The sequence below is a fragment of the Micromonospora sp. NPDC005237 genome, from assembly GCF_040607775.1.
Taxonomy (GTDB): domain Bacteria; phylum Actinomycetota; class Actinomycetes; order Mycobacteriales; family Micromonosporaceae; genus Micromonospora.
The window spans coordinates 1-55,895 of record NZ_JBEXHJ010000008.1 but is presented as its reverse complement, the minus strand read 5'-3'; the positions used below and the strand labels follow the sequence as shown (position 1 = coordinate 55,895).

The window sequence follows — 55,895 nt, the reverse complement described above, 5'->3', positions numbered from 1 at the left end:
GCCCAGGCGCTGCGTGGCATCCGCCGACCCGTGGTGGTGCACCCGCAGTTCACCGAGCCGGAGGCGGCGCTACGGGCCGCCGGCCATCCGGTCGAGCGGGTGCTGCTGGACCCGGCCGACGGGTTCCGGCTCGATCCGTCCCTGGTGCCCGACGACGCCGACCTCGTGATGATCGGCAACCCGACGAATCCCACCTCGGTGCTGCACCCCGCGCGGACCGTGGCCGCGCTCGCCCGTCCCGGCCGGGTGCTGGTGGTCGACGAGGCGTTCGCCGACACCACCGGCGGCGCGCACCCCGGCGAGCCGGAGTCGCTGGCCGAGCGGCGGGATCTGCCCGGGCTGCTCGTCCTGCGCAGCCTCACCAAGACGTGGGGCCTGGCCGGCCTGCGGATCGGCTACCTGCTCGGCGCCCCGGAGCTGCTGTCCCGCCTGGCCGCCGTCCAGCCGCTCTGGGCCGTCTCCACGCCCGCGCTGGCCGCCGCCGCGGCCTGCGCCACCGGAGTCGCGGTCGAGGCCGAACGCGCGATCGCCGCCGACCTCGCCGCCGACCGCGACCACCTGGTCGCGCGCCTGGCCGACCTGCCCGGCGTACGCGTCGCGGGCCGCCCGGCCAGCGCGTTCGTCCTGCTGCACCTGCCCGACGCGAACCGGGTCCGAGAGGGCCTGCGCGACCGGGGCTGGGCGGTACGCCGGGGCGACACCTTCCCCGGGCTCGGCCCGGACTGGCTGCGGGTGGCGGTACGCGACCGGAACACCACCGACGCGTTCATCGAGGTGCTGCGCGAGACCATGGAGGCATGATGCTGGAGACCACGATTTCGGCCATCCGGCCACTCGACGAGGCGGCGATGGCCGCCGCCCGCGAGCTGCACGGCCGGCTGACCAAGCCGCCGGGCTCGCTGGGCCTGCTGGAGGATCTGTCGGTACGCCTCGCCGGGCTGGCCGGGGCCTGCCCACCGCCGGTGCCCGAGCCGGCCGCCGTGGCGATCTTCGCGGGCGACCACGGGGTGCACGCCCAGGGGGTCAGCCCGTGGCCGCAGGAGGTCACCGGGCAGATGATCGGCAACTTCCTGGCCGGCGGTGCGGTCGTCAACGCGTTCGCCCGCCAGGCCGGCGCCTCGGTCACCGTGGTCGACGTCGGGGTGGCCACCCCGCTGCCCGTCCCCGAGGCTTCCGGTCCGGCCGACCCGTCCGCGCCCCGACTGGTCACCGCCTCCGTGCGCCGAGGCACCCGGGACCTCACGGTGACCGCCGCGCTCACCCGGGACGAGGCGCTGGCCGCGGTGCGGACCGGCATCCGGATCGCCGACGAGCTGATCGACGCCGGGGCGGGCATCCTGCTCACCGGGGACATGGGCATCGGCAACACCACCCCGGCCGCCGCGCTGATCGCCGCGTTCACCGGCGTCGACCCGCTCGACTCCACCGGCCGGGGCACCGGGATCGACGACCCGACGTACGCCCGCAAGGTGGCCGTCGTGCGGGCCGCGCTGGCCCGGCACACGCCCGATCCGGCCGACCCGCTGGGCGTGCTCGCCGCCGTCGGTGGCCTGGAGCACGCCGCGCTGGCCGGGCTGATCCTGGGCGCCGCGGCCCGCCGTACGCCGGTCCTGCTGGACGGCGTGATCGCGGTGTCGGCGGCGCTCGCCGCCGCCGCGTTCGCACCGGACGCGGTCGCGGCCATGGTCGCCGGGCACCGCTCGGCCGAGCCGGGCGCGACGGTGGCGCTGCGGCATCTCGGCCTCGACCCGCTGATCGACCTGGGGCTGCGCCTCGGCGAGGGCACCGGCGCGCTGTTGGCCCTGCCGGTGGTCACCGGCGCGGTCCGCGTGCTGCACGACGTGGCCACCTTCGACTCCGCCGGGGTGGCCGAGAAGTGACGGTGCCCAACGAGCGGGCGGTCCGGCTCGGTGGTGCGGCGTGAGCGCCAGCCCGTACCCGCTCGGCCTGCGGCTCGAGGGGCGACGTGTGGTCGTGGTGGGCGGCGGTGCGGTCGCCACCCGGCGGGTGCCGGCGCTGCTGGATGCCGGCGCGGACGTCCTGCTGGTGGCCCCGGAGCTGACCCCGGCGCTGCGGGCCCGGGTGGACGCGGGTCGGCTGCACTGGGTGCCGCGCCGGTTCGTGCCCGAGGACCTGGACGGGGCCTGGCTGGTCCAGGTGGCGATCGACGATCCGATGGCGGCGGCTGCGGTGAGCGCCGTCGCCGCCGAACGGCGGATCTTCTGCGTCCGGGCCGACGACCGGACCGCCGCCACGGCCTGGACGCCGGCGGTGACCCGTCACGGCCCGGTCACCGTGGCGGTGCTCGGCGGCGGAGATCCTCGCCGCGCGATGACCGTCCGCGACGCCATCCGCGACCTGCTCGCCGTGCGCGTCGCTGCTCCGACGCGGGTCCGGCCCGACGCCGAGGCGACGACCGGCGCGACCGCCGGGCGGGTGGCGCTGGTCGGGGCCGGCCCGGGAGACCCGGAGCTGATCACCGTGAAGGGTTGGCGGTTGCTCACCGAGGCCGACGTGGTGGTCGCCGACCGGCTGGTGCCGGGTCTGCTCCTGGACGAACTCCGCGCCGACGTCGAGCTGGTGGACGCCTCGAAGATCCCCTACGGTCCGTCCCGGGCCCAGGAGGAGATCAACCGGATCCTGGTCGACCGGGCCCTGGCCGGCGCCGTCGTGGTCCGGCTCAAGGGCGGCGACCCGTACGTCTTCGGCCGTGGCGGCGAGGAGCTACTGGCCTGCGCGGCGGCCGGCGTGCCGGTGACCGTCGTCCCGGGAGTGACCAGCTCGATCGCCGCTCCGGCGGCGGCCGGGATCCCGGTCACCCACCGGGGGGTGGCGCACGAGTTCACCGTCGTCTCCGGCCACGTGGCACCCGACTCGCCGGCCTCGCTGGTGCGCTGGGACGCCCTCGCGGGCCTGCGCGGCACCCTGGTGATCCTGATGGGGCTCAAGAACCTCGCCGCCATCGCCGAGACCCTGATCGCGCACGGCCGGTCGCCGCAGACGCCGGCCGCGGTCGTTCAGGAGGGCACCACGGGCGCCCAACGGACGCTGCGGTCCACGCTCGGCGCGGTGGCCGCCGACGCGCTCACCGCCGAGGTGCGCCCGCCCGCGGTCGTGGTGCTCGGCGACGTGGTGGGTGCCCTCGACGGGTGACCGGTGGCACGGTCCACCCGGGCGCGGAGCGGCCCCGGGCGGTGCGGGCGGCAGAGCGGACCCCGGGCGGTGCGGGCGGCGGAGACCGGCTGGTCCCCGCGCGCGTCCTTTGCTCTGCTTCAACCGACGCAACACCCAGAAGGCGTTTGTGTTGCGTGGAGTGAAGCAGAGCAAAGGACGCGCAGAGGGCGACGCGAGGGCCGTGACGGCGGCTCTCGGGTGACCGGTACCCGCCGGTGGGGTTCGACCGGCCGGCGTCGGCCGAATGACGAAGGGCCGGAGCAGCGCTGCCCCGGCCCTTCGTCGAACTGACTGTCGGCTACTGCTTGAGCATGTTGTCGAGCAGCAGGGCGCAGCGGATCAGCCCGAGGTGGCTGTACGCCTGCGGGTGGTTGCCCAGGCCGCGCTCGGCGAGCGGGTCGTACTGCTCGGGGAGCAGGCCGGTCGGGCCGGCGGTCAGCACCATCTGCGCGAACAGCTCCTCGGCGTCGGTGCGGCGGCCGGTACGCAGGTACGCCTCGATCAGCCACGCCGTGCAGATGTGGAAACCGCCCTCACGGCCGGGCAGGCCGTCGTCCCAGTGGTAGCGGTAGACGACCGGGCCGCTGCGCAGGTCCGCCTCGATCTTCAGGACGGTGGACAGGAAGCGCGGGTCGTCACCCGGGAGCAGGCCGGAGAGGCCGATCCAGAGCGACGAGGCGTCCATGTCCTCGTCCCCGTACGCGACGCTGTACGCCTCGACGTCGTCGTGCCAGCCGTGCTCCAGCACGTTGGCGCCGATCCGGTCGCGCAGGTCCTTCCACTCCGGCCGGTCCTCGCCGCCGTGCTGGCGCATCACGTGCAGCGCCCGGTCGACGGTCATCCAGCACATCACCTTGGAGAAGACGTGGTGCCGGGGTGGCAGCCGCGCCTCCCAGATCCCGTGGTCGGGCTCGTGCCAACGGCGGCGAACCGCCTCGACCATGTTCTCCAGGACCCGCCACTCGTCGTCGCGGACCGAGCCGCGCGCGTCGGCGACCGCCGCGATCAGGTCGGCGATCGGGCCGAACACGTCGAGCTGGAGCTGGTGGTTGGCGAGGTTGCCGACCCGGACCGGCCGGGAGCCGGCGTACCCGGGCAGCGTGTCGATGACCGCCTCAGCGCCCAGCTCGTAGCCGTCGATGGTGTAGAGCGGGTGCAGTCGCTCCGGGTGGCCACCGGTGCGCTCGATGCAGCCGTCGACCCAGCGCAGGAACGCCTCGGCCTCCTCGATGGACCCGAGGTCGACCAGCGCGCGGGCGGTCAGCGCGGCGTCACGCAGCCAGCAGTAGCGGTAGTCCCAGTTGCGGACGCCGCCCAGCTCCTCGGGGAGGGAGGTGGTCGCCGCGGCCAGGATCGAGCCGGTGATCTCGTGGCAGAGCCCGCGCAGGGTGAGCGCGCTGCGGGCCACCAGGTCGCGGGAGGTGGACGGCAGCCGCAGCGAGGCCACCCAGTCCTTCCACGGCTGCTCGGCCGTGGCCTGCCGCTCGTGGATCGGCACCCGGTGGTGCTCCAGGCTGTGCGTGCCGAAGCGCAGCTCCAGCACGACCTGCCCGCCGGCGGCCGACAGGTCGACGGTCGCCTTGGCGGTCTCGTACCCACCGTCGTTGTTGACCTGCCACTCGACCCCGGGGGAGTAGAGGGCGACCGGTTCGTTCGAGCCGAGCACCAGCAGGCCGTCGCCGAGCGGCTGCAACTGCACGGCGACCTGACCGAACTCGGGGCGCGGGGCGAACTCCACCCGGACCCGACCGCTGCCGGTGAGCACCCGGACCAGGGTCGAGTCGCCGGTGACCACCGCCGGGCCGTCCGGCGTCGTCTCGCGGGCCGGCTTGTCCAGCCAGTCGGTGACGGTGAGCCCGGACCACCGGGTCTCGACGGTCATCGTGCCGGAGCGGTAGCGCTGGCCCAGCGGGATGCCCCCGCGCTCCGGGGCGACGCTGAAGTGACCGGCCGGGCTGCCACCGACCAGGTCGGCGAAGATCGCCGCCGAGTCCGGCTTGGGGTGGCAGAGCCAGCTGACCTTCGCCTCCGGCGTGAGCAACGCGACCGTACGACCGTTGGCCAGCATCGAGTGCCGCTCGATCGGCACCGCCCGCTCGCCGAAGAGCCAGTGGCGGCGGGTCTCCAGCAGCAGCCCGAGCGCGCGGGCTGCCTCGATGGGCTCGGCCACCCGGAAGCCGGCCTTGGTCTCGCCGGGGCCGATCTTGATGCCGAGGTCCGGCCCGTGCAGGTTGCCGAAGGCGTTCTCGTCGGTGACGTCGTCGCCGATGAAGAGCACCGCGCTGGCCGAGAGCTGGGTCCGGAGCTGGTCGACGGCGGTGCCCTTGTGGGTGGCCACCACGGACAGCTCGATGACCTCCTTGCCCTGCGTCACCGTGACGCCGTCGAAGGTGGCCGGGCCGTTGCGGACCGCCTCGATGGCCGCGGCGGCGACCTGCGGGTCGACGCCCCGGGTGTGCACCGCGACGCTGGCCGGCTTGCGTTCCAGCCGGATGCCGGGGTGTTCGGCGGCGATCTCCCGCAGCGCGTTGCGCACCTGGGTGCGCACCGCGACCAGCTCGGGGGAGAGGCGCTCGACGAAGCCGATGTCGAACTCGGAGCCGTGACTGCCGACGAGGTGCACCTCGCTGGGCAACCGGGAGAGCGCGGCAAGGTCCCGCAGAGCCCGGCCGGAGACCACGGCCACGCTCGTCTGCGGCAGCGCGGCGAGCGCGCGGATCGCCGCAACCGACTCGGGCAGCGGTACGGCGGTGCTCGGGTCCTCCACGATCGGCGCGAGTGTGCCGTCGTAGTCGCAGGCGATCAGGAGCTGCGGAACCCGGGCGATCCGGCCGATGGCGGAGCGCAGCTCGGGGTCCAGCACCCCCGTGGTGATCGCCGCTCCGTCGGTGACGGACGTGTTCACGCGGCCTCCGCCTCGGGAACTCCGAGTTCGGAGAGGAAAGACTTGGCCCAGTGCCCCACGTCGTGGGTACGCAGGTGACGTTGCATTGTCCGCATCCGGCGGCGTGCCTCGGTTTTCTCCACGTGCACGGCCCGGAGCAGGGCGTCCTTGACCGCGTCCGGGTCGTGCGGGTTACACAGGAAGGCCTGGCGCAGCTCCGTTGCGGCGCCAGCGAACTCGCTGAGCACGAGCGCACCGCCCTGGTCGGCGCGTGATGCGACGTACTCCTTGGCGACGAGATTCATACCGTCTCGCAGCGGGGTCACCATCATCACGTCCGCAGCAACGTACATCGCGGCCAGTTCACTGCGACTGTACGACTGATGGAGGTAATGCACGGCCGGCACGCCGACTCGGCCGAATTCGCCATTAATGCGACCAACTTCGCGCTCTACCTTGACCCGAAGTGCCTGGTAGTGCTCGACGCGCTCGCGGCTCGGCGTGGCCACCTGCACCATAACGGCGTCCGGAACTGTCAACTTTCCGTCAGCGAGCAACTCGCGGAACGCCTTGAGCCGCAACTCGATGCCCTTGGTGTAATCCAGCCGGTCCACGCCCAGGATGATCGTCTTCGGGTCGCCCAGCTCGGCGCGGATCTGCTTGGCCCGCGCCTGGATCGCCGGGTCGGCGGCCATCCGTTCCATCTCCTGGGTGTCGATCGAGATGGGGAAGGCGCCCGCCTTCACCTGTCGCCCGTCGACCTGGATCATCTGCCCCTCGTAGCGCAGGCCGAGGAGGTGCCGGGCCAGCCGTACGAAGTTCTGCGCGGCCAGCCGCTGCTGGAAGCCCACCAGGTCCGCGCCGAGCAGACCGCGCAGGATCTCGGTGCGGAACGGCATCTGCATGAACAGCTCGATCGGCGGGAACGGGATGTGCAGGAAGAACCCGATCCGCAGGTCCGGACGCAGCTCGCGGAGCATCGCGGGGACCAGTTGGAGCTGGTAGTCCTGCACCCAGACCGTCGCGCCCTCGGCCGCCACGTCCGCCGCGGCCTCCGCGAACCGCGCGTTGACCAGGCGGTACGCCTCGCGCCAGCGCCGCTTGTACGCCGGTGTCTCCACGGCGTCGTGGTAGAGCGGCCAGATCGTCGCATTCGACTGGCCCTCGTAGTAGCGCTCCAACTCCTCGGCGCTCAGCGGCACCGGATGCAGCCGGATCCCCTCCAGGTCGAACGGTTCGGGGGCGGCGCCGGTGCCGCCGGCCCAGCCGACCCAGGTGCCATGCTGTTCGGCGAGCACAGGATGCAGCGCGGTGACCAGCCCGCCTGGGCTGCGTCGCCACTGCCGTCCCTCGGGTGTGCTCACCTCGTCGACCGGCAGACGGTTTGCCACAACGACAAAGGAGCTACGGACGGTCACGATCGGCCACCTCCGGGTGCTGACGGGTCCACCGCGATGAGCGTACTGAGCGTAGCTGCGGCGTCTTGTGCCCCGTGCCGGAGTCTCCTACCCGCCTCGGTCTGGCCGAATCCTACAGGTGATCTTGTCGACAGCCGTGGCGGTCAGAGATCGATGATCGGCCACTCCTTGGGCAGTACCTCACCAAGCAGTTCCCGCCGATCCGTCATGATCGGTACGACCGCTCGGGCTGCCGCTTCGATCGCAACCTGGGCGAGATCGATGCTGCCCAGGAGGCGGGACCAGCCGCCCAGGATGGGGCACATGTTGTGATCGACCGGCGCGACAACTACAGCTTCGAGATCGGAGACAATGTCCAGCAACGGCCAGCCGTCGCTGGACACTCGGCGATATGCGGCTGTCAGGCACATGGCCGGAATGATCACGGACTCCCGGCGGTAGGCAACCTTGGCGATCTGGATGCCCACAGCCGGCTCTCCTTCGGAGTAGGCCAGCAATGCGGTGGTGTCGAGTACGAGTCCCGCGTCAGTCACGAACCTGTAGCCGTCCCCGCGACGCCTCGTTCAGCAGCGCGGCGGCCTTGGCGCGCAACTCGGGAGTTATTGCCTGGCGAGCCTCATCCAACTTGCGCCCGGCCTCCTCGAGGCCCTCGTCGGTGATCTTGAAACCGATCTGCTCCAGAATCCGCCGGGTTCGTTCACCGACCATTCGTTGGCGGATGCTCTCCGTCACGAAGGCGGACACGTTGGGCTCGGTGGCCAGCCGTTCTGCGACGTCGTCCGGGATGCTGATGGCGATCTTTTTGGTCACACTCAAGACGGTAGTGAGTTATACCGACTCCGGCAATGCGGCTCGCCGGCGTACTCCTGGGGCGGGGTGATGTGGGCGAAGCGCGCCGTACCTGTCAGGATTGACGATGGCGTGCGCGCGGCCGGCTCCCGGCCGGCGGCGGCGGGTGCAGGTCCCAGCCCGCGCCGCGCCGCCGACTCAGGCGACAGCAAACCGACGGAGGTAGCCCGCACCGTGGCCCAGTACATCTACGTCCTGGAAAAGGCGCGCAAGGCGCACGGCGACAAGGTCGTGCTCGACAACGTCACGTTGAGCTTCCTGCCGGGGGCCAAGATCGGTGTGCTCGGTCCGAACGGCGCCGGTAAGTCCAGCCTCCTCAAGATCATGGCAGGGCTGGACAGGCCGAGCAACGGCGAGGCCCGACTCATGCCCGGCTACACCGTCGGCATGCTCGCCCAGGAGCCCCCGCTCAACGAGGCCAAGACCGTGCTCGGCAACGTCGAGGAGGCGGTCGCCGAGACCAAGGCCAAGCTGGAGCGGTTCAACAAGATCGCCGAGCAGATGGCGACCGACTACACCGACGAGCTGATGGAGGAGATGGGCAAGCTCCAGGAGGAGCTCGACCACCTCGACGCCTGGGACGTCGACTCCAAGCTCGAACTGGCCATGGACGCTCTGCGCTGCCCGCCGCCGGACGCCGACGTGACCCAGCTCTCCGGTGGTGAGCGCCGCCGGGTCGCGCTCTGCAAGCTGCTGCTGGAAGCTCCCGACCTGCTGCTGCTCGACGAGCCCACCAACCACCTGGATGCGGAGAGCGTCTCCTGGCTGGAGCAGCACCTGGCCAAGTACGCCGGCACCGTCATGGCGATCACCCACGACCGGTACTTCCTCGACAACGTGGCCAACTGGATCCTGGAGCTGGACCGGGGCCGGGCCTACCCGTACGAGGGCAACTACTCCACCTACCTGGAGAAGAAGGCCGCCCGACTGGCCGTCGAGGGTCGCCGCGACGCCAAGATGAAGAAGCGCCTCACCGAGGAGCTGGAGTGGGTCCGCTCCAACGCCAAGGCCCGCCAGACCAAGTCGAAGGCCCGCCTGGACCGGTACGACGAGATGGCCACCGAGGCGGAGAAGACCCGCAAGCTCGACTTCGAGGAGATCCAGATCCCGCCGGGCCCGCGCCTGGGCAGCACGGTGATCGAGGCGAACGGCCTCAGCAAGGGCTTCGGCGACCGGCTGCTGATCGACAACCTGTCGTTCTCGCTGCCCCGCAACGGCATCGTCGGCATCATCGGCCCCAACGGCGTCGGCAAGACGACGCTGTTCAAGACCATCGTCGGGTTCGAGGAGCCGACCGACGGCGAGGTCCGGGTCGGCCCCACCGTCTCGCTGTCGTACGTCGACCAGAACCGTGAGGGCCTCGACGGCGACAAGACCGTCTGGGAGGTCGTCTCCGACGGGCTGGACTACCTGATGGTGGGCAAGGTCGAGATGCCCTCGCGGGCGTACATCGCCGCGTTCGGCTTCAAGGGACCGGACCAGCAGAAGCCGACCAAGGTGCTCTCCGGCGGTGAGCGCAACCGGCTCAACCTGGCGCTGACCCTGAAGATCGGCGGCAACGTCATCCTGCTCGACGAGCCGACCAACGACCTCGACGTGGAGACGCTCTCCAGCCTGGAGAACGCCCTGCTGGAGTTCCCCGGCTGCGCCGTGGTCATCTCCCACGACCGGATGTTCCTGGACCGGGTCGCCACGCACATCCTGGCCTGGGAGGGTGACGACCAGGACCCGGCCAGGTGGTTCTGGTTCGAGGGCAACTTCGAGGCGTACGAGAAGAACAAGATCGACCGCCTCGGCGCGGAGGCCGCCCGGCCGCACCGGGTGACCTACCGCAAGCTGACCCGCGACTGATGTCCGACCGGTTCGTCTACCACTGCACGCTGCGCTGGTCCGACCTGGACGCGTACGGCCACGTCAACAACTCGCGCTTCCTCACGCTCTACGAGGAGGCGCGGGTGGCGTTGATGTTCGCCGGCGGCCGGGCCTGGGGAGTGGGCTCGTTCGCCGACGGCGTGGTGATCCGCCGGCACGAGGTCGACTACCTGCGCCCGGTCGACTACGCGCTGGGTCGGGCCACCGCGGAGGCCGCGCCCACCGTCCGCATCGAGCTGTGGGTGGAGGAGATCAAGGCTTCACGGTTCACCGTCGCGTACGAGCTGTACGACGGCGAGGTGCTGGCCAGCCGTGCCCGCTCGGTGCTGGTGCCGTTCGACCTGACCCGCCAGGTGCCCCGGCGGATCACGCCCGAGGAGCGGGATTTCCTGCTCACGTACGCCCCGCAGGGCGGCGGGGCGTGACGCTGCCCGGCACCGCCGGCCCGGACCGGGTGGCGGCGTCGCCGTCCGGGCACGGCGTGACCGGCGTGGCCGACGCGGGTGCCTTCCTGGCCCGGCTGGTCCGGCTGGACCCGGCGGCGCCGGTCCGGCTGCGGCCGGCCGGCGCTCCCGGCCGGGTCGCCCTGTTCGCCCGGCTGCCCTGGCAGGTGCTGGTGGCCCGGACGGTCGCCGGTGGGGCCGCCGGAGACGTCACGGTGGGCGCCGCCGACCTGCTGGCCGAGCTGGAACGCGGTGGCGCGACGTTGCCGGCCCGCCGCGACGCGCAGTGGCGCTGGCCGCTGCCACCGGCGCGAAGCGAGCCGGTGGAGGTGCTGCCCGCAGTCGAGCTGCGGCGGATCGCCGACGCGGCGGCGGGCACCCTGCGTACCGCGAGCGAGCAGGGGGTGGCGGGCCGCGCGGTGGGTCAGCGCGCGTTGCGCGACGCGCTGCTCGACCACGTGGCCGTGCTGGTCACGCCGGACGATCCGCCGGGCCCTGCCGTCGAGGTGCCGCAGCGGCTGGTGCAGGGGCTGGTCCGGATGGGCTTCCTCGGCGCGATCGACGATCCGGCCGGTCCTGGCGCGCGCTCCGAGGTCCAGGTGCGGGTGGCGGGCCGTTGGGTGGGCCTGGTGGGACCATACGGAGCGGCCTGGTTGCAGAAGGCCACCGATCTTGCCGTGACGCCCCTCGCCACTCGTCCGAACGGATGACCCCTGCTCATTCTTCTGGGCCGGTGCGGCCGTTGGGGGGATGCTTCAACCCGGCTGTCCGGGTACCGTCCATCCTCGGATCCAACGCACCGTAGGCGGCTGGATCCGCTGGGGAGTGAGGTGCGACGAGCGATGCCGTGGTGGTCATGGCGCCCCGGTCCCGCCGACGGCGGCGATCCGGAAACCCGAAGCGGGATCACAGTGGAGAGCGCGGTCCGGGTCGGCCCGCCGAGCCCTCGCCAGCCGGGGGACGACTGCCCGGGCAGCGACCGGCCCGTACTGACCGAGATGCCGGCGACCATCGAGCCGGTGAGCCTGCGCCGCGTCTGTGACGCACTCGACCTGCTCGACGTGCGCTACCTGGCCGACGGCGACGGCAACCTGCTGGCCATGTGGGAGCGGCACGCCGTGCTGGTGACCCTCGAAGGCCCCGAGGACGAGATCCTGGTGATGCGGGCCCGCCCGCACGCCACGGTTCCGCCGGACTGGGCCGACCGGGCCTACCGGGTGGTCAACGAGTGGAACCACACCCGCCGCTTCTGCAAGGCGTACATCGGCGACCCGACCGAGCGCGGGCAGCTGCCGATCTACGCCGAGTTGCAGGTGCCGCTGGGCGCCGGCACCCACGACGCTCTGCTGGTCGAGATGCTCGACTGCGGCGCGGCCGTGGCCGCCAGCTTCGTGGACTGGCTGCACGACGAGGGCGCCCTGCTCTGAGGCGCCCCGCGGCGTCCGTGCCGGAACGCGCCGTCAGGCGCCCTCGGCCGGGTCCTCCATCACGTTGACCATGAAGTACGCGGCCCGCTCCAGATAGTCCCAGAGAGCGACGGCGAGCTGCGGCTCCAGGTCGAGCCGGTCCACCGCCTGGCGCATGTGCCGCAGCCAGGCGTCCCGCTCGGCCCCGCCGATCCGGAACGGCGCGTGCCGCATGCGCAGCCGCGGGTGCCCGCGCTGTGCGGAGTACGTGTTCGGCCCGCCCCAGTACTGCATCAGGAACAGGGTGAACCGGTCGGCCGCCGGGCCCAGGTCCTCCTCCGGGTACATGGGTCGCAGCAGGGGATCGGTGGCGACGCCGGCGTAGAACTCGTCCACCAGCCGGCGGAAGGTGGGTTCGCCGCCGACCGCTTCGAAGAGGGTCATCGACGCATCGTTACGGTCGGATTCACCTGCGGGGTTCACCGTTCCATCCTGCCAGGTGCGTCGGCCGTCGGCCCGACCCGGAGGCCGTGCGCCGGCTCACGCGGTGGATCAGGTGACCGCGTGCCGGCGGTGGCCGTCCGCGGGCCGGAGGTCGGTGCCCGCCGGCGTGCCGTCGGCGATGGTGCCGCCCGGATCGGGGGTCGGCTCGGCGTTGGCCGCGGCGGCCTTGGCGATGGCGTCGTCCACCGTCTGCTTGCCCGGCCAGCGCAGGGCGGCGATCGTCATCAGCAGCACCCCGGCGGCGCTCCAGACCCCCACCACCACCGGAATGGAGAACCGCTCGGCGAGCAGCCCGGTGACCAGCACCGCGAGACCCTGGATGACCTGGACGCCGGTGGCCATCACGCCGAACGCGCGGGCCCGGAATCCGTCCGGCAGCGCCTGGACGAAGAGCCCGTTGGCCATCGGCATCATCCCGGCGACCGCGAACCCGCACAGGGCGGCCAGCAACGCCACCACCAGCGGTGGAGGGTCGAACAGCGCCGGCACCAGCACCAGCGGGGAGAACACCGCGAGGGGCCGCATCAGGGCCAGTCGGCGGGTCGGGCCGAACAGCCGGCTCACCAGCAGCCCACCCAGGACGTAGCCCACCGGGTTGGCGACCATGATCACCGCTTGCGCGGTGCCCGGGGCCATGCCGCCGGAGGAGCCCTTGTTGGCCCAGGCCGCGGCCAGCCCCTCCGGAACGATCGAGAACAGCAGCGCGCTGAACACCAGCACCGCGATGGCCCGCAGCACCGGCGTGCCGAACACGATCTGGAACCCCTGGGCGGTCTCCCGGAGCAGGTGAGAGCGGTGCGCGCTGGTCATGGTCGCTGGCCGGTTCCGCACGCCGAGGCGGACCAGCAGCGCCGAGAGGCCGAACGTGACCGCGTTGAACAGCAGCGCGACCGTCGGGTCGATGGAGGCGACGGCGGCGCCGAGCAGGTAGCCGACGACCTGGGCCGCCTGACCGATGCTGGCGTTCAGCGACAACCCGACCACCAGCCGGTCCCCGGCGAGGATCTGTGGCATCAGCGCGGACTTCGCGGCCTGGCTCGGCGGGTTGGCGAGCGTGGCCGCGAAGATGAGCACCAGCAGCGCCGGAACGGGCAGGTCGGGGAGGGCGATGAGCAGCATCAGCGCCATCCGGATGACGTCACACGCCACCATCACCCTGCGGTACGGGTGCCGCTCGGCCAGGGCGGCGAGCAGCGGGCCACCCAGCAGCCACGGCAGGTAGCTGACCGCGAACGCGGCGGCGGAGAGCGCGACGGACCTGGTCTGCTGGTAGACGAGGAGGGTCACGGCGGCCTTGGCGACGTAGTCACCGACCCAGGAGAGAGCCCCGGCCGCGAAGACGGCCCGGAACTCGCGCTGGGCGAACACTTCGCGAAAAGTGGCCGGGCCTTCCGCGGAAGGTCGCTCGTCGGGCACCGTCGCCTCCATCGGCCCCCGGAACGGCAGCTCGTGGCGGCCGGGCCGGGAACACTCGTCAGATCTACGGATCAGCGAGGATGTGACCACGCTCCGGCGGGAACGCGTGCTCCGGATTCTGCCCGATCGTCTGACAACTAGCTAGGGCGAACGGATCGTTCGTCGCATCCCCGACTGAACGAACGGACGATACTCCAGGGGCCGGGCGGCTGGCGACCCCTGTATTGCCGGCCAGTCTCGCCGGTGTCAGGTGGCGCCGCCCTGGCCGGTCTCACCCTCCGGCGACGGCCGGCTCGACACACCGGGATAGATGCGGGCGGCGGCGATCTGCGCGGTGATCCCCGAGTTCTCCAGCGCCTCCGCCAGCCTGCGGCGCAGCTCCCGGCTCACCGCGAACTGGCCGTCGGCCGTCGTCTTCACCACCGTACGGATCACGGCGCCATCCACCGTCATCTGCTCGACACCCAGCACCTCCGGGGCCTCCACGATCTCCGGCGACAGCTCCGGGTCCAGCGCCACCGAGGCGGCGGCCGTCCGCAGCACGGCGCTGGCATCCTCCGTACCGCTGAAGCCGATCGGCAGGTCCACGACCACCAGCGCCCAGCCCTGGCTCTTGTTGCCCACCCGGATGATCTCGCCGTTGCGGATGTACCAGAGCACGCCGCGTCCGTCGCGGACCGTGGTGACCCGCAGCCCCACCGACTCCACGACACCTGTCGCCTCGCCCAGGTCGACGTTGTCGCCCACGCCGTACTGGTCCTCGATGAGCATGAAGAGCCCGGCGATCAGGTCCTTGACCAGGCTCTGCGCGCCGAAGCCCAGGGCGACGCCGGCGATCCCGGCGCTGGCCAGCAGCGGGGCGAGGTCGAAGCTGAACTCGCGCAGGATCATCAGCAGCGCGATGCCGAAGACGAACGCGGTGGTCAGGCTGCGCAGCACCGAGCCGATCGCCTCGGCCCGTTGCCGGCGGCGCTCCGGCACGAACTCGGCCGGGTCGACCGCGGCCGTGGGCACCCGCTCGCGCAGCGGCCGCAGCATGGTCGGCACGGCGCCGTTGGTGGTCGTCCGGACCAGTCGGTCGATCGTCCGGTGCAGCGCCCAGCGGGCCACCATCGCCAACGCCACTATCAACAGCACCCGCAGCGGCTTGAGCAGGATCCAGTAGCTGCCCTCGGCGAACCATTCCGACCTGGTGATCCCGTAGATCCACTCGCAGGAGGTGCTGCCCTGACAGTTCACCGACACGGCGTCGGACAGGGCAAGGGGCGTTTCGCTGGCGGCACTCACCCTGTCTTCGTACCGCAACGCTCCGGACCGGCCGCCGCCGACCCACCGGCCGGGTGAGATGCGCCCGAGCGCCGGGTCGGACCGGGGCGAACCGGCCATCGTGACAGGTGCGGGAAAGAGCTTCACGTCCGACCCCGGATTAGTACGTGCAATCCGGGGTCCGATCAGGGACTATTGGCGCAACGGACGTCGGTGATCGAGCGGGCGTCGACGGTGCGGGCCCTCGTGCCCAACTCCGGTCGGCGGCGGTTCGCAGCAGCCGCTGAACCGGGAGGGTGAGCGCGATGCCTGACATACGACCCACGGTGGGCTCCGGCGCGCTGGTCCTCAACGCCACCTACGAGCCCCTGTGTGTCGTGTCGGTGCGACGCGCCGCGATCCTCGTCCTCTCCGCCAAGGCCGTCTGCGTCGCCGACGGTGACGGCATCCTGCACAGCGCCCGCGACGCGCTGCCCGTGCCGTCGGTGGTCCGTCTGACCCGCTTCGTCCGGGTGCCCTACCGCACCCACGTCGGGCTGTCCCGCCGAGCGATCTTCGCCCGGGACGGCTGGCGGTGCGCCTACTGCCGAGGGCCGGCCGAGACCATCGACCACGTCTTCCCGCGCAGCCGGGGTGGGCGGCACGCCTGGGAGAACGTGGTCGCCGCGTGCGCCCGGTGCAACCACACCAAGGGCGACAAGACCCCGGCGGAGCTGGGCTGGCGGCTGCACGCCCTGCCGACCGCGCCGAAGGGCACCGCCTGGCGGGTCCTCGGGCACCGCGCTCCGGACCCGCGCTGGGCCGACTGGCTCGACCTGCGCGAGCCCGAAGCGGCCGCCTGACCAGTCTGCGCGAGCCCGAAGCGTCCGCCTGACCTGCCCGGCGGCGCGGAACCGCCGGTCGGGCTCAGTCCTGCTGCGCGGCCGCTCGGCGGGTCGCGCGCTCGTGCCGGTCGACCGCCCGGGTGTGCGCGACGGTCAACAGCCGGTCGATCTCGGGCAGCATCTGCGGCCCCGGCATCACGATGCTGGCGAAGCCGTACAGCGCGTACCCCGGGTGCGGCGTGACCGTGTCCAGCCGGGCGAAGTCGAAGGCGTCCCGGTGCTCCTCGAACGCCTTCGGTGGGAAGCCGAACATCCTCTCGAACTCGGCCCGGCCCAGGTCCAGGTTGAGGCGGAAGACGCCGGGGCGGTCCAGCTGCGCGGCTTCGTCGAAGCCGGGCACGTCGTGCTCGACGATGGTGGCGAACGGCTGGCGGCGGTCCGGGCCGACGTAGAAGAACCGGTCGCCCCAGGCGCCCTCGGGTGATCCGTCCTCCTCGCTCGCCATCACCTGCTCGACGTCGGGCAGCGCGCGGATCCGGTCGGCGAGCACGGTCGCGTCGACGCCGGTCGGGATGTGCAGCACCGCGTCGGCGTGGTCGATGGTGGCCTGGTCCAGCGGGAAGTAGCGGTAGTCGTGCGCTCGCCGCTCGGCCGGCCCGATCTCGGCCGCCCGGACGTACCCGGGGAGGGTGAGCTTCTGCTGGAGCCTGCCCTCGTAGGTCGACGCGGCAGGCACGTCGATGCCGAGCGCGGGGCTCGCGCCGAGGCTGCCGACGATCACCGCGTACCGCTCGCCCAGCAACGCTCCGACGATCGCGCCGGCACCGGCCCACGACACCTCCGTCGCGCCCACCGTCATCGTGCTCGGGTGGCGCTGGAGGTGCGTGTTGTGCGCGAAGACCAGCGTGGGTCCACGGTGTGCCTCGACCGCCCGGATCGCGAGCAGGTTCTCGGCCATCAGCGCGTCCCGGACCGCGGCCAGGTGGGCGAAGCGTTCCTCCTGGACCAGTGGCGCCGCGGCCGCCGCGTGGTAGCGCAGCACCGCGACCGCCGACGTGGCGTGGACGAATGCCGCAGGCCAGCCCTCGGGCCGTCGGTGCGCCCGCAGGTACAACTCGGTCAGCAGGTCGTCGGTGAGCACCCGCAGTCGCTGGGCGTCGGACGAGCGTCCGACCGACCGGCCCGGCTCCCAGATCGCGGCCGTGTCGCTCCAGCGGGCCTCGTCCCCGACGAGGTCGTCGATCTCGACCGACCGGTCGAGGTCGAGGTCGAGGAATTCGCACACCCGCAGCAGGTGACGCCGCGGGCTCGGGGCGCCCTCGATCTCCAGCGGGGCGTCGAAGCCATGAAATCTCAGGCGCTCGGCGGCGGGCCGTCCGTCGTTCCACTCGCGCATCCGCAGCAGCAGGTCACGGTTGGCCGGCGCGGCGCCGAACCCGTGGCTGAACCCCTCGGCGAGCGCGCGGTCGAGCGGCACGGCCGCGCCCTGCACGAACGCGTCGGCGAGCAGTCCCGCGGCCCGGTCGCTCTCCAGGGCGATCGACCGGTAGCCGTGCTCGGCCAGCGTCAGGAAGGCGTCGTTGCGGATCTGGAGGAACGCGGATTCACCGTGCGTCGGCTCGCCGAGCGCGAGCAGCGTCGGCGAGCCGGCAAGCAGGTCAACAAGGGTGGTCATTGCATCAACCGTATCGTTGCACCAGCGGTGGAGACTTCAGAGCGATGGAGCGCAGGTGACAACCACAAAACCCTCAAAGCCCGGGGTACGCCGACCGGTCGATCTCGCGCGCCGGCACGGACTGTCGGCGCAGGCCGTCCGCAACTACGAACGGGACGGCGTGCTGCCACCTGCCGAGCGCACCGCGACCGGGTACCGCCGGTTCACCGAGGTGCACGCCACAGCACTGAGCGCCTACCTCGCGCTCATCGTCGGTCACGGTCACGCGGCCAGCGGCGACATCATGCGCGCCGTCAACCGGGGCGAGATCGACACGGCGTTGCGCACGATCGACAGCGGTCACGCGCTGCTGCAACGCGACCGGGAGACCCTGGACGCGGTCGAGGCGGCGGTCACCACTCTCACCGCGAGGGAGCCCGCGCCGCAGGGCCGGAGAGCCGTGCCGATCAGCGTGCTCGCACACCGGCTCGGCGTACGACCCGCGACCCTTCGCAAGTGGGAGGCGGCCGGAATTCTGCGGCCGGAGCGCGACCGGGTGACCCGCCACCGCGTCTACTCGCCCGACGACGTCCGGGACGCGGAACTCGCCCACCTGCTGCGCCGGGGCGGGTATCGGCTCGACCACATCGCCGACGTGCTGCGACGGGTACGCGACGCCGGTGGCGCCGAACCGCTCGCCGCGTCGCTCGGCCAGTGGCGCCGACGGCTCACCGAGCGCGGTCGGGCCATGCTCACCGGGGCCGCCCGGCTCGCCGAGTACCTCGACGCCGGCGCCGGCGATCAACCACCGCGGGCCTTGACCAGCGAGGCGAAGACCACCAGGTTGTCCGAGTAGCCCCTCTCGCCGCCCACCCACCGGCCGCCGCAGGTGATCAGCCGCAGGCTGGGGCGGCTGAAGTCGCCGTACACCTCGTCCACCGGCAGTCGGTCCTTGTCGAACCGCTCCATCGAGTCCACCTCGAAGACCGCGACCCGGCCGTCGGAGCGGGTGACCTCGATCTGGTCTCCCGCGCGCAGTTCCCGTAGCTGGTGGAAGACGGCCGGTCCGGTGGTGGTGTCCACGTGTCCGACGATCACCGCCGGCCCGTACTGGCCGGGGGTGGGGCCCTGGTCGTACCAGCCGGCCTCCTGGGCGCGGCCCACGTCGGGCACGGCGATGGTGCCGTCCGGGGCGATGCCCACGTCGTGCAGCGGAGCCCGCAGGTCGATCTTGCTGATGGCGAGAGCGGTCGGGCGGCTGGCCGGCAGCACCGGGAACTTCTTCGGCGGCGGCCGCAGGCCGGCGCTGATCCGGTCCGGCAGCAGACTCACCCCGGTCACCTGCTCGACGCCCAGCATCGCCACGATCAGCACCATCAGCGTGGCCACGGCCAGGACCGGCAGTCCCGGCCCGGTGCCGAGCCGACGCCGGAGCAGCGGCGACCCGGCGGGACGGCTCGGCGGCAGCGGGCGGGCGTCCGGATCAGTGGTGGCGATGCTGGCGGACACCGCCTGCCCGGCGACCCGGCGCAGCCGAACCGAGACCCGGGCCACCAGCCGTCCGGAGGCGCGCAGGGCCGCTGCGGCCCGGAGGCGGGCACGGTGGTCCGACCGCGCACGCGCGGATCTGCGGGTCATGGCAGGTCCGGCTCAGGAGCCGGCTCCGGTCCGACGCCGACCGCCCACCATGCCGAGCGCGACCGCGGCGGCCACCACTGCCACGCCGCCGACGACCAGGATCGATCCGATGCCCCGGCCGCCCGCGGTGCCGCCGCCCCCCGTCGCCGGCCCCTTGCTGGGCGAGGCCATGTTCAGCACGGTCAGCATCGTCTGGGCCGTCTGGTTGTTCTGGCACCGCAGGTCGACCTGGTAGTCACCGGGTTCCTTGTTGCCCGGAACGGTGACCTCCCCCTTGAGGAAGCCGTTGTCCGGTCTGAGCACCACGCGCCCGAACGCGTCGGACTGCACGGTGGCCTGTCGATTGTTGCTGTTGTTGTTGTCGCAGCTCGCGCGGATCGTGACCCGGCTGCCCGCCGGGACGCTGTTCGGCGTCACCTCGACGAAGGTGTTCTCACCGGCACGCGCCGGTGCGACCGACAACAGGACGAACGCCCCGATGAGCCCCACCAGTGCCAGTGCGGACGAGAGTGCGCGGTTGATCGTGCGAAGTCCCTGCATGATTTCCCCCCAACCGGCGACGACCGCCGGAACCCTCCCCTGGGCACGCGGGCTGAGTTCCCGTTGGCCCGGAGGCAAACCAGCGGGCGGGCAGGGTCAGCGGCGGCGGGAGCTGGCACCGGCGGGCGGGAGCGGGGTGATCGGCTGCCAGTCCAGCGGGGACGACAGGACCATGGTGCTCGACGGCTGCCCGTACGGGGCGAGCCGGTCGATGACCGCCTCGAAGTCGCCGATCGAGCCGGCGGCCACCTTGAGCATGCTGCACGCGTCGCCGGTGATCCGGTGGATCTGGAGAATCTCCGGCCAGCCGGACACCTCCGGGTCGTGCAGGATGCACCGCGCGCCGTAACAGGACATCCGGATCAGGGCGACCACCGTACGGCCGGCCCGGGTCAGGTCCACGTGGGCGTGGTAGCCGGTGATCACCCCGGCCTCCTCCAGCCGGCGGACCCGCTCGGCGACCGCTGGTGGGGACAGGTGCACCCGGCGGGACAACTCACTGAAGGAGAGCCGGGCGTCGGCCTGCAACTCGCGCAGCAGCGCCCAGTCCATGTCGTCCACGCTCGAACCTTACTTTCGTGAACCGGATTCGCCCAGCTGCCTTCGGTTCGTCAGGTCAGGCCGACAAGTGCCGTTGATCCGGCATTCCGCAGGCCGATCCAGCCGCGAGATCATGGCGTCGGCAGCTTCGGGGGAAGGGAGACGACTGGTGGATCAGACGGACCGGCGGGCGCCGAACCGCGTCGCCACGGTACGACCGGTGACCCCGCGCCAGCGGGCAGCCCGCGCCGCGCGCAACGGCGGCGAGCCGACGCTGGAGTTCGCCGAGCTGGTGCCCTACGACGCGTACGTGCGGGCCACCGCCCTGCACCAGTTGCAGCAGCCCCTCAGCGACGACCCCGGCGAGATGTCCTTCCTCATGGTCAGCCAGATCATGGAGCTGTACTTCGGGCTGACCTGCCACGAGCTACGGGAGACCCAGCGTCTGTTGCGTGCCGACCGGATCTGGGACGCGCTGGCCCCGCTGCGCCGCGCCACCCTGCACCTGGAAGGGCTCAACGCCGCCTGGCAGGGCCTGCGCTGGATGACCCCGGCCGACTTCAACCGGTTCCGCAACCTGCTCGGCGAGGGCTCCGGCTTCCAGTCCGCGATGTACCGGCACCTCGAGTTCCTGCTCGGGCTGCGCGACCCGGCGCTGATCCGGCCGTTCCGCCGGCAGAGCGAGGTGCACGCCGCGCTCAGCGCCGCGCTGGCCGCCCCGAGCCTCTGGGACGACGTGGTCGCGCTGCTGGCCCGGCGCGGCTTCGACCTCCCCGCCGATCTGTTGAACCGGGACGTGGCGGTCGAGCACGACCCGCAGCCGGAGGTCGAGGCGGCCTGGGTGCGGATCTACGCCGACGGCGGCCCGGACAACCACCTGCGGCTGCTCGGCGAGGCGCTGAGCGGCGTCGCCGAGGAGTTCGGCGACTGGCGGTGGAACCACGTCAAGGCGGTGCAGCGGACAATGGGCGCCAAGGTCGGCAGCGGCGGCTCCGCCGGGCTGGCGTGGTTGCAGCGCAGCATGGCCCGGGTGGTCTTCCCGGAGCTGTGGTCGGCCCGCACCGCGATGTGACCGGAGAGCGAGACATGCACACCCCAGAGAGCGAGGCACACCGCCTCGACCAGGCCGACCCGGGCCACCGACACCTCTTCCATGTGCCGCCCGCCGACGGCGGCGACCACCCCGAGTCGGCGTACCTCGCCGGCAACTCGCTCGGCCTGCAACCCCGGGCCACCCGCGACGAACTCCTCGCCGACCTGGACGCCTGGGGGCGGCTCGGCGTCGAGGGGCACCTGGAGGCGGAACGCGCCTGGCTGCCGTACCACGAGCTGTTGACGGGCCCGGCCGCCCGACTGGTCGGCGCCCGGCCCGCGGAGGCCGTGGTGATGAACTCGCTCACGGTCAACCTGCACCTGCTGATGGTCAGCTTCTACCGCCCGGCCGGCGTCCGCACCCGCATCGTCATCGAGGACAGCGCGTTCCCCTCGGACAGCTACGCGGTGCGCAGCCAGGCCCGCTTCCACGGGCTGGACCCGGACGACACGGTGGTCCGGCTGCGCCCGCGTCCCGGCGAGGACGCGCTGCGCACCGAGGACGTCACCGGCTACCTGGCCGCCGAGGGTGACCGGGTGGCACTGGTGCTGCTGGGCGGGGTCAACTACCTCACCGGCGAGCTGCTGGACATCCCGGCGATCACGGCGGCCGGTCGGGCGGCCGGCGCGGTGGTCGGCTGGGACCTGGCGCACGCCGTGGGCAACGTGCCGCTCGCCCTGCACGACTGGGACGTCGACTTCGCCGCCTGGTGCTCCTACAAGTACCTGAACTCGGGGCCGGGCGCGCTGGCCGGCGTCTTCGTGCACGAGCGGCACCTCGGCGATCCCGACCTGCCGCGCTTCGAGGGTTGGTGGAGCACTGCGGCGGCGACCCGGTTCGAGATGACGCCGGTGTCCCGGCCGCCGTCCACCGTGGAGGCCTGGCAGATCTCCAACCCCCCGATCTTCGCGATGGGCCCGGTGCGGACCTCGCTGGAGCTGTTCGACGCGGTCGGCATGCCGGCGCTGCGCGCGCGCAGCCTCCGACTCACCGGCTGGCTGGAGTCACTCCTCGACGAGATCACCGCCGACCGGCCGCTGCGCGTGGTCACCCCGCGCGATCCGGCCCGCCGGGGTTGCCAGCTGTCGGTACGCGTCGGCGCCGGCAACGCCGCCGAGCTGACCAAGCGGCTGCGGCACGAGCACGGCGTCATCGCCGACGCCCGGGAGCCAGACATCGTCCGCTTCGCCCCGGTGCCGCTCTACTCCACGTACCTCGACTGTTGGCGGGCCGCCGCCGCACTCGCCGCCACCGTCGGGCCGGTGACCCCGTGACGAAGCGGCGCGACGAGATCGCGATCATCGGCGCCGGCCTGGCGGGCTGCCTGGCCGCCTGCTTCCTGGCCCGGCGTGGCTACCCGGTCGCCCTCTACGAGCGTCGGCCGGACCCGCGTGCCGGCGCGGCCGAGCGGGGACGCTCGATCAACCTGGCGCTCTCCGAGCGCGGGTTGGACGCGCTGCGCCGGATTGGCCTGGCCGAGCAGGTGATGACCGACGCGCTGCCGATGCGCGGCCGGATGATCCACCCGGTCGAGGGGCAGCCGCAGTTCCAGTCGTACAGCGCGGCCGGTGACCGGGCGATCAACTCGATCAGCCGGGGCGCACTCAACAACGCCCTGCTGGACGCGGCCGCCGCGCTGCCCGGGGTCCGGATCGTCTTCGACCACCGGCTCGTCGGGCTCGATCCGGCCGACGGCGCCCTGAGCTTCGACACCCCGCAGGGCACGGTTGGCGCGAAGGCGTCGGTCGTGTTGGGCGCCGATGGCGCCGGCTCCGCGGTACGCGGACAACTGCTGGCGTACGGGCTGCTGCGCGAGAGCGTGGACTTCCTCGACTACGGCTACAAGGAGCTGACGATTCCGCCGCTGGGCGGCGACTTCGCCCTGGATCCGGACGCGCTGCACATCTGGCCGCGGGGCACCTCGATGATGATCGCGTTGCCGAACCCGGACCGGTCCTTCACCTGCACGCTGTTCTGGCCCAACGACGGCGACGGCAGCTTCGCGTCGCTGACCAGCCCGGCCCAGATCGAACGGCACTTCACCGAGCACTACCCGGACGTGGTCCCGCTGGCCCCGAACCTGGTCGACGACTACCAGCACAACCCGGTGGGCGTGCTCGGCACGGTGCGCAGCGCTCCCTGGCAGGTCAACGGGACTGTCGGCCTGCTCGGCGACGCGGCCCACGCCATCCTGCCGTTCTACGGCCAGGGCGCCAACTGCGCCTTCGAGGACGTCGTCGAGCTGGACCGCTGCCTCGACGAGTGTGCCGACGAGTGGTCGGCGGCGTTGCCGCTGTTCCAGCGCCGCCGGCAGGAGAACGCCGAGGCCATCGCGCAGATGGCGCTGACCAACTTCGTGGAGATGCGCGACAAGGTCGCCTCGCCGGTGTTCCAGACCCGGCGGCGGGTGGAGCACGCACTGGAACGGGCACTGCCCGGCCGGTACGTTTCCCAGTACGAGCTGGTGTCCTTCTCCACCACCCCGTACGCCGAGGTGCGCCGCCGGGTCCGCCGGCAGCACCGGGTGCTCGGCGCGGTCGCGGGTGGGGCCGCGCTGCTGCTGGTCGGCGCGATCGGCGCTGCACTGAGCCGAGGGAGGCGCGCATGACGGGCACCTGGGATCCGCGACTGATGGCCGGCCACGCGCCACGTGGCCCCCAGCGGCTGCGCAACTTCGTGGGCGGCGAGTTCGTCGACGGCGGGTCGACGTTCACCAAGGTCAGCCCGGTGACCGGCGAGCCGGTCTTCGAGGTGGTCGAGGCGGCACGGTCCACGGTGGACGACGCGGTGGCCGCCGCCCGCGCGGCGCTGCGCGGGCCGTGGGGCCGGATGGGGGAGCGGGAGCGCGCCGAGGTGCTGCGCCGCGTCGCGGACGAGCTGGAACGTCGCTTCGACGATCTGGTCACCGCCGAGGTCGCGGACACCGGCAAGTCCATCGCCCAGGCCCGCACGCTGGACATCCCGCGCGGCGCGGCGAACTTCCGGGCGTTCGCGGAGATCGTGGCGACCGCGCCCACCGAGTCGTTCACCACGGTCACCCCGACCGGCGGCCGGGCGCTGAACTACGCCGTCCGCAAGCCGGTCGGCGTGGTCGCGGTCATCGTGCCGTGGAACCTGCCGCTGCTGCTGCTCACCTGGAAGGTCGCCCCGGCGCTCGCCTGCGGCAACGCCGTCGTGGTCAAGCCCAGCGAGGAGACGCCCGCCTCGGCGACGCTGCTCGCCGAGGTGATGGCCGCCGCCGGCGTACCGGACGGGGTGTTCAACCTGGTGCACGGCTTCGGACCGGACTCGGCCGGCGAGTTCCTCACCCGCCACCCGGGCGTCGACGCGATCACCTTCACCGGCGAGTCGGCCACCGGCGGCGCGATCATGCGGGCCGCCGCCGACGGCGTGAAGGCGGTGAGCTTCGAGCTGGGCGGCAAGAACGCCGGCCTGGTCTTCGCCGACGCCGACCTGGACGCGGCGGTGGCCGGCTCGATGCGCTCCAGCTTCACCAACGGCGGGCAGGTGTGCCTGTGCACCGAGCGCATCTACGTGCAGCGCCCGGTCTTCGAGGAGTTCACCGCCCGGCTGGCGAAGCGGGCCGGCGAGCTGGCGTACGGCTGGCCGACCGACGAGGCCACCGCCACCATGCCGCTCATCTCCCCGCAGCACCGGGCAAAGGTGCTCGGCGCGTACGAGCTGGCCCGCGCCGAGGGCGCCGAGGTGCTCACCGGCGGCGGCACGCCCACCTTCGGCGACGCCCGTGACGGCGGGTCGTACGTGCAGCCGACAGTGCTCACCGGTCTCGGCCCGGATGCCCGCACCAACCGGGAGGAGATCTTCGGCCCGGTCGTGCACGTGGCGCCGTTCGACACCGAGGACGAGGCGTACGCCCTGGCGAACGGCACCGAGTACGGCCTGGCGGCGACCGTGTGGACCCGGGACGTGGGTGTCGCGCACCGGGCTGGGATCCGGCTGGACGCCGGCATCGTCTGGGTCAACACCTGGTTCCTGCGGGACCTGCGCACGCCCTTCGGTGGGGTGAAGGCGTCCGGCATCGGCCGCGAGGGCGGCGTGCACTCGTTGAACTTCTACTCCGAACTCACCAACGTCTGCGTGGACCTGTCGTGAGCCGTAGCGAGGGAGCGGGCATGGAAGCCGACATCGAGGCCGCCAACCGGGAGCTGGCCGAGGCCCGCAGCACCGGCAAGCCGTGTCCGCCGCTGCGCGGTCGGCTGCTGCCGGAGGGCGACGTCGAGTCCGCGTACCGCGTGCAGCAGCTCCAGGCGCGGGCCTGGCAGGGCCGCGGTGAACGCCGCGTCGGCGCGAAGATCGGGTTGACCTCCCGGGCGGTGCAGGAGACCTTCGGGGTGTTCCAGCCGGACTTCGGGATGCTTACCGACGCGATGGCGGTCGGCGACGGGGTCGAGGTGCCGATCGACCGGCTGCTCCAGCCGCGGGTCGAGGCGGAGATCGCGTTCGTGCTCGACAAGGATCTCGCGGATCCGCAGATCACGACCGTCGACCTGATCCGCGCCGTCGACCACGTGCTGCCGGCGATCGAGATCGTCGACTCGCGGATCGCCGGGTGGGACATCTCCATCGTGGACACGGTCGCCGACAACGCCTCCAGCGGGCTCTTCGTGCTCGGCACCACGCCACGCCGCCTCGCCGACGTCGACCTGCGGCTGTGCGGAATGGTGCTGGAGCACGCCGGTGAGCCGGTCTCGGTGGGCGCGGGCGCGGCCTGCCTGGGCAACCCGCTGCACGCCCTGCACTGGCTGGCGAGCACCCTCGCCCGCGCCGGTGACCCGCTGCGCGCCGGGGACGTGGTGCTCTCCGGGGCGCTCGGCCCGATGGTGCCGGTCACCCCGGGCGCCGCGTACGAGGCCCGGATCTCCGGCCTCGGCTCGGTACGGACATCCTTCAGCGACAGGGGCGGGCAGTGACCACTGACGTGGCGGTGCTGGGATCGGGAAACATCGGCACCGACCTGATGATCAAGGTGTTGCGGCTGAGCGACAGCCTGCGGATGGTGGCGATGGCCGGCATCGACCCGGCCTCCGACGGCCTGGCGCGCGCTCGCCGGCTCGGCGTCGCCACCACCGCCGACGGAGTGGACGGGCTGGTCGCGATGCCCGAGTTCGCCGACGTCGAGCTGGTCTTCGACGCCACCTCGGCCGGCGCGCACCGACGCCACGACGAGGTGCTGCGCGCACACGGCCGGACGGTGGTCGACCTGACCCCGGCCGCGCTCGGCCCCTACGTGGTGCCGCCGGTCAACCTCGACGAGCACCTGCACGAACCGAACGTCAACATGGTGACCTGCGGCGGGCAGGCCACCGTGCCGATCGTCGCCGCCGTCCGCCGGGTCACCCCGGTGGCGTACGGGGAGATCGTCGCGTCGATCGCGTCGAAGTCCGCCGGGCCGGGCACCCGGGCCAACATCGACGAGTTCACCGAGACCACCGCTCGCGCCATCGAGGTGGTCGGCGGTGCGGAGCGGGGCAAGGCGATCATCGTGCTGAACCCGGCGGACCCGCCGCTGCTCATGCGCGACACCGTCTACTGCCTCTGCCCGGACGTCGACGCCGACACCGCCGCCATCGCCGCCTCGGTGGCGGACATGGTGGCGACGGTCCAGGAGTACGTCCCCGGCTACCGGCTCAAGCAGGACGTGCAGTTCGACCGCGTCGAGGCGTACGTGCCGACGCTCGGGCGGCAGCTCACCGCGTTGCAGGTGTCGGTCTACCTGGAGGTGTCCGGGGCGGGCCACTACCTGCCGGCGTACGCCGGGAACCTGGACATCATGACCTCCGCCGCGCTGCGCGCCGCGGAGCGGCTGGTCGCCAGGCGTCCTTCGGAGGTGACCGCGTCATGACCGACCTGTACATCCAGGACGTGACGCTGCGCGACGGCATGCACGCCATCGCCCACCGGTACACCGTCGAGCAGGTGCGCACCATCGCCGCCGCCCTGGACGCCGCCGGGGTGGCCGCGATCGAGGTGGCGCACGGCGACGGGCTCGCCGGCTCCAGCGTCAACTACGGCCACGGCGCGGCCAGCGACGCCGAGTGGATCTCCGCCGCCGCCGAAGTGCTGACGAACGCGAAGCTCACCACCCTGCTGCTGCCCGGCATCGGCACGATCGCGGACCTGCGGGCGGCGAAGGCGCTCGGCGTGACAAGCGTCCGCATCGCCACGCACTGCACCGAGGCGGACATCTCCGCCCAGCACATCTCCTGGGCCCGGGAGAACGGCATGGACGTCTCCGGGTTCCTGATGATGTCGCACATGAACGATCCGGCCGGGCTCGCCGGGCAGGCCAAGCTCATGGAGTCGTACGGGGCGCACTGCGTCTACGTCACCGACTCCGGCGGCCGGCTGCTGATGTCCGACGTGGCGCAGCGGGTCGACGCCTACCGGCAGGTCCTCGACCCGGAGACGCAGATCGGCATCCACGCCCACCACAACCTGTCGCTCGGGGTGGCCAACAGCGTGCTCGCCGTCGAGCACGGCCGCATCCTCGGCGCCGGGCCGCTCGGCTCGCCGTCCGGCCGGACCGTGCGCGTCGACGCCTCCCTCGCCGGCATGGGCGCGGGCGCCGGCAACGCGCCGCTGGAGGTCTTCGTGGCGGTCGCCGAGCTGCACGGCTGGAAGCACGGCTGCGACGTGTTCGCGCTGATGGACGCCGCCGACGACATCGTCCGCCCATTGCAGGACCGGCCGGTCCAGGTCGACCGGGAAACGCTCTCCCTGGGGTACGCGGGCGTCTACTCCAGCTTCCTGCGGCACGCCGAGCGGGCCTCGGACCGCTACGGCGTCGACGTCCGGTCGATCCTGGTCGAGCTGGGCCGCCGTCGGATGGTCGGCGGCCAGGAGGACATGATCGTCGACGTGGCACTCGACCTGGCCGGCAAGGAGCAGCAGTCATGATCGGCGTGGACATCACCGGGATCGCCGACAAGCTGGGCGCGGCGGCCGACACGGCCACCGCGATCGGTCAGCTCGCCGCCGAGACCGGTCTCGACGTGGACACCGCGTACGGCGTGCAGGCAGCGCTGGTGCAGCGCCGACTGGAACGCGGCGAGCGGCTGGTCGGGCTGAAGATGGGGCTGACCAGCAGGGCGAAGATGGCCCAGGTCGGCGTGGACGAGGTGATCTGGGGGCGGCTCACCGACGCGATGCGGGTGCCCGACGGCGGTGCCGTGGACCCGGCCGCGTACATCCATCCCCGGGTCGAGCCGGAGGTGGCGTTCCTGCTGGACCGGCTGCCGGAGCCGGGCGAGCCGGTCGGCGACTTCGCCACGGCGGTCCGCGCGGTCGCCCCGGCCATCGAGCTGATCGACTCCCGGTACGCGGATTTCCGTTTCTCGCTGCCGGACGTGATCGCCGACAACACCTCGGCCGCCGCGTTCGTGGTCGGGCCGTGGTCGTCGGTGCCGTCGGGGCTCGACAACCTGGGCGTGCTGCTGGAGGTCGACGGGCGGGTGGCCCAGGTCGGCTCGACGGCGGCGATCCTCGGCGATCCGCGGCGGGCGCTCGACGAGGGCATCCGGCTGGCCGGCCGACACGGGGTGCGGTTGCAGTCCGGCTGGGTCTTCCTGGCCGGCGCCGCCACCGCCGCGGTGCCGCTGCGTCCCGGTGCCCATGTCCGCGCCGTCGTCGAGAAGCTCGGCACGGCTTCGCTGCGGGCGTCGTCGTGACCGCCCGGGTGGTGGCCGGAAAGGCCGTGCCACGGGGGGCTTTTCCGCACGTCAAGGTCGCGGGTGGGTTCGTCTTCGTCTCCGGTACGTCGTCGCGACGGCCGGACAACAGCTTCGCCGGTGTCGAGGTCGACGCGTTCGGCACGACGAACCTCGACATCCGGGTGCAGACGCGGACCGTGATCGAGAACATCGGCGATCTGCTGCGCTCGGTCGGCGCGGACCTCACCGACCTCGTCCAGGTGACCACGTACCTGGTCAACATGAACGACTTCGGTGGTTACAACGAGGTGTGGGCGGAGTTCTTCGACGCGTCCGGACCGACCCGCACCACGGTGGCGGTGCACCAGTTGCCGCACCCGCACCTGCTCATCGAGATCCAGGCCGTGGCCCTTCTTCCCTCGGGAGGTCAGTCGTGAGTGAGATCGCCGAGCCGTTCAGCTTTCCGGGCTGGATCGCGGAGAACCAGCACCTGCTGAAGCCGCCGGTGGGCAACAAGGAGATGTTCCCCGGCGGGGACGACTTCATCGTGATGGTGGTGGGCGGGCCCAACCAGCGCACCGACTTCCACGTGGACCCGTACGAGGAGTTCTTCTACCAGGTCAAGGGCAACATGCACATCAACCTGATGACCCCCGAGGGTCCGCGTACGGTGCACGTGCGCGAGGGTCAGATGTGGATGCTGCCGCGCAACACCCCGCACTCGCCGCAGCGACCGGAGGCCGGCTCGATCGGTGTGGTCGTCGAGCGCGTCCGCGAGGAGGGCACGCTGGAGACGTTCCAGTGGTACTGCCCCGAGTGCGGAAACCAGGTGCACGAGGTGGAGTTGCAGGTCCGCGACATCGCGGCCGACCTGCCGCCGGTGTTCCAGGCGTTCTACGCGGATGAGCAGGCACGCACCTGCGCCAACTGCGGCACTCTGCACCCGGGCAAGGGCTGATGCCCGCTGGTGTCGTCGACGTGCACACGCACGTCGTACCGAAGGGGTGGCCGGACCTCGGCGCGGCGTGCGGCGGGTCCGGCTGGCCCTGGTTGCGGGTCGACTCCGAGCGCGCCGCCATGATCATGGTGGGGGAGACGGAGTTCCGTCCGGTCGGCGCCGAGTGCTGGGACGCGTCGACGCGGCTGGCCGACATGGACGCCGACGGCGTGGCCGTGCAGGTGGTGTCGCCGACGCCCGTCTTCTTCAGCTACGACCGTCCGGCCGACCAGGCGGTGAAGGTCGCCCGGATCTTCAACGACCTCACCCTGAAGGTCACCGCGGCCGGCGGTGACCGGCTGGTGCCGTTCTGCCAGGTGCCCCTGCAGGACCCGGACGCCGCCTGCGCCGAGCTGGATCGCAGCCTGGCCGCCGGGCACGTCGGCGTGGAGATCGGCAACCACGTCGGCGACCGGGATCTGGACGACGCCGGGGTGGTCACCTTCCTGCAGCACTGTGCCGAGGTGGGTGCGCCCGTCTTCGTCCACCCGTGGGACATGCCGGACGGCCCGCGTCTGAACCGCTGGATGGCCCGGTGGCTCACCGGGATGCCCGCCGAGACGCACCTGTCGGTGCTGGCGATGATCCTGGGCGGCGTCTTCGACCGGGTGCCCGAGACGCTGCGGATCTGCTTCGCGCACGGCGGCGGCAGCTTCCCGTTCTGGCTCGGCCGCGCCGACAACGCCTGGCACCGACGTGGTGACCTGGTTCGGGGCGCGTCCGTCGCCCCGCCCAGCAGTTACGTCGACCGGTTCAGCGTCGACTCGGTGGTCTTCGCGCCGCCCGCGCTGCGGCTGCTGGTCGACACGATGGGGGAGGACCGGGTGCTGGTCGGCAGCGACTACCCGTACCCGCTGGGGGAGCGGCCGGCCGGTGCGGTCGTCGACGCGGCCGACTTCCTCACCGACGCCCAGCGCGACAAGCTCCGATCCACCAACGCCCTGCGCTTCCTGCACGGGCGGCGCTGACGGCGTACCCGTGGTAGTGCCCCCGGACGACGGACGGCCGCGACGGGCCGACGGACCCTGTTCTGTTGCCTTTGCTCTGCTTCAATCCACGCAACACCACGTGTCCGATAAACGGACATCGGCTGTTGCCTCCGTTGAAGCAGAGCAAAGGACGCCGGCAGGAGTCGGCCCGCCGCCGGGCGGGCGACCGGTGAGGGGGGTTGCCTCCCGACACGGCCGGTTCGGTATCGGGAGCAGTACCCTCCGCCGCGAAGGGCGACCGCCGTGTCGACCCGCCGACAGCCGCTCCCACCGGGCAGGATGAGGACATGGCCGAGCCGCACGACCTGACCGCGCTGGAACAGGCCGCCGCCATCGCCCGCGGCGAGCTGTCCAGCGTCGAGCTGGTCGAGCACTCCCTGCGCCGGGTGGCGGCGCTCGGCGACACCGTGGGCGCGTTCGTCACCGTCACGCCGGACCTCGCCCGGCAGGCCGCGCGCGCCGCCGACGCGGTGCCCGTCGAGGGGCGCGGCCCGCTGCACGGCGTGCCGACCGCGATCAAGGACCTCACTCTCACCGCCGGGGTACGCACCACCTTCGGCTCGGCGGCGTTCGCCGACTTCGTCCCGCCGGTCGACGCCGACGTGGTCCGGTTCATCAAGGCCGCGGGCCTCGTCAGCCTCGGCAAGACGACCACCTCCGAGCTGGGCTGCTCGCTCTACTCGGAGGGCCGTGTCGCACCGCCGGCCCGCAATCCGTGGCAGCTCGCGTACACCGCCGGTGGGTCCAGCGGCGGCGCGGCGGCGGCGGTCGCGGCCGGGCTGGTGCCGATCGCGCAGGGGTCCGACGGCGGCGGCTCCCTGCGCATCCCGGCGTCGCTCTGCGGCCTGATCGGCTACAAGCCCAGTCGTGGCGTGGTCTCCGGCGGGCCGCTCGGCTCCGGCGCGTTCGGGCTGCCCACCAGCGGTCCGCTCGGGCGGACCGTCGCCGACGTCGCCGCGCTGCTCGACGTCATGGCCGTGCCGGTGCCGGGCGAGCCCTACCTGCCGCCGCCCGCGCCGCCCGGTGGATACCTGGCCGCCGCCCGCCGGGCCGAGCCCGGCCGGCTGCGGATCGGCCGCTTCACCACGCCGATGCTCGCCGACGAGCCGGTGCACCCCGACTGCGTGGCCGCCGTCGACCGGGCCGCCGCCCTGCTCACCACCGCCGGCCACGAGGTGGTCGAGGTGCCGCCGCCGCTCGGGCCCCAGGCGTGGCCGCTGTTCGAGATCATCTGGTACGTGCTGGCACTCGCCCCCGTGCCCCCGCACCGCGAGGCGGAGCTGCTGCCGCTGACCCAACTGCTGCGGGCCCGGGGCGCCAGCGTCTCCGCGGGCGCGCTGGCCGCCACCCTCGGCGAGCTGCAGGCGCAGGTACGTCTCGGCGCCGCCCGCACCGCCGGCTGCGACCTGCTGCTCTGCCCCACCCTGGCCGCACCGCAGGCACCCGTCGGCTGGTTCACCGCCGACGGCGACCCGGCGGCCGATTTCGACCGGCAACGCCGCTTCTCGCCCTACTGCGCCATCTTCAACGTCACCGGCGATCCCTCCATGTCCCTGCCGGTGGGCGCCACGGCCGACGGCCTGCCCGTCGGGGTGCTCCTCACCGGCCGGTACGGCGACGACGCGCGGCTCATCGCGACCGCTGCGCAACTGGAGCACGCCAGTGACGGATGGGATCGGCACCCCGCAATCTGGCGGGCCGTCGACTCCGCTAACGTGAATGGTGACGGAGTTGGCCGGTCACCATCATGATCGTCCATCCGACCCGATTGTTCGAGGTCCTTCTTCCGCCTGGGGGCGTTGGGATTGTCTGTTACCGAGACGTTGCTGGTCTTCGTCGGCATCCCGGTGGCCGCGGTGCTGGTCATCGCCGGCCTGTCGTACGCCGGTAGCCGCGGGAGTGCCACCGGCGGTGGCGGTGGCGCCAAGCGCTACCGGCCGGGCCGGCCCTTCGACTTCACTCCGGTCTGGTTCCTGGGCCGCCCGGAGCAGCTGGCCGACTCGGCCGGCACCGCGCTGACCGCGGGGGCGCAGGCGCCCGCGCTGACCAGCCACAAGCTAGAGCAGGCCAGCGTCGAGGCGCCGGCCGGTGGAACCGGAGGCGCAAGTGACCGTTGGTGAGAAGCAGACCGGGACGGAGAATCCGCCCGAGGTGCTGGACGGGCCGTTCTCGACCCGCCAACTGCTGCGCATCGACGAGGCCCTGCGCCTGGCCGACCAGGGCACCGGCCTGGTCTTCTCGGTGTTCGTCGGCGGCCTCGACGAGCCGATCCGTGAGCACGCCCAGCGGCTGCACCGCCAGCTCGCCGAGCCCGACAAGTCGGTGCTGATCGCCGTGTCGCCCAACCAGCGCCAGCTGGAGATCGTCACCGGGCGGTACGCCCGCAAGCGCATCCCCGACACGTACGCCAAGCTGGCCGCGCTCTCCATGGCCGGCGCGTTCAGCGGCGGCGACCTGGCCGGCGGCATCATCAACGGCCTCGACCAGCTCGCCAGCCACGCCGGCAAGGGCTGAGCCCTTTCTCGTACGTCGAAGCCCGACCCGCCGCACGGCAGGTCGGGCTTCGTCGCGTTGCGTGCCGTTGCAGCGCGCCAGGTCAGCGATATGGGGGTGTCCGCGCGGGCGGACACCTCCATATCGGCGATGTCGAGTCGATCAAGCGAGCTGGTCAGCTCTGCTGGGCGTCCTTCGCGCGGGCCTTGAGCGCCCGCACCACACCGTCGCGGCCCTCGGCGACCAGTCGACGCAGCGGGCCGGGGTTGCCGTCACCGGCCAGCCACGCGTCGGTGGCCGCCACCGTGTCGTCGTCCACCAGGTACGTCGGGTACGCCAACTGGGCGAACTCCTGCGCCGGCTCGCTGTCCCGCGTGGCCCACACCTGGCCGACCGCCGCGAAGTACTTCTCCCGGTACGGGGCGACCAGCTCCACCTGCGCCGGGTGGGCGAAGCCCTGCAACAGCGCCCGGTGCCGCCAGTTCGGCAGCGCGTCCGGGCCGGTCAGCAGCGCCCACACGGCCGCCTTGTTCTCCGCCGTCGGCACCAGCGCGTGCGCGTACGCGGCCTCCCGCTCGCCGCTGGCGGTGCGGTCACCGGCCAGCTCCGCCTCGATCTCGGCGGCACCGGCCGCGCCGTTGGCCACCAGCGCCCCGAGCACCGTCCAGCGCAGCTCGGTGTCCACGGTCAGCCCGGCCGGCACGCCGGTGCCGTCCAGCCAGCCGCGCAGCGTGGCCAGGTCCTCTTCGGACCGGGCGGCCGAGGTGTACGCCCGGGCCCAGGCCAGCTGGAAACCGCTGCCCGGCTCGGCGGAGGCGAGCGCGTCCTTCGCCGTACGAGCCAGCCCCGCCCAGCCGGTGGCCGCCCACGCGGGGTCGGCGTAGAGGGTGAGCGCGGTGGTGGCCTGGCGCAGGGTGGCGGTCACCAGGTTGATGTCGGTCTCCGCGGACAGCCCGGCCAGCACCAGCGCCACGTAGTCGCGGGTCGCCAGCTCGGCGTCTCGGGTCATGTCCCACGCGGCCGTCCAGCAGAGGGCGCGGGCCAGCGACGAGTCGAAGCCGCCGATGTGCTGCACCACCGTGGCCATCGACCGGTCGTCGAGGCGCAGCTTGGTGTAGCTCAGGTCGTCGTCGTTGAGCAGCAGCACGTCGGCGGCTCGAACGCCGCGCAGGTCGGCGAGGTCGGTCCGCTCGCCGGTCACGTCCACCTCGTAGCGTTCGCGGCGGACCAGCCGTCCGTCGGTCAGGTCGTACAGGCCCACGCCGATCCGGTGGGTGCGCAGCGTCGGGTACGCCGCCGGCGCCTCCTGCCGGACGACCACCTGCTCGTACGTGCCGTCGGCGCCGATGGTCACCTCCGGCCGCAGCGTGTTGACCTGGGCGGTCTCCAGCCACTGCGCGGCGAACTTGCGCAGCTCGCGGCCCGAGGCCGCCTCCAGCTCGGTGAGCAGGTCGTCGAAGGTGGCGTTGCCCCAGGCGTGCTTGCCGAAGTACGCCCGCAGCCCGGCCACGAACGGCTCCTCACCCACGTACGCGACGAGCTGCTTGAGCACGCTCGCGCCCTTGGCGTAGGTGATGCCGTCGAAGTTGACCTCGACGGCCTCCATGTCCGGCATCTCGGTGTAGACCGGGTGCGTGGAGGAGAGCTGGTCCTGCCGGTAGCCCCAGTTCTTCCGGATGGACAGGAACGTCGTCCACGCCTCGGTGAACCGGGTGGCGTTGGTGTTGCACCAGTGGCTGGCCCACTCGGCGAACGACTCGTTGAGCCACAGGTCGTTCCACCAGCGCATGGTGACCAGGTCGCCGAACCACATGTGGGCCAGCTCGTGCAGGATCGTGTTGGCCCGCTGCTCGTACTCGAAGTCGGTGACCTGGGAGCGGAACAGGTAGTGCGACTCGGCGTGCGTGACGCAGCCGAAGTTCTCCATCGCGCCGGCGTTGAAGTCGGGCACCCACAGCTGGTCGTACTTGGGCAGCGGGTAGCGCACGCCGAACTTCTGGTGGAAGAAGTCGAAGCCCTGCTTGGTGATGAGGAACAGATCGTCGGAGTCCAGGTACTGAGCCATCGACGCCCGGGAGAACACCCCCAGGTCGATGCCGTCGTGGCTGTCGCGCACCTCGTGGTACGGGCCGGCGCACAGCGCCGTGATGTACGTGCTCATCCGCGGCGACTCGGTGAAGTGGAGGGTCTTGAGCCCCTCGCCGGCCGGCTCCTCGCGCTGCACCGGCATGTTGGACACCACCCGCCAGTGCTCGGGGACGGTGGCGTGCCAGGTGTAGACGCTCTTCAGGTCGGGCTGGTCGAAGCAGGCGAACACGCGCTGCGCGTCGGCCGTCTCGAACTGGCTGTAGAGGTACGTCTCGCCGTCCACCGGGTCGACCGTGCGGTGCAGTCCCTGCCCGCTGTTGGAGTAGGCGAAGTCCGCGTCGACGACCAGGGTGTTCTCGCTGTCCAGCCCGGACAGGGTCAGGCCCTTCTCAGCCGACCAGTCGGACAGGTCCACCGGGGCGCCGTTCAGGGTGGCGGACCGCACCGACTCGGCGGCCACCTCGATGAACGTGCTCGCCCCCGGTTCGGCGCAGCGGAACCGGACCTCGGTCGTCGAGGAGAACGTGCGGCCGTCGGCCGCCAGCACGGCGGTCGACAGGTCCAGACTGATGTCGTACCCGGTCACCTCGAGCAGGCGTGCCCGCTCGGTCGCCTCGACCTGCGTCAGGTTACGCACTCCCGGCACTGTTCGTCTCCATCCCACGTCTCGCCGTACGCCCGGCGGCGCCCGTCTGCCGACCGCTCGTGACGTCCGGCCCGATCCGAGTCTTCCACGTACGGGCAGCCGGCGGTGGGCGAGGTCACGCTCTCATTCGGGTGCCGGTCGATGGGCCGTGGGGTGAGGATCGAGGTGAGACGCCGGACTACCGGCGTCACCCGTCGCGAAGGGACCTCACCGTGACCGATCGTGTCACCGCCGACATGTGGTTCGACCCGATTTGCCCGTGGGCGTGGATCACGTCCCGCTGGCTGCTGGAGGTCGAGCAGGTCCGCGAAGTGGACATCCGCTACCACGTCATGAGCCTGTCCGTGCTCAACGAGGGCAGGGACCTGCCAGAGCAGTACCGGGAACTGATGGACAACGGCTGGGGCCCGGTGCGGGTGTGCATCGCCGCCGAGCAGCGCTACGGCAGCGACGCGCTGCGCAAGCTCTACACCGCGCTGGGCACCCGCATCCACCTCGGTAAGGAGCAGCTCGGGCCGGAGCTCTACGTCGCCGCGCTGACCGAGGCCGGCCTGGACCCGGCGCTGGCCGCCGCCGCCGACAGCACCGAGTACGACGAGGCGCTGCGGGCCAGCCACGAGGCCGGCATGCGCCCCGTCGGGCAGGACGTCGGCACCCCGGTCGTCCACGCGCCCGGCCCGGACGGCAGCCCGGTCGCGTTCTTCGGCCCGGTGATCACGCCGCGCCCGAAGGGCGAGGCCGCCGGCCGGCTCTGGGACGGCGTCCTCCTGGTCGCCGGCACGCCGGGCTTCTACGAGCTGAAGCGCACCCGCGAGCAGTCCCCGATCTTCGACTGACCGCGACCGCCACGCGCCCCCGTCCGGTCCCCAGCTCGTGGGACCGGGCGGGGGCGCGCCGCGCCGGGTGGTGGGTACGCCTCGCGGTCACAGCGTCACCGCTGGGCGGGCGGCGTCGTTTCCCTCGGTGTCCGCCGCAGCGACCCGCAGGGCCGCACCCCGCAGCTCGTGGAGGCAATCCCGATGGCCAAGCACCGTGCGTCCGGTGACGATCAGTTGACCCGACAGGGGGTGATCGAGACTCCCGGCGCGGCGTACTGGTCGGTAGACGACTCCCGCTGGCCGACGGTCCGCCCCGACCTTCCCGCCCACGTGGTGGACCTGCTCGCCCCGCCCATCGTGGTCGGCGTGGCCCGGGTGCCGGTCACCTCGCGGCTGACGCCCGCACCGGTCACACCGGCGCCAGCGACGCCCGTCGTGTCGACGCCGGTGGTGCCGGTGGCGCCGGAGTCGGTCGTACCGTCGGCCGTGGAACCGGTCGTGGTGGCTGCCGCGCCGGCTGAGCCCGCCCCGCCCCCGCCGGCACCCACCGCCCCGCGTCCCGTGCCGACGCCGCCGCTGAACCCGCGACCCGTTCCGGCGCCACCGCCGGAACCGCGTCCCGTGCCGGGACCGCCGGCCGCACCCCGGCGCAACGCCATCACCGGGCCCGTCGCGAACGGCCGGCGCGGCAACGCCGGACCGGTCGTGGCCGGCCGACACCGGCGGCACAACGGCGCGTCCGGCCGCGCCGGCTGACATCACGTCCGGGCCCGGCACTTTCATCTGGTGGACGCCGCGCGGGTCCCCGTCGCCGGCGACGTCGCCGCCGGTAGCGTCAGTGGGCATGACGGTCGTACATCCGATCGCCCGGGCCTGGATCACCACTGGCGGCACCGGCGCGCAGAACTACGACGAGTTCGCCGACGACGCGGAGATCACCGCGATCATCGAGGCGAACCCGCACAGTGCCCTCGGCATCGAGATGCCGCATCGGGCCCCCGGCAGCCTGGGCAAGTCGTTCCTCGACGCGCTGCCGGACTCGGTGGCCCGCCTCGCCGAGGCCAAGGCCGACGGCAGTTACACCCCCGCCGAGCAGGTCATCGTGCTGTACCGGATCAGCGCCCCGGGCGAGGAGCCGGCGTACGGGCTGTTCGCGATGGTCGACACCGACCAGATCTCCACCCGGGCCGACGAGCCGGGCCTGGTCATCCGCAACGAGGACGTCTTCATCGCCAAGGTGCGCGAGCGAGTCGCGCTGGCCGATGCGCTGGGTCACCTGCTCTCACCCGTACTCCTGCTGCAGACCGGGAGCGGCGACGAGCTGCACGCCGCGCTCGCGGCGGCGACCGACGCGGCCGGGGTGCCCGCCGCGACCGACACCGACCAGGCGGGGCGCACCCACGCCATCTGGCTGGTCGGCCCCGGCCCGGAGCAGGACGCGCTGACCGCTCTCGCCGGTGGCGGCGAGCTGGTCGTCGCCGACGGCAACCACCGCAGCCTGGCCGCCCAGACCGGCGGGTTGTCGCGCTTCCTGGCCGTGGTCACCACCCCCGCGTCGGTGGCCATCCAGCCGTACAACCGGCTGGTCAGCGAGCTGACCACCACGCCGGCCGAGCTGCTCGACCGGTTGCGCGCGGCGGGGGCCGAGGTCGAGCCCATCGACGGCCCGGTCGAGGTGCCGGCGGCCGGCGGCACCGTCCACCTCCGGCTGGCCGGCCAGGGGTACGCGGTGCGCCTGCCCGCCACCGCCGACGCCCGCCTGGAGAACCTGGATCACGCCCTGGTCGAGCGGCTGCTGCTGCGCGACGCCCTGGGGTTGGATCCGGGCGACAAGCGGATCACCTACGTGGGCGGTGACTACCCGGCGAGCTGGCTCACCGAAGAGGTCGACGCCGGGCGGGCCGAGCTGGCCGTCCTCATCGCGCCGGTGACCGTGGCGGACTTCGTCGCGGTGAACCTGGCCCGGGAGAAGATGCCCCGCAAGAGCACCTGGTTCACCCCGAAGGCGCGCGGCGGCCTGGTGGTCGCCGAACTGCCGCGCTGAGTGACCATCCGCCCGACCGTGTGACGAACCCTGCTCTCCGACGCCGCCCCTGCGGCGTCGGAGAGCGCGGCCTGACAGACTGCCCGGTATGCGCGTCTACCTGGGATCCGACCACGCCGGTTTCGAGTTGAAGGTGCACCTGGCCAATCACCTGGCCAAGCAGGGGTACGACGTGGTCGACGTCGGCCCGCACAGCTACGACCCGGACGACGACTACCCGACGTTCTGCCTGCACACGGGTGACCGGGTGGTGGCCGACGAGACCTCCCTGGGGGTGGTCATCGGCGGGTCCGGCAACGGCGAGCAGATCGCCGCGAACAAGGTCGTCGGCGTACGCGCCGCGCTGGCCTGGAGCGTCGAGACGGCTCAGCTCGCCCGCCAGCACAACGACGCGAACGTCGTCGCGGTGGGCGCCCGCCAGCACACCCTGGACGAGGCCACCGGCATCGTCGAGGCGTTCCTGAACACGCCGTTCTCCGGCAACGAGCGGCACGCCCGCCGGATCATCCAGGTCGCCACGTACGAGCAGACCCGGGAACTGCCCGACCTGCCCTGACCCGGGCCGCCGCCCTCAGCGCGGCGAGCGGGGCAGCTCCTCGCGGGGCACCCAGTTGCGGCGGACGACGACCACCCGGGCCTCCGCCTCGGCAAGGTCGTCGTCGGTGGGCCGGGCGGCGTCGCGGGCCCGCAGCGCGGCGCTCAGCCCCACCTGGGACGAGCCGGAGCCGACCAGCCCCCGTAAACCCCGCTCGCCGTCGCGGTCGTCGCCGCCGGGCCCCCGACGCCGCGGCGGCGACTCCACGCCGTCGTGTACGCCGGCCGTGCTGACCGTCGAACCGTCGGCGCCGCGCCCGGCCGGGTCGGAGTCGGACTGGTGGCGCAGCCGTCGCCTGCGTCGCTCCGGATCACCCATCAGCCGACCGTACCTCGCCCGGTGTGGAATTCGGCACGTCGTGCCGGGTTCGCGCCGGACGGCGGTCGGCGACCGATTTGCCGGCTGGCTACCCTCGGATTCGGGCGGTGATCGTGCCGCCGGTCGGGTTCGCCGGCTGGCTCCTCGAATTCGGGGGTGCCGCCGGTCAGGGGGAGGACGAGATGGCAGACCAGACGCAGCCGTGGGCGGAGCGAACCGTGGAGGTCCCACCGCAGGCCGGCGTCGGGGTGCCGCCGCAGCGGGACGGGTTCCGCCGGGGTGTGGCGCCGGTGGGTCAGCCGCGTAACCCACGGACCGAACCGTTTCCGGTGGTCGAGCAGGAGCCGACCGGTACGGGCTGGCCGGGGGAGCCGGCGGCGCGCCGGCCGTTGAGCTGGCGCCTGGCCCAGTTACGTCGCGGCGGCGAGTGGAGCGCGGCGGGTGGCCTGTTCGCGTTCGTGTGCTGGGGGATCTGGGCGCTCTCCGGTGGCGGCGATCTGTCGGGCCCGCTGCTGGTGCTCGTGTTGAGCCTGCTGGTGGCGGTGGGCCTGTTCGCGCTGGCCCGGGTGATCGGTCGGTTGGTGCTGGAGCGGCAGCTCGGGCGGGTCCGGCGCAGCGCGCGGGGGGCACACCTGGCCACCGCTGTCTTCCTCGTCGGTCTCGGCGTGGCCTGGCTGCAGCAGACCGAGTGGGTCGTCTCGGCCTGGAACTGGATCACCTCGAACTGAACCGGGGTGCGCACGGGCGGGCCGGCCAGGCCGCCCGCCCGTGCGTCGGCGTCGCGCGACACCGCGACGCCGGTCGTCTCCCCACCAGGCAAGGCCGCTGCTTACCCGGCCGGCCACGGATCATCCGTGGCCGGCCGGCGCGTCCGTCGTTCGGGTCAGCCGAGTCGACCCGGCATCCCTGCCGGGTCAGCCGGTGGCCGCCTCGGCGGCGGCGTGGTCGCGGGCCACCCGGACCAGTTCGACCAGCCCGCCCGCGTACTCCTGGGACTCGCCGTGCGCCTCGTCGAACGGCGGCTGGAAGCCGACGCCCTCCCACTCGCCGGTGGCCGGATTCCAGCGGTCGTTGCCGACCTCGAAGTCCCAGGCGAAGATGCCCAGCTCGTAGTAGAGCTGGTCGGCCGAGTTGCCGGCGGCGGAGTAGAGCACGTCGGCGACCGGGCCGGTCTGCGACGGCCAGGTGACGGTGCCGCGCTCCTGGGCGATGGCACCGACGATGCGCCGGGCGCTGTTCAGGAACAGCGTCGACTCGTCGATCGACGGTCGGGGCAGGGTGATCCGACCGTCGGCCCGGTACGCCCCCGGCGGCCACATGAAGTACCCGCCGTAGGAGTGCACGTTCATCGCGAATTTGATGTTCGGGTGGGCCTTGGCCAGCGCGATGACGTTGCCGCTCTCCGCCTCGGACAGCTCCGCCGTGCCGGCGTAGTTGCCGGAGAGACAGTTGGCGCTGGCCCCCACGTACCCGTCGAAGTACGACCCGACGGTGTAGTTGCGGTTGACGTCGACGCCCCACGAGGTGCGGTAGCGCGGGTCGCGGGCCGGCCCGGTGCAGTGGTTGACCAGGTTCTTGCGCTGGAAGTTGAAGTCGTTGAACGAGTAGTTCGCCCCGTCCGGGTTGACCGTCGGGATGACGAAGACGTCGACCTGTTCCAGCAGCTGACGGGTGGCCGGGTCGGTACGGGCGTTGGCCAGCATCCGCTCGGCGAACTCCAGCGTCACCAGCGGGGTGGCCCATTCCCGGGCGTGTTCCTGGGAGTACGCCAGCACGCCGACCCGGGAGCCGTCGCGGTGCACGCCGAGGCGCAGCGCCTGCACCGTCCACGGCTTCGCCGGCACCTCGGTGCCCTGGAGGCCGTCGTCGAGGCGGGCCGGACCGGCGACCGGCATCGGCAGCCCGGTCGAGCCGTCCTCGACGGTGGCCCGGAACCGGTTCTTCTGGCGGGCGTTGATGGCCGCGGCGACGTCGTCGGTGGTACTCACCGTCTTGCCGGCCGCGTCGGTGGCGAGCGTGACCGTGAGGACGCGGTCCCGGTAGCCGACGGTCAGCGGTCGGGAGGGCCGGCCCGGGTCGACCGTGCGCACCTGCACACCGTTCATGCCCTGGTCACCGAAGCGGACCGACTCGACCACCACGGCGGAGACTGCCGGGTCACCCAGGTACGCGACGGCGGTGCGCCGGTACCCCTGGGTCTTGTTCGGCAGGTCGATGACGTCCACCAGGTCCCGGTACTGGCGGGCCAGCCGCTTGATCCGCGCCTGGATGTCCACCGGCGTCAGGTACGCGTCGATGAAGTCCTTCTGGTAGCCGGCGGGCAGCGGCGGCGGGGTGGCGTTCGGCCACAGCGACGGCGTGACCGCCCGGCTGACCCCGCCAAGGCTGGAGGTGGCGGTCAGCTGGACCGGCCGGCTCGGCACCGGCTGGGGGAGGTTGTAGTGGTACTGGTACTCACCCGAGTCCTCGAACCGGTAGAGCGGGAACGATCCGGTGGTGCCGTCCGCGGTCCGCCAGCTGACGGTGATCTCCACGTCCGGGTCGTCGGTGGCGGTGGTGGCCACCTGCGCCTGCAGGAACGTCTGACCACCGGTGGTCCACCAGTACGCCTGCTGCACCGCGAGGGTGTCGACCCCGACGGCGGCGGTGGTGCGCTGTCCGGTGGCCGGGGCGCGCAGCCCGGAGGCGGTGCGGGCCTGCGCCGCGCGGACGCTGTCCGCGAAGTGCCGGCTGCCGTCGCCGGCCCGTTGAACGATCTGGGTGGCTGTGGCGCCCTGGGCGGTCAGCTCGGCGAGCTGCGCGCCGGTCAGCACCAGGTCGGCGAGGATCCGCCCGTCCCGCGCCCGGGGCCGGTTGGCCAGGTCGGCGCCGGCGGCGACCAACCTGTCGAGCTGGGCCTGGTCGCGCAGCTGCACCCGGACCAGAGCGGTCTCGGTGGCGGTCAGGGTGATCGGTGTGGCCGCTGGGGCGGGTGCCGCCGCCGCGGAGCCGGGATGGGACAGCGCCGCGCTGATCAGGATCGCTGTGGTGGCGGCAGCCGTCCACCGTCGTCGGACGATCATGTGCCCTCCTGTGACGGACGTCGATGTGCTTGGTCCTTACACCAGTGCACAGATCGACACCTGTCAAGGGATCTCGCTCGTGGGCACCACGACGGCGGCCCCGGAGGTTAGGTTGGAGTGATCTTCCAGATTCGATGGCGTCGGTCGCTGCACCAGCGACCCGACCCGACAGCGATCGCCAGCGCGTCCGACTGCGTGGTGGTGCACGAGCGCGGAACTCGTCTCGTCTGCCTCGACCCGGTCGATGGCGCGACCCGCTGGGACGTCCCGATCGGTACCTGGCCCCGGGCGGTGGTCGTCGACGGTACGCAGTGCTGGGTGATCAGTCAGGACCGCGCCGAGTTGCGCTGCCTCGACCTGCACACCGGAGCCATCCTCTGGAGCGCCGACCTGCCCCGTTCCCCGGTCACATCGTGGTTGCCGGGGACCGCGTCCTTGCGGGGGGCTGGCGCGGGTATACCCGGCTCCGGGCGTACGACCGGTGGACCGGGAGCCCGCTCTGGACCGACCCGCAGCGAACGGCGACCCTGCTACCCAGGGTGGTCGGCGGACAGGTGCTCGTCGGCGAGCCGGGCGGTACGTCGGTGCGACTGCTCGACGGGCGCGATGGAGGCGAGGTGTTCCGCTGGACTCTTCCCGAGCCGCTCGTGGCCGGCGACGGCCAGTGGCCGGCGTTCGTCCCCGCTGACGCCGACCGCGTTTTGCTGCGCTGCGGAGCACGTACCGTCTGGCAGCTCCAGCCCGCCGCCGGCGCCTCGGGCGAATTCTTCCGGCACGACCGCGATCTGGCCCGCCACGGCATCGGGGTCGCGGACGCGACGGCGTGGGTGCCGGAACTCCGGGACGGGCTCGTCGCCGTGGACCTGAAGACCGGCACCAGGCTCTGGCGGCTCGACGTGGGGTCGGACGTCGCCGGGAAAGCCGTCCGGGTCGGCGCCGGGCAGGTCGTGGCCACGAGGCGGCCGGGAATGCTGATGCTCGTCGACCACAGCGGCCGGCCCCACGCCCGAGCCCTGGTCGACAAGCAGCTCAACGGCATTCGCCGCCTCACGCCCGACCTGCTGCTCGTCCTCGGCAAGGGCACGCTCGCCGCGGTCACCGTCACGGGTTGACGCGCAACCGGCCTCGACTCCGGCGAGTTCTTCCTTTCGCGATGCAACCCGCTGGGCCGGACCCGGCGTGACTATCTCGAATCGGGAATCGGAGGCCTGGATGAGCGATCGCGACGCGGCGTTCGCCGACTATTTCGCGGCGAGGTCGGACGCGATGCGTGGCACGGCGTACCTGCTGTGCGGCGACTGGCATCGGGCGGAGGACCTGGTCCAGACCGCGTTCGTGAAGCTCTACCTGGTCTGGAACCGCGTCTCCCGGCACGAGGTGCTCGACAACTACGTGCGGCAGATCCTGATCCGCACGTTCCTCGACGAGCGCCGCCGCGGCTGGTGGCGGCGTGAACGGGTGGGCGGCGACAACGCCGAGCAGGCGGCACCGTCCGACTCGCCGGAGACCCGTCTGGTGCTGCTGCGGGCGCTCGCCTCGGTGGCGCCGCGTCAACGGGCGGTGCTGGTTCTCCGCTACTGGGAGGACCTTTCGGTCGAGGACGTCGCGGCGCTGCTGGACTGCTCGCCGGGGACGGTGAAGAGCCAGGCGGCGCGCGGGCTGGACACGCTGCGCGGCCTCCTGGCAACCACGAACAGCGGGATCGAGATGGGGAAGTGATGAACGGAGAAGACCTGCGTGAGGCGCTGTGCCGCGAGATGGCGGACGCCGCCTCGCCACCACCGTTGAGTACGGCGGCCGCGCTCGACGCGGGACGACGCGCCCGCAGTCGCCGCCGTACCGCCTGGGCGTGCGCCGGATCGGCGGCCGTGGTGCTGGCGGTCGCCGGCCTCGCCGCCGTGGGCACACCCAAGGGCGACGTCTACCAGCCGGCAGGGGGTCCGCAGGCCATTCCGAACCCGTCGGCGTCAGACACCAAGAAGCCGTGGCCGGCCGGGCCGGACGGTCAACCACAGGAGGACCGGACCGCGCGGGCAGGGTCGAAGTACGACCAGGGGATACGGCTGCTCGACGAGGTCGTCTCCGTCGTGCCCGCCGGCTACACCGCGCCGGAGGACCCGGCGAACCAGCCCGCCGACCAGAGGACGCTGCGGACCCACCAGGCGCAGTTCGAGGACACGGTGAACGGCGTCGACCTGTGGAGCTACCTGACCTCGGTTGCCGTTGCCCAGGGGCAGGGCACCGGGCGTGTGGTCGTCGAGGTGCACGACGCTGGCAACCAACTACCCACTGAACCCTGCGCGCTCGCCCGCCAGTTCTGGGGCATGCAGGGCGAGTGTCAGGTCGAGGCCGTCGGGGCGGCGAAGGTGGGCGTGGTGGTCCGGCCGGGTGACGACGATCGGCTCGACCAGTGGGCGGCCTACCGGCACCCGGACGGTGTAGTGGTGTTCGTCGCGCAGGGCACGAAACTCGACGAGACCCGGCCGGAGTTGACGGAACTGCCGTTCTCCGTGCCGCAGTTGGCGGCCCTCGCGGTCGACGAACGGTTCCACCTGAGGTGACACGGTGACCCTGCCCTCTCGGGCCACCCGCCGATAACTCGGAGGCGGGCCGGGCCGCTGGTCCGGCAGCATGATCACATGACGTGGACGCCGAGGCACCGGGAAGAAGCCAGCGCCGAGATGAAGCCGGCGCTGGAGGCGGCAATCGCGGCGGCCGCCCAGCGTTCCGCCGCCGGCAGGAAAACCGTGGAGCACCTCGCCTTCCTGCTGGCCGATGTCGGCGCCAACGCCGACCACGACCTGGGCCGGGCAGCACTGCGGGCGCTGGCTCGATCCCCGAAAATGGTGGCCCGGCTCGACGAACGCGCCCGCCAGGTGCTGTGGTGCCTGCCGGACCAGTCGCCACCGCTCGTTCGGCTGGTGGCCGGTCTGTCCCAGCCCACTGTCAACCCGCTCGCCGTGGCGATGGCCAGCACCCACCGCGACGGACGCGTCCGCGAGCGCGCGGTCCGGTCCATGCTGGACGATCCCCGCCCTGATCTGGTGCCGTTTCTGGTGCTGCGCACCGGCGACTGGGTCCGGCAGGTGCGGGACCGGGCCCGTGCGGGCCTCGCGCTGCTGCTGGCCGACGACCCGGCCACGTACCTTCCGGCGGCCATGCCGATGGCACTGTTGGTGGACGCCCGGTCGCGCGGCGGCTTCGCCGCCAACCAGGTCACGGCCGCGCTGCTCAACGCGTCGCCAGCCGTACGCCGGGTGGTCGGCGCCTCCGGCGCCGCGGCCCAGCGGCGGCTGGTCTTCGAGGTCGAGGTGGCGCAGCGCTGGCTGCGGATCGACGACCTGGTGGACGTCGCGGAGTCCGACACCCATGTACGCATCCGCTCGCTGGCGGCCGAGGCGGCCTGTAGGGAGGCGGTGTGGACCGGGCGGCTCCCGATCCTGCGGCGGCTCGCCCGCAGCCGCTGGCCGGACGTACGGGCGGTCGCTCTCACCGGCCTGCTGCGGGTCGGAGAGCCGGCCGAGGTGGCCACCCGTCTCGATGACCCCGCGTCGCTGGTGCGGGCCATCGCCAGGGAGGCCGCTCGGCGCGTCGGCACCGACGCGCAGGCGCACTACCGGGCGGCCGTCACCGGCCCCGCGCCCACACCAGGTGCCGTCCACGGGTTCAGCGAGAGCGCTTCGGCTGCCGACGCGCCGCTGCTGAACCGGCTCCTCACCCACCCGGCCGCGACGATCCGCGCCGCGGCCGTACACGGCCTCCGCCAGCTCGACGTCGTTGACACCGGCCGGGTCCTGCCGTTGCTGACCGATCCCGCACCGTCGGTCGTCCGCGAGGCCACCACGGCGCTCCGACCCGTCGCGGCAACCCTGCCGGCGGAGCTGCCCTGGCAGTTGCTCACCGGCGCGCGGGTGGAACTGCGGCGCGCAGGCTATCGGCTGCTCGGCACGGCACCCGAAGCCGTGCGGTTGCGTGCCGCCCTGCTCCTGGCCGTCGACCCCGATCCGGGGTTGTCCCGACGCGGTCGTGCCGACGTGACCGGGCTCGTGCGAGACGCCAGCCGTACGACCTGGCGTCGCACGCCGCTGCCCTCTCTCGACGTGACGACCGACCACCGTGCGGACCTCCTCGTGCTGGCCCGGCGTGCGGCGCCCGCCCTCGGGGAGGAGGTCAGTGATCTGCTCTCCGCATGGCTCACGAGGTCTCCTTAGGGCGCGCCGCGGCTGGCTGTGGAGGTCGGACCAGCGGGCCGCGACCCCTGTGGTCAAACCATCAGGTTCAGCACGCCCAGGACGATTGACACGGCGATCGCGGCCAGCGTGATGCCCGCGACGGCACGTGTGACGGCACGGGCCAACCGGCTGCCTCCGGCGCCCTCGGCGAGGCGGCCCATCATCTCCGCCCGCGCGTCGACGGAGTACTGATCGGTGCTCGCATCCACCTGGGCGCGCTTCAACCAGCCACGGTCGGGGGTGGGGTGCTGAATCGTTCCCATGCACCCAGTCTGCGTCGCTGTGCAAGCCCAATGCGGGAGAGGCGAACGGCCCAGGTGCCGCGATCATGCGGTCTGCCTGGGCCTTCATGGGTGGAGCGGGCGACGGGAATCGAACCCGCACCGTCAGTTTGGAAGACTGAAGCTCTGCCATTGAGCTACGCCCGCGCTCCGCCCCGCCGAAACGGGACGCGCCGACAGCGTACCCAATGGCCGTGTCCGGTGCGCAGCCGCGCTGCCGCGGCGTCCCGACCGCCCAAGATCCGCACAACTTCGGGGAAATGGTGGTGTCCCGGCTGGCGGATACCCCCATATCGGCGAAGTGTTGCGGATCTTGGAGCGGCGTCGGGCGCAGGACCACCTTGGGGTCTTTCGGGGGATCTGTCCGGGTGGGGGACGCCCCGGCACCGCCTGAGGCGCGGCGACGGCATAGACTGCACGTCGCCACGGGGTGTGGCGCAGCTTGGTAGCGCACTCGCTTTGGGAGCGAGGGGCCGTGGGTTCAAATCCCGCCACCCCGACTGTCGTCCGCGTCCGGGTCGCCCCGGGCGCTGCGGGCCGGCCCCGCCGGCTCGCCTACACTCGATGGGCCAATCGAAGGCCCAGAATCAAAACCAAGATCCGTCAAGGAGTACGCCTGTGAAGAGCACCGTCGAGACTCTGAGCCCGACGCGCGTGCGGCTCGCCATCGAGGTGCCGTTCGTCGAGCTCGAGCCGAGCCTCAAGAAGGCGTACCGGGAGATCGGTTCGCAGGTCCAGGTCCCGGGCTTCCGCCGGGGCAAGGTGCCGACCGCGGTGATCGACCAGCGGGTGGGCCGGGGCACCGTCCTCAACGAGGCGGTCCAGGACGCCATCCCGGAGAACATCCTCGCCGCGGTGCGCGAGCACGACCTGAAGACGCTGGGACGTCCCGAGGTCGAGATCACCGAGTTCAACGACGGTGACTCGCTGAACTTCACCGCCGAGGTCGACGTCCGTCCGGAGATCACGCTGCCCGACGCGAGCACCATCGAGGTGACCGTCGACGAGCTGCAGATCGACGAGAGCGAGATCGACGAGCAGGTGAAGAACCTGCGCGAGCGGTTCGCCACTCTCAAGACCGTCGAGCGCGCCGCCGCCGAGGGCGACTACGTGCAGATCGACCTGAACGCCACCGTCGACGGCGAGGACGTGCCGGGCGGCCAGGCCAGCAACATCTCCCACGAGGTGGGCAGCAAGCAGCTCCTGCCGGGCCTGGACGAGGCCGTGGTCGGTCTCGCCGCCGGCGACAGCACCACCTTCACCACCCAGCTGGTCGGCGGCGACTTCGCCGGCCGGGACGCCGACGTGGCGGTGACCGTGCGCACGGTCAAGGAGAAGGAGCTGCCGGAGCTGAACGACGAATTCGCCCAGATGGCCAGCGAGTTCGACACGATCGAGGAGCTGCGCGGCGACCTGCGGGCGCGGGTCACGCAGGGCAAGCAGGTCGAGCAGATCTACGCGGCCCGGGACAAGGCGCTGGCGCAGCTGGTCGAGGCCGCCGAGGTGCCGGCGCCGGAGGGTGTCGTCCGCGAGGAGGTCGCGAGCCGCAAGCAGGCGATGGTCGACCAGCTGGAGCGGATCGGCGCCTCGCTTGAGGAGTACCTGGCGGCCGAGGAGAAGACCGAGGAGCAGATCGACGCCGAGCTGACCGAGGCGGCGACCGAGGGCGTCAAGGTGCAGCTTCTGCTGGACACGCTGGCCGACGCCGAGGACGTGCAGGTCTCCGACGACGAGTTCGGGCACGAGATCGTGCACCGGGCGCAGCGCGCCGGGATGGCCCCGCAGCAGTACTACGACCAGCTGGTGCGCTCCGGCGCGGCCGCCGCGGTCTTCGGTGACGTGCGGCGGGGCAAGGCGCTCGCGGCCGTCATGGAGCGGATCACGATCAAGGACTCGGCCGGCAACGAGGTCACCCTGGACGCGCTGCGCGCCGCCAACGAGGCGGAGCACAACCACGAGCACTGATCGTCGGGTGCGGCCGCCGTCCGCCGCTGCGCGGTGCACGGCGGCCGAATCCTTTCCGGGGTACGCCCGGACGCCCGCGCCGCGGGTGCGCCTGACACAGCTGCGCTGAGAGCGAACAGTGCCCCGACCGGGGCTCTGCCGCCCCGTACAGCGGTTAGTGTCGGGAAAGACGGTACGGAGAGCGAAGGGCTGCCATGACCGACATGCACATCCCCAAGAAGTCGCTCCGGGCGATTGACGCGCGCGGTGGCGACTCCATTGGCAACCTCGACGACTCGGTCTACAACCGGTTGCTCAAGGAACGCATCATCTTCCTGGGCAGTGAGGTGACCGACCAGGTCGCCAACCGCATCTGCGCGCAGCTGCTGCTGCTCGCCGCGGAGGACCCGGACCGCGACATCAACCTGTGGATCAACTCGCCGGGTGGCTCGGTCTACTCCGGCATGGCGATCTACGACACCATGCAGTTCATCGACAACGACGTGTCGACAGTGGCGATGGGCATGGCTGCCTCGATGGGTCAGCTGCTGCTCTGCGCGGGCACCAAGGGCAAGCGTTACGCCCTGCCGCACGCTCGGATCATGATGCACCAGCCGTCCGGTGGTCTGGGCGGCACGGCGTCCGACATCGCCATCCAGGCGGAGCAGATGCTCTACACGAAGCGGATGTTCCAGGAGCGCGTCGCCCACCACACCGGCCAGAGCCAGTCGCAGATCGAGGCCGACTCGGACCGGGACCGTTGGTTCACCGCCCAGGAGGCCATGGACTACGGCTTCATCGACAAGGTGATCATCGGGGCCGCTCAGGTTCCGGATGGCGCCGGGACCCTGAGCTGAGGAGCTGACGATGACCGATCTGAGCTTGCCGCCCCAGTTCGCGGCCGTGCACAACCGCTACGTGCTGCCGTCGTTCGTCGAGCGCACGTCGTACGGGGTCAAGGAGTCGAACCCGTACAACAAGCTCTTCGAGGACCGGATCATCTTCCTCGGTGTCCAGGTGGACGACGCGTCGGCCAACGACGTGATGGCCCAGCTGCTGACGCTGGAGGGCACCGACCCGGACCGCGACATCATCATGTACATCAACTCGCCGGGTGGCTCGTTCACCGCGATGACGGCGATCTACGACACCATGCAGTACGTCCGTCCGGACATCTCGACGGTCTGCCTCGGGCAGGCCGCCAGCGCGGCGGCGGTGCTGCTGTCGGCGGGTACGCCGGGTAAGCGGATGGCCCTGCCGAACTCGCGGATCATCATCCACCAGCCGGCCACCGAGGGTGGCTACGGGCAGGGCTCGGACATCGAGATCCAGGCTCGGGAGATCCTGCGGATGCGGACGCAGCTGGAGGACATGCTGTCCCGCCACTGCAACCGCCCGATCGAGCAGGTCCGCAAGGACATCGACCGTGACAAGATCATGACGGCCGAGGAGTCCAAGGAGTACGGGCTGGTGGACACGATCCTGACCAGCCGCAAGAAGGGTCTGCTGGCTGCCAACGCGGCCAGCTGAGTCAGTACCGGGTCAGGGGTTGGCCGGGGCGTTGGTTCCCGGCCGACCTCTGACACACCCGTTTTGGGGGTCGGAGAATGTCCCGCCAGCGGGTAACGTCGGGTCCGTACCGCTTCGCCGGTTGGGCCGGTGTGGCGAACCAAGCCGGGCGGCGCGCAGCGTCCGCAGGTCAGGGCCGGGTCTCCGGCCGATGAGTGCAGGGAGAACGTAGGTGGCACGGATCGGTGACGGCGGCGACCTACTGAAATGCTCCTTCTGCGGCAAGTCGCAGAAGCAGGTGAAGAAGCTCATCGCGGGCCCTGGGGTCTACATCTGCGACGAGTGCATCGATCTCTGTAACGAGATCATCGAAGAGGAGCTGGCCGAGTCCGGCGAGGTGAAGTGGGAAGAGCTTCCCAAGCCGATGGAGATCTGCCAGTTCCTCGACAACTACGTCGTCGGGCAGGATCAGGCCAAGAAGGCGCTCGCGGTAGCGGTCTACAACCACTACAAGCGCATCCAGGCCGAGGCGGCCGGCGCGCCGGGCTCCGGCAGTGACGCCGTCGAGCTGGCCAAGTCCAACATCCTGCTGCTCGGGCCGACCGGGTGCGGCAAGACCCACCTGGCGCAGACGCTCGCCCGGATGTTGAACGTCCCGTTCGCCATCGCCGACGCCACGGCGCTGACCGAGGCGGGCTACGTCGGTGAGGATGTGGAGAACATCCTCCTCAAGCTGATCCAGGCCGCGGACTACGACATCAAGCGCGCCGAGACCGGCATCATCTACATCGACGAGGTCGACAAGATCGCCCGCAAGTCGGAGAATCCGTCGATCACACGGGACGTCTCCGGCGAGGGTGTGCAGCAGGCGCTGCTCAAGATGCTGGAAGGCACGGTGGCCAACGTGCCGCCGCAGGGCGGTCGTAAGCACCCGCACCAGGAGTTCATCCAGATCGACACCACAAACGTGCTGTTCATCTGTGGTGGTGCGTTCGCCGGTCTTGATCAGATCATCGAGTCCCGCACCGGCCAGGGCGGCACCGGTTTCGGCGCCCGGCTCCGGTCGGTGTCCGACCGGTCGACCGATGACATCTTCAGCCAGGTCATGCCGGAAGACATGCTCAAGTTCGGCCTGATCCCCGAGTTCGTCGGCCGGCTCCCGGTGATCACCAATGTGCGCAGCCTGGACCGCAGCGCCCTGGTGCGCATCCTCACCGAGCCGCGCAACGCGCTGGTCCGGCAGTACCAGCGGCTCTTCGAGCTGGACGGGGTCGAGCTGGAGTTCGACGAGCCGGCGTTGGAGGCGATCGCCGACCAGGCGATGCTGCGGGGCACGGGTGCCCGTGGTCTGCGGGCCATCATCGAGGAGGTTCTGCTCTCCGCGATGTTCGAGGTCCCGAGCAACCCGGACGCCGCCCGGGTGCTGATCACCCGCGAGGTCGTCCTGGAGAACGTCAACCCGACGATCGTTCCGCGCGAGTTCACCGGGCGTCGGGCCCGGCGGGACCGCGAGGAGAAGTCGGCCTGATCCTCCCGCGTCCACGCCGGCCGTTCGCTACTGACGCGGCCGGCGTGACCGCGTTCGGCGGTCCCACTCGCCCGACGGGGTGACCGTCACCATCATCAGGCGGGCCGGTTCCGCGGCGTCGTTGCGGTAGCCGTGCTCCCGGTCGGCGTGGAACTCGATCGTGTCACCGGCCCGGACGGCGTGATCCTGCCCGTCGACGTGGACGATCACCGCGCCGGCGAGGACGTGCAGCACCTCGCGGGTCCCGCGCGGGTGGTCGGAGGAGCGGTGTCCTTCCCCGGGCTCCAACCGCCAGTCCCAGAGCTCGACCAGGTCGGGCTCGCCCAGCCCGCTCAGCAGGTGGCCGGTGCCGCCGTGTTCTCCGTGCCAGAGCACTGGCGCCTCGGCCGTGGAGCTGATCCGCACCGTCCGCTCCTCGTCCGGCTCGACCAGTCGGGCGATGTTGACGCCGAACGCGTCAGCGACCCGGCACAGCGTGCCGACGCTGGGGTTGGTGCGGGCGCTCTCGATCTGCACGAGCATCGCCTTGCTCACCCCGGAGCGGCCGGCCAGTTCCTCGAAGGACCAGCCCCGGGCAGCGCGCAGTTCCCGTACCTGCCGGGCGACGGCGGCGGTCACCGCGCCCACCCGGCCACCTGTGTCGGTCATCAAACTATCCTTCACGGTCACTATTGTGGTACGACAGTGGCATGCTACCCATTCTCCTGGCCGCGGTGTCCGCGATTGCCTTCGGCACCGCCGACTTCTCCGGCGGCAAGGCGTCCCGCCGGGCGGACCCGATCGCGGTGACCGTGGTCTCCCAACTGCTGAGCGTCCCCCTGCTGGTCGCTCTGGTGCTGGTGGTGCCCGGGACCCCGAACCTCGCCGACATCGCCTGGGGGCTGCTCGCCGGGGTGGCGGGCGCTGGCGGCGTCATGCTGCTCTACCGGGCGCTCGCCGGCGGAATGATGGCCGTGGTGGCGCCGGTCACCGCGATCACCGCGGCGGTGGTGCCGATCGTCGCCGGCCTGTTCACGTCGAGCTTCCCCGGCGCGTTGGCGCTCACCGGCGCCGGCCTCGCCGTGGTGGCGATCGCCCTGGTCAGCCTGGGTGAAGGGGGCCGCGGTCCGGGCGCTCCCGCGCGGCTGGTGGGTCTCGCCCTCGCCGCCGGCGCGCTCTTCGGCGTCTTCTTCACACTGCTCGGCCAGGCCAGCGAGAGTGCCGGCATGTGGCCGGTGGCGGCGGTCCGGGCCAGCTCGATCGCCTTCGGCCTGATCCTCGCCGCCGGCACCGGGGTGCGGCTCCGGCTCGACCGGCGGGTGCTGGTTTGGGCGGCCGTCGCCGGTCTGCTCGACAGCGCCGCCAACGCGCTCTTCATGGCCGCCGCCGCGCGTGGTCACCTCAGCATCGTGGCGGCGATCGCCGCGCTCTACCCCGCCAGCACGGTGCTGCTCGCGCTCGCCGTCGACCGGGAACGCCTGCGGCCGGTCCAGATCGCCGGCCTCGGGTTCGCCGCGGGGGCGCTGGTGCTGGCCAGCATCTGACGCTGTCCGCGCCGGCCGTCCCGGCCGTACTCTGGGCTCATGCGCGTCGCCGTCTGCCAGCTCAACGCCCGGGATGACCGCAAGGCCAACCTGGCCGCCGCCGAGGCGCTGCTGGAACGCGCCGCCGACGGCGGCGCGGACCTCGCCATCCTTCCGGAGTACGTGGACTATCTCGGCCCCGCGGCCGGCCTGCCCGAACCGGAGCCGGTCGACGGCGAGGTGGGCGGCTTCTTCGCGGGGGTCGCTCGGCGGCTGGGCATGTGGGTACTGGCCGGGTCGTTCCACGAGGCCGGCCCGGACCCGGAGCACACCTGGAACACGTCGCTGGTCTTCGACCGTGCCGGCAGCCTGGCCGCGAGCTACCGCAAGATCCATCTGTACGACGTGGAGATCCCGGGCCGGGTCTCCTACCTGGAGTCGGCGAGCGTCGCGCCCGGCGTCCAACCCGTCGTCGTGGACGTGGAGGGTCTCCGGGTCGGGCTGTCGATCTGCTACGACCTGCGCTTCCCGGAGCTGTACCGGCGGCTCGCCACCGAGGGCGGCGCCCAACTGCTGGTGGTGCCGGCGGCGTTCATGCTGCACACCGGGCGGGACCACTGGGAGGTCCTGCTGCGGGCCCGCGCCATCGAGAACCAGTGTTTCGTGGCGGCCGCCGGTCAGACGGGCGACCACGAGCCCGGCCGCACGTGCTTCGGGCGCAGCATGGTGGTCGACCCGTGGGGGACGGTCCTCACGCAACTGCCGGACGGCCCCGGGGTTGCCGTCGCCGACCTGGACCTCGCCCGCCTCGCTGCCATCCGGGCCGAGCTGCCCAGCCTGGCCAACCGCCGGCTCTGAGCGCTTAGCCCTCCAACAGGACGCCGATCGTCGCGAAGCCGGCGATGACCACGGCGGTGACCAGCAGAGCGGTGGTCATCCGGGATCTGCCCCGACGGGCCAGCCGTCCCACCGAGAGCACGAGGACCACAAGCACGACCGCGCCGATCACCAGTTGCCAGAACGGCAGGAGGACGCCGAGCAGTGCTTCCTCGGCAAACACCGTGGCGCCCAGCCCGGACTCATCCATGCCTGACACTCTGGCACGCCGACGCGCGCGGCGTCGCCGACCGCGGGTGCAGACCACGCCGATCCGCTCGACCAAACCAGTGATGAACCCTGATTTGCCTTCTCCCGGCGGTCCGCGTAACTTTCTCTCTGCACGGGGGAGGCCGGACAAACCGGCCGAGAACGGGCACCGGGCTCGTGGCGGAAACGCCGAGCGAGACCGAGGATCGGGCGGTGCGGGACACTCCGGCAACGGGGTTGCGAACGCGAAGCCGACCGGGTAGAGTTCTGAAGCCGGCAGGAGCCGGGCGGAGAGCCGCGAAGCGGTGATCGGCCGGTCTGCGGCTTCCCACGACAGAAACGACCGCCGGGTACGGCGTGCGTCATCGCGGGTCCGGACGAACCAGATTGATCGCCTCGGATACGAGGTTGACAACGAAAGTTCGACCAAGTAGGTTTGAGCGGTTGCCCCGAAACGGGGTTCCACGGAATGTGGAGCTTCTGATCGGTGTGTGGTTGTTCTTTGAGAACTCAACAGGGTGCTTGTAAAGCCAGTGCCAATTATGATTTATACCCCGGATTGGTCGAGCCTT

55 protein-coding genes, 2 tRNA genes and 1 pseudogene (1 of these 58 running past the window's edge) are annotated in these 55,895 nt (G+C 72.0%); 40 read left to right on the top strand and 18 right to left on the bottom strand.

The genetic code is table 11. From position 1 onward, the window contains the following. The 3 genes in view from cobC to cobA are tightly spaced (at most 40 nt apart) and all read left to right on the top strand, a layout consistent with a single transcriptional unit that may run on beyond the window. Positions 1-801, top strand: the 3' portion of a protein-coding gene (gene cobC / locus ABZT87_RS22140) for an Rv2231c family pyridoxal phosphate-dependent protein CobC (RefSeq protein ID WP_355137841.1). It extends 282 nt beyond the left edge of the window; only the last 801 of its 1,083 coding nucleotides appear in the window; the start codon falls outside the window, past its left edge; it ends in the stop codon at positions 799-801. Then, complete coding sequence (cobT, locus tag ABZT87_RS22135) at positions 801-1,880, top strand: nicotinate-nucleotide--dimethylbenzimidazole phosphoribosyltransferase (protein WP_355138220.1); 1,080 nt, start codon at positions 801-803, stop codon at positions 1,878-1,880. Before cobC ends, cobT begins: the two co-directional genes overlap by 1 nt. A gap of 40 nt (positions 1,881-1,920) precedes the next feature. Further along, complete coding sequence (gene cobA / locus ABZT87_RS22130; protein WP_355137839.1) at positions 1,921-3,153, top strand: uroporphyrinogen-III C-methyltransferase; 1,233 nt, start codon at positions 1,921-1,923, stop codon at positions 3,151-3,153. 319 nt (positions 3,154-3,472) lie between these two features. Here the strand turns inward: cobA and otsB are convergent, their stop codons facing one another. From otsB to ABZT87_RS22110, 4 genes are all read right to left on the bottom strand, one after another. Next, the gene (gene otsB / locus ABZT87_RS22125) at positions 3,473-6,079 is read right to left on the bottom strand and encodes a trehalose-phosphatase (RefSeq protein WP_355137837.1); all 2,607 of its coding nucleotides are present in this window, start codon (positions 6,077-6,079) and stop codon (positions 3,473-3,475) included. Further along, a complete protein-coding gene (locus ABZT87_RS22120) occupies positions 6,076-7,476 on the bottom strand; it encodes a trehalose-6-phosphate synthase (RefSeq protein ID WP_355066161.1) in 1,401 nt (466 codons plus the stop codon). The genes otsB and ABZT87_RS22120 overlap by 4 nt, the downstream gene beginning before the upstream one ends. Before the next feature lie 143 nt (positions 7,477-7,619). Continuing rightward, entirely contained in the window at positions 7,620-7,943 is a 324-nt protein-coding gene (locus tag ABZT87_RS22115) for a hypothetical protein (protein ID WP_354858808.1), read from the bottom strand. A 58-nt stretch (positions 7,944-8,001) separates the two neighbouring features. Beyond that, a complete protein-coding gene (locus ABZT87_RS22110) occupies positions 8,002-8,286 on the bottom strand; it encodes a hypothetical protein (protein WP_355137835.1) in 285 nt (94 codons plus the stop codon). Between the two features lie 213 nt (positions 8,287-8,499). On the opposite strand from ABZT87_RS22110, the gene ettA reads away from it, so the two are divergent. From ettA to ABZT87_RS22090, 4 genes are all read left to right on the top strand, one after another. Then, entirely contained in the window at positions 8,500-10,176 is a 1,677-nt protein-coding gene (gene ettA, locus ABZT87_RS22105) for an energy-dependent translational throttle protein EttA (protein WP_355137833.1), read from the top strand. Beyond that, a complete protein-coding gene (locus ABZT87_RS22100) occupies positions 10,176-10,622 on the top strand; it encodes a thioesterase family protein (protein WP_354858814.1) in 447 nt (148 codons plus the stop codon). The genes ettA and ABZT87_RS22100 overlap by 1 nt, the downstream gene beginning before the upstream one ends. Then, positions 10,619-11,350, top strand: a complete 732-nt coding sequence (locus ABZT87_RS22095; protein WP_355066167.1) for a hypothetical protein — start codon at positions 10,619-10,621, stop codon at positions 11,348-11,350. The genes ABZT87_RS22100 and ABZT87_RS22095 overlap by 4 nt, the downstream gene beginning before the upstream one ends. A 132-nt stretch (positions 11,351-11,482) precedes the next feature. Then, complete coding sequence (locus tag ABZT87_RS22090; protein WP_234582140.1) at positions 11,483-12,067, top strand: YbjN domain-containing protein; 585 nt, start codon at positions 11,483-11,485, stop codon at positions 12,065-12,067. A 33-nt stretch (positions 12,068-12,100) separates the two neighbouring features. Here the strand turns inward: ABZT87_RS22090 and ABZT87_RS22085 are convergent, their stop codons facing one another. The 3 genes from ABZT87_RS22085 to ABZT87_RS22075 all read right to left on the bottom strand — a co-directional run bounded on the left by ABZT87_RS22085 (position 12,101) and on the right by ABZT87_RS22075 (position 15,271). Next, positions 12,101-12,490 (bottom strand): globin, encoded by a 390-nt coding sequence (locus ABZT87_RS22085; RefSeq protein WP_354860608.1) that lies wholly within the window; start codon positions 12,488-12,490, stop codon positions 12,101-12,103. 108 nt (positions 12,491-12,598) lie between these two features. Then, a complete protein-coding gene (locus tag ABZT87_RS22080; RefSeq protein ID WP_354860607.1) occupies positions 12,599-13,978 on the bottom strand; it encodes an MFS transporter in 1,380 nt (459 codons plus the stop codon). A gap of 234 nt (positions 13,979-14,212) precedes the next feature. Beyond that, positions 14,213-15,271 (bottom strand): mechanosensitive ion channel family protein, encoded by a 1,059-nt coding sequence (locus ABZT87_RS22075; protein ID WP_355138218.1) that lies wholly within the window; start codon positions 15,269-15,271, stop codon positions 14,213-14,215. A 266-nt stretch (positions 15,272-15,537) separates the two neighbouring features. Between ABZT87_RS22075 and ABZT87_RS22070 the strand changes: the two genes are divergently transcribed. Next, positions 15,538-16,074 carry an HNH endonuclease gene (locus ABZT87_RS22070; RefSeq protein ID WP_354860605.1) on the top strand — a complete coding sequence of 179 codons (537 nt, stop codon included), beginning with the start codon at positions 15,538-15,540 and terminating at the stop codon, positions 16,072-16,074. A gap of 64 nt (positions 16,075-16,138) precedes the next feature. On the opposite strand, the gene ABZT87_RS22065 is transcribed toward ABZT87_RS22070, so the two are convergent. Continuing rightward, on the bottom strand, positions 16,139-17,731 hold the full coding sequence (locus ABZT87_RS22065) for a DUF6194 family protein (RefSeq protein ID WP_355137831.1): 1,593 nt from the start codon (positions 17,729-17,731) through the stop codon (positions 16,139-16,141). Between the two features lie 55 nt (positions 17,732-17,786). Between ABZT87_RS22065 and ABZT87_RS22060 the strand changes: the two genes are divergently transcribed. After that, a complete protein-coding gene (locus tag ABZT87_RS22060; protein WP_355137829.1) occupies positions 17,787-18,566 on the top strand; it encodes a TioE family transcriptional regulator in 780 nt (259 codons plus the stop codon). Here ABZT87_RS22060 and ABZT87_RS22055 read toward each other — a convergent pair. The 3 genes from ABZT87_RS22055 to ABZT87_RS22045 all read right to left on the bottom strand — a co-directional run bounded on the left by ABZT87_RS22055 (position 18,512) and on the right by ABZT87_RS22045 (position 20,449). Further along, entirely contained in the window at positions 18,512-19,285 is a 774-nt protein-coding gene (locus ABZT87_RS22055; RefSeq protein WP_355138216.1) for a class F sortase, read from the bottom strand. The two genes, ABZT87_RS22060 and ABZT87_RS22055, sit on opposite strands and share 55 nt — an antisense overlap. 75 nt (positions 19,286-19,360) lie before the next feature. Next, the gene (locus ABZT87_RS22050; RefSeq protein ID WP_354860600.1) at positions 19,361-19,888 is read right to left on the bottom strand and encodes a hypothetical protein; all 528 of its coding nucleotides are present in this window, start codon (positions 19,886-19,888) and stop codon (positions 19,361-19,363) included. Positions 19,889-19,984: 96 nt separating this feature from the next. Continuing rightward, positions 19,985-20,449, bottom strand: coding sequence for an Lrp/AsnC family transcriptional regulator (locus tag ABZT87_RS22045; protein WP_354860599.1), 465 nt, complete (start codon positions 20,447-20,449; stop codon positions 19,985-19,987). Between the two features lie 148 nt (positions 20,450-20,597). On the opposite strand from ABZT87_RS22045, the gene ABZT87_RS22040 reads away from it, so the two are divergent. From ABZT87_RS22040 to ABZT87_RS21975, 14 genes are all read left to right on the top strand, one after another. Then, positions 20,598-21,500, top strand: a complete 903-nt coding sequence (locus ABZT87_RS22040; RefSeq protein ID WP_355137827.1) for a tryptophan 2,3-dioxygenase family protein — start codon at positions 20,598-20,600, stop codon at positions 21,498-21,500. Between the two features lie 14 nt (positions 21,501-21,514). After that, positions 21,515-22,795, top strand: a complete 1,281-nt coding sequence (gene kynU, locus ABZT87_RS22035) for a kynureninase (protein WP_355137825.1) — start codon at positions 21,515-21,517, stop codon at positions 22,793-22,795. Then, positions 22,792-24,129, top strand: coding sequence for an NAD(P)/FAD-dependent oxidoreductase (locus ABZT87_RS22030; RefSeq protein ID WP_355137823.1), 1,338 nt, complete (start codon positions 22,792-22,794; stop codon positions 24,127-24,129). The genes kynU and ABZT87_RS22030 overlap by 4 nt, the downstream gene beginning before the upstream one ends. Positions 24,130-24,152: 23 nt before the next feature. Beyond that, positions 24,153-25,634: a 2-hydroxymuconic semialdehyde dehydrogenase gene (locus ABZT87_RS22025; RefSeq protein WP_355138214.1), complete on the top strand. Its 1,482-nt coding sequence runs from the start codon at positions 24,153-24,155 to the stop codon at positions 25,632-25,634. 20 nt (positions 25,635-25,654) lie between these two features. Then, complete coding sequence (locus ABZT87_RS22020) at positions 25,655-26,452, top strand: fumarylacetoacetate hydrolase family protein (RefSeq protein WP_355066179.1); 798 nt, start codon at positions 25,655-25,657, stop codon at positions 26,450-26,452. Continuing rightward, positions 26,449-27,384, top strand: coding sequence for an acetaldehyde dehydrogenase (acetylating) (locus tag ABZT87_RS22015; protein WP_355137821.1), 936 nt, complete (start codon positions 26,449-26,451; stop codon positions 27,382-27,384). The genes ABZT87_RS22020 and ABZT87_RS22015 overlap by 4 nt, the downstream gene beginning before the upstream one ends. After that, the gene (dmpG, locus tag ABZT87_RS22010; protein ID WP_355137819.1) at positions 27,381-28,439 is read left to right on the top strand and encodes a 4-hydroxy-2-oxovalerate aldolase; all 1,059 of its coding nucleotides are present in this window, start codon (positions 27,381-27,383) and stop codon (positions 28,437-28,439) included. The genes ABZT87_RS22015 and dmpG overlap by 4 nt, the downstream gene beginning before the upstream one ends. Further along, on the top strand, positions 28,436-29,209 hold the full coding sequence (locus tag ABZT87_RS22005; protein ID WP_355137817.1) for a fumarylacetoacetate hydrolase family protein: 774 nt from the start codon (positions 28,436-28,438) through the stop codon (positions 29,207-29,209). Before dmpG ends, ABZT87_RS22005 begins: the two co-directional genes overlap by 4 nt. Next, complete coding sequence (locus ABZT87_RS22000) at positions 29,206-29,628, top strand: RidA family protein (RefSeq protein ID WP_355137815.1); 423 nt, start codon at positions 29,206-29,208, stop codon at positions 29,626-29,628. The genes ABZT87_RS22005 and ABZT87_RS22000 overlap by 4 nt, the downstream gene beginning before the upstream one ends. Continuing rightward, positions 29,625-30,149: a 3-hydroxyanthranilate 3,4-dioxygenase gene (locus tag ABZT87_RS21995; RefSeq protein ID WP_355137813.1), complete on the top strand. Its 525-nt coding sequence runs from the start codon at positions 29,625-29,627 to the stop codon at positions 30,147-30,149. The genes ABZT87_RS22000 and ABZT87_RS21995 overlap by 4 nt, the downstream gene beginning before the upstream one ends. Further along, positions 30,149-31,156 (top strand): amidohydrolase family protein, encoded by a 1,008-nt coding sequence (locus ABZT87_RS21990; protein ID WP_355137811.1) that lies wholly within the window; start codon positions 30,149-30,151, stop codon positions 31,154-31,156. The genes ABZT87_RS21995 and ABZT87_RS21990 overlap by 1 nt, the downstream gene beginning before the upstream one ends. A 308-nt stretch (positions 31,157-31,464) precedes the next feature. Continuing rightward, entirely contained in the window at positions 31,465-32,928 is a 1,464-nt protein-coding gene (locus ABZT87_RS21985; protein ID WP_355137809.1) for an amidase, read from the top strand. A gap of 72 nt (positions 32,929-33,000) precedes the next feature. Beyond that, entirely contained in the window at positions 33,001-33,297 is a 297-nt protein-coding gene (locus tag ABZT87_RS21980; protein ID WP_354860609.1) for a hypothetical protein, read from the top strand. Then, positions 33,284-33,691 (top strand): DUF5130 family protein, encoded by a 408-nt coding sequence (locus ABZT87_RS21975; RefSeq protein ID WP_354860579.1) that lies wholly within the window; start codon positions 33,284-33,286, stop codon positions 33,689-33,691. The genes ABZT87_RS21980 and ABZT87_RS21975 overlap by 14 nt, the downstream gene beginning before the upstream one ends. A 154-nt stretch (positions 33,692-33,845) precedes the next feature. Here the strand turns inward: ABZT87_RS21975 and pepN are convergent, their stop codons facing one another. Further along, complete coding sequence (gene pepN, locus ABZT87_RS21970) at positions 33,846-36,395, bottom strand: aminopeptidase N (RefSeq protein ID WP_355137807.1); 2,550 nt, start codon at positions 36,393-36,395, stop codon at positions 33,846-33,848. 221 nt (positions 36,396-36,616) lie between these two features. On the opposite strand from pepN, the gene ABZT87_RS21965 reads away from it, so the two are divergent. The 4 genes from ABZT87_RS21965 to ABZT87_RS21950 all read left to right on the top strand — a co-directional run bounded on the left by ABZT87_RS21965 (position 36,617) and on the right by ABZT87_RS21950 (position 39,822). Further along, positions 36,617-37,240, top strand: coding sequence for a disulfide bond formation protein DsbA (locus tag ABZT87_RS21965; RefSeq protein ID WP_354860576.1), 624 nt, complete (start codon positions 36,617-36,619; stop codon positions 37,238-37,240). Between the two features lie 183 nt (positions 37,241-37,423). Beyond that, positions 37,424-37,978 (top strand): hypothetical protein, encoded by a 555-nt coding sequence (locus tag ABZT87_RS21960; RefSeq protein ID WP_355137805.1) that lies wholly within the window; start codon positions 37,424-37,426, stop codon positions 37,976-37,978. A gap of 88 nt (positions 37,979-38,066) precedes the next feature. Next, positions 38,067-39,266 carry a DUF1015 family protein gene (locus ABZT87_RS21955; protein WP_355066197.1) on the top strand — a complete coding sequence of 400 codons (1,200 nt, stop codon included), beginning with the start codon at positions 38,067-38,069 and terminating at the stop codon, positions 39,264-39,266. Between the two features lie 88 nt (positions 39,267-39,354). Then, entirely contained in the window at positions 39,355-39,822 is a 468-nt protein-coding gene (locus ABZT87_RS21950) for a ribose-5-phosphate isomerase (protein ID WP_354861770.1), read from the top strand. A 15-nt stretch (positions 39,823-39,837) separates the two neighbouring features. Here ABZT87_RS21950 and ABZT87_RS21945 read toward each other — a convergent pair whose 3' ends face one another. Continuing rightward, positions 39,838-40,179, bottom strand: a complete 342-nt coding sequence (locus ABZT87_RS21945) for a hypothetical protein (protein ID WP_355066199.1) — start codon at positions 40,177-40,179, stop codon at positions 39,838-39,840. A gap of 182 nt (positions 40,180-40,361) precedes the next feature. Between ABZT87_RS21945 and ABZT87_RS21940 the strand changes: the two genes are divergently transcribed. Next, the gene (locus ABZT87_RS21940) at positions 40,362-40,907 is read left to right on the top strand and encodes a hypothetical protein (protein WP_354861766.1); all 546 of its coding nucleotides are present in this window, start codon (positions 40,362-40,364) and stop codon (positions 40,905-40,907) included. Positions 40,908-41,093: 186 nt separating this feature from the next. Here the strand turns inward: ABZT87_RS21940 and ABZT87_RS21935 are convergent, their stop codons facing one another. Continuing rightward, entirely contained in the window at positions 41,094-43,241 is a 2,148-nt protein-coding gene (locus ABZT87_RS21935; RefSeq protein WP_355137803.1) for a M14 family zinc carboxypeptidase, read from the bottom strand. 117 nt (positions 43,242-43,358) lie between these two features. On the opposite strand from ABZT87_RS21935, the pseudogene ABZT87_RS21930 reads away from it, so the two are divergent. The 5 genes and pseudogenes from ABZT87_RS21930 to ABZT87_RS21910 form a co-directional block, all read left to right on the top strand. Next, positions 43,359-43,673 (top strand): annotated as a pseudogene (locus tag ABZT87_RS21930) (PQQ-binding-like beta-propeller repeat protein); the annotation flags it as partial. A 107-nt stretch (positions 43,674-43,780) separates the two neighbouring features. After that, complete coding sequence (locus ABZT87_RS21925) at positions 43,781-44,353, top strand: hypothetical protein (protein WP_355138243.1); 573 nt, start codon at positions 43,781-43,783, stop codon at positions 44,351-44,353. Positions 44,354-44,453: 100 nt separating this feature from the next. Further along, positions 44,454-44,960 (top strand): SigE family RNA polymerase sigma factor, encoded by a 507-nt coding sequence (locus tag ABZT87_RS21920; protein WP_354861761.1) that lies wholly within the window; start codon positions 44,454-44,456, stop codon positions 44,958-44,960. Further along, positions 44,960-45,802, top strand: coding sequence for a hypothetical protein (locus ABZT87_RS21915; RefSeq protein ID WP_355137801.1), 843 nt, complete (start codon positions 44,960-44,962; stop codon positions 45,800-45,802). Before ABZT87_RS21920 ends, ABZT87_RS21915 begins: the two co-directional genes overlap by 1 nt. 78 nt (positions 45,803-45,880) lie before the next feature. Further along, on the top strand, positions 45,881-47,452 hold the full coding sequence (locus ABZT87_RS21910) for a hypothetical protein (RefSeq protein WP_355137799.1): 1,572 nt from the start codon (positions 45,881-45,883) through the stop codon (positions 47,450-47,452). Between the two features lie 53 nt (positions 47,453-47,505). On the opposite strand, the gene ABZT87_RS21905 is transcribed toward ABZT87_RS21910, so the two are convergent. Continuing rightward, complete coding sequence (locus tag ABZT87_RS21905) at positions 47,506-47,736, bottom strand: hypothetical protein (protein ID WP_355137797.1); 231 nt, start codon at positions 47,734-47,736, stop codon at positions 47,506-47,508. Between the two features lie 91 nt (positions 47,737-47,827). Beyond that, positions 47,828-47,901: transfer RNA gene (locus ABZT87_RS21900), tRNA-Gly, on the bottom strand. 279 nt (positions 47,902-48,180) lie between these two features. Between ABZT87_RS21900 and ABZT87_RS21895 the strand changes: the two genes are divergently transcribed. The 5 genes from ABZT87_RS21895 to clpX all read left to right on the top strand — a co-directional run bounded on the left by ABZT87_RS21895 (position 48,181) and on the right by clpX (position 52,735). After that, positions 48,181-48,254 (top strand) — tRNA-Pro (locus ABZT87_RS21895). 118 nt (positions 48,255-48,372) lie between these two features. Continuing rightward, positions 48,373-49,719 carry a trigger factor gene (tig, locus tag ABZT87_RS21890; protein WP_354861756.1) on the top strand — a complete coding sequence of 449 codons (1,347 nt, stop codon included), beginning with the start codon at positions 48,373-48,375 and terminating at the stop codon, positions 49,717-49,719. 194 nt (positions 49,720-49,913) lie between these two features. Further along, positions 49,914-50,555, top strand: a complete 642-nt coding sequence (locus tag ABZT87_RS21885; protein ID WP_007464111.1) for an ATP-dependent Clp protease proteolytic subunit — start codon at positions 49,914-49,916, stop codon at positions 50,553-50,555. A gap of 10 nt (positions 50,556-50,565) precedes the next feature. Continuing rightward, positions 50,566-51,228, top strand: a complete 663-nt coding sequence (locus ABZT87_RS21880; RefSeq protein WP_121652300.1) for an ATP-dependent Clp protease proteolytic subunit — start codon at positions 50,566-50,568, stop codon at positions 51,226-51,228. A 211-nt stretch (positions 51,229-51,439) separates the two neighbouring features. Continuing rightward, on the top strand, positions 51,440-52,735 hold the full coding sequence (clpX, locus tag ABZT87_RS21875) for an ATP-dependent Clp protease ATP-binding subunit ClpX (protein ID WP_139588132.1): 1,296 nt from the start codon (positions 51,440-51,442) through the stop codon (positions 52,733-52,735). 27 nt (positions 52,736-52,762) lie between these two features. Here clpX and ABZT87_RS21870 read toward each other — a convergent pair whose 3' ends face one another. After that, positions 52,763-53,383, bottom strand: coding sequence for an XRE family transcriptional regulator (locus tag ABZT87_RS21870; RefSeq protein WP_355137795.1), 621 nt, complete (start codon positions 53,381-53,383; stop codon positions 52,763-52,765). Positions 53,384-53,424: 41 nt separating this feature from the next. On the opposite strand from ABZT87_RS21870, the gene ABZT87_RS21865 reads away from it, so the two are divergent. Beyond that, positions 53,425-54,258, top strand: a complete 834-nt coding sequence (locus tag ABZT87_RS21865) for a DMT family transporter (protein ID WP_354861752.1) — start codon at positions 53,425-53,427, stop codon at positions 54,256-54,258. Positions 54,259-54,297: 39 nt separating this feature from the next. Beyond that, complete coding sequence (locus tag ABZT87_RS21860) at positions 54,298-55,095, top strand: carbon-nitrogen hydrolase family protein (protein ID WP_355137793.1); 798 nt, start codon at positions 54,298-54,300, stop codon at positions 55,093-55,095. Between the two features lie 4 nt (positions 55,096-55,099). Here the strand turns inward: ABZT87_RS21860 and ABZT87_RS21855 are convergent, their stop codons facing one another. Further along, positions 55,100-55,324, bottom strand: coding sequence for a hypothetical protein (locus ABZT87_RS21855; RefSeq protein WP_354861749.1), 225 nt, complete (start codon positions 55,322-55,324; stop codon positions 55,100-55,102). Positions 55,325-55,895: the final 571 nt, after the last annotated feature.

What these genes read in the sequence shown, in the direction of transcription:
- ABZT87_RS22005 (WP_355137817.1), top strand. Translation starts at nt 28,436, where the DNA reads ATGATCGGCGTGGACATCACCGGGATCGCCGACAAGCTGGGCGCGGCG.
- ABZT87_RS21940 (WP_354861766.1), top strand. Translation starts at nt 40,362, where the DNA reads ATGGCAGACCAGACGCAGCCGTGGGCGGAGCGAACCGTGGAGGTCCCA.
- ABZT87_RS22025 (WP_355138214.1), top strand. Translation starts at nt 24,153, where the DNA reads ATGGCCGGCCACGCGCCACGTGGCCCCCAGCGGCTGCGCAACTTCGTG.
- ABZT87_RS22050 (WP_354860600.1), bottom strand. Translation starts at nt 19,888, where the DNA reads ATGCAGGGACTTCGCACGATCAACCGCGCACTCTCGTCCGCACTGGCA.
- ABZT87_RS21985 (WP_355137809.1), top strand. Translation starts at nt 31,465, where the DNA reads ATGGCCGAGCCGCACGACCTGACCGCGCTGGAACAGGCCGCCGCCATC.
- cobT (WP_355138220.1), top strand. Translation starts at nt 801, where the DNA reads ATGCTGGAGACCACGATTTCGGCCATCCGGCCACTCGACGAGGCGGCG.
- ABZT87_RS22020 (WP_355066179.1), top strand. Translation starts at nt 25,655, where the DNA reads ATGGAAGCCGACATCGAGGCCGCCAACCGGGAGCTGGCCGAGGCCCGC.
- ABZT87_RS21865 (WP_354861752.1), top strand. Translation starts at nt 53,425, where the DNA reads ATGCTACCCATTCTCCTGGCCGCGGTGTCCGCGATTGCCTTCGGCACC.
- ABZT87_RS21935 (WP_355137803.1), bottom strand. Translation starts at nt 43,241, where the DNA reads ATGATCGTCCGACGACGGTGGACGGCTGCCGCCACCACAGCGATCCTG.
- ABZT87_RS21990 (WP_355137811.1), top strand. Translation starts at nt 30,149, where the DNA reads ATGCCCGCTGGTGTCGTCGACGTGCACACGCACGTCGTACCGAAGGGG.
- ABZT87_RS21920 (WP_354861761.1), top strand. Translation starts at nt 44,454, where the DNA reads ATGAGCGATCGCGACGCGGCGTTCGCCGACTATTTCGCGGCGAGGTCG.
- kynU (WP_355137825.1), top strand. Translation starts at nt 21,515, where the DNA reads ATGCACACCCCAGAGAGCGAGGCACACCGCCTCGACCAGGCCGACCCG.
- ABZT87_RS22065 (WP_355137831.1), bottom strand. Translation starts at nt 17,731, where the DNA reads ATGACCACCCTTGTTGACCTGCTTGCCGGCTCGCCGACGCTGCTCGCG.
- ABZT87_RS21870 (WP_355137795.1), bottom strand. Translation starts at nt 53,383, where the DNA reads ATGACCGACACAGGTGGCCGGGTGGGCGCGGTGACCGCCGCCGTCGCC.
- ABZT87_RS21960 (WP_355137805.1), top strand. Translation starts at nt 37,424, where the DNA reads ATGGCCAAGCACCGTGCGTCCGGTGACGATCAGTTGACCCGACAGGGG.
- ABZT87_RS22090 (WP_234582140.1), top strand. Translation starts at nt 11,483, where the DNA reads ATGCCGTGGTGGTCATGGCGCCCCGGTCCCGCCGACGGCGGCGATCCG.
- ABZT87_RS22100 (WP_354858814.1), top strand. Translation starts at nt 10,176, where the DNA reads ATGTCCGACCGGTTCGTCTACCACTGCACGCTGCGCTGGTCCGACCTG.
- ABZT87_RS21955 (WP_355066197.1), top strand. Translation starts at nt 38,067, where the DNA reads ATGACGGTCGTACATCCGATCGCCCGGGCCTGGATCACCACTGGCGGC.
- ABZT87_RS21885 (WP_007464111.1), top strand. Translation starts at nt 49,914, where the DNA reads ATGACCGACATGCACATCCCCAAGAAGTCGCTCCGGGCGATTGACGCG.
- ABZT87_RS21905 (WP_355137797.1), bottom strand. Translation starts at nt 47,736, where the DNA reads ATGGGAACGATTCAGCACCCCACCCCCGACCGTGGCTGGTTGAAGCGC.
- ABZT87_RS21945 (WP_355066199.1), bottom strand. Translation starts at nt 40,179, where the DNA reads ATGGGTGATCCGGAGCGACGCAGGCGACGGCTGCGCCACCAGTCCGAC.
- dmpG (WP_355137819.1), top strand. Translation starts at nt 27,381, where the DNA reads ATGACCGACCTGTACATCCAGGACGTGACGCTGCGCGACGGCATGCAC.
- ABZT87_RS21855 (WP_354861749.1), bottom strand. Translation starts at nt 55,324, where the DNA reads ATGGATGAGTCCGGGCTGGGCGCCACGGTGTTTGCCGAGGAAGCACTG.
- ABZT87_RS21910 (WP_355137799.1), top strand. Translation starts at nt 45,881, where the DNA reads ATGACGTGGACGCCGAGGCACCGGGAAGAAGCCAGCGCCGAGATGAAG.
- ABZT87_RS21860 (WP_355137793.1), top strand. Translation starts at nt 54,298, where the DNA reads ATGCGCGTCGCCGTCTGCCAGCTCAACGCCCGGGATGACCGCAAGGCC.
- ABZT87_RS22080 (WP_354860607.1), bottom strand. Translation starts at nt 13,978, where the DNA reads ATGGAGGCGACGGTGCCCGACGAGCGACCTTCCGCGGAAGGCCCGGCC.
- ABZT87_RS21915 (WP_355137801.1), top strand. Translation starts at nt 44,960, where the DNA reads ATGAACGGAGAAGACCTGCGTGAGGCGCTGTGCCGCGAGATGGCGGAC.
- ABZT87_RS22070 (WP_354860605.1), top strand. Translation starts at nt 15,538, where the DNA reads ATGCCTGACATACGACCCACGGTGGGCTCCGGCGCGCTGGTCCTCAAC.
- ABZT87_RS21950 (WP_354861770.1), top strand. Translation starts at nt 39,355, where the DNA reads ATGCGCGTCTACCTGGGATCCGACCACGCCGGTTTCGAGTTGAAGGTG.
- ABZT87_RS21880 (WP_121652300.1), top strand. Translation starts at nt 50,566, where the DNA reads ATGACCGATCTGAGCTTGCCGCCCCAGTTCGCGGCCGTGCACAACCGC.
- ABZT87_RS22085 (WP_354860608.1), bottom strand. Translation starts at nt 12,490, where the DNA reads ATGACCCTCTTCGAAGCGGTCGGCGGCGAACCCACCTTCCGCCGGCTG.